52 protein-coding genes and 10 pseudogenes (1 of these 62 running past the window's edge) are annotated in these 55,985 nt (G+C 57.2%); 28 read left to right on the top strand and 34 right to left on the bottom strand.

The window, feature by feature from the left end; translation table 11 throughout:
- A protein-coding gene (locus ACIOWA_RS14805; protein ID WP_339466038.1) for a GAF domain-containing sensor histidine kinase crosses the window boundary here: on the top strand, window positions 1–431 show its 3' portion. Its footprint begins 763 nt before the window's first position; only the last 431 of its 1,194 coding nucleotides appear in the window; its start codon lies off the left edge, out of view; it ends in the stop codon at window positions 429–431.
- A 153-nt stretch (window positions 432–584) separates the two neighbouring features.
- Window positions 585–1,271: a phytanoyl-CoA dioxygenase family protein gene (locus tag ACIOWA_RS14800; protein WP_339496039.1), complete on the top strand. Its 687-nt coding sequence runs from the start codon at window positions 585–587 to the stop codon at window positions 1,269–1,271.
- Between the two features lie 113 nt (window positions 1,272–1,384).
- Here ACIOWA_RS14800 and ACIOWA_RS14795 read toward each other — a convergent pair whose 3' ends face one another.
- The gene (locus ACIOWA_RS14795; RefSeq protein WP_339433009.1) at window positions 1,385–1,726 is read right to left on the bottom strand and encodes a hypothetical protein; all 342 of its coding nucleotides are present in this window, start codon (window positions 1,724–1,726) and stop codon (window positions 1,385–1,387) included.
- 86 nt (window positions 1,727–1,812) lie between these two features.
- Window positions 1,813–2,451 carry an ATPase gene (locus ACIOWA_RS14790; RefSeq protein ID WP_339466041.1) on the bottom strand — a complete coding sequence of 213 codons (639 nt, stop codon included), beginning with the start codon at window positions 2,449–2,451 and terminating at the stop codon, window positions 1,813–1,815.
- A gap of 169 nt (window positions 2,452–2,620) precedes the next feature.
- Here ACIOWA_RS14790 and ACIOWA_RS14785 point away from each other — a divergent pair, with 169 nt between their 5' ends.
- Window positions 2,621–2,869, top strand: coding sequence for a hypothetical protein (locus ACIOWA_RS14785; protein ID WP_339433007.1), 249 nt, complete (start codon window positions 2,621–2,623; stop codon window positions 2,867–2,869).
- Between the two features lie 135 nt (window positions 2,870–3,004).
- Entirely contained in the window at window positions 3,005–3,499 is a 495-nt protein-coding gene (locus tag ACIOWA_RS14780; RefSeq protein WP_339433006.1) for a PaaI family thioesterase, read from the top strand.
- A 179-nt stretch (window positions 3,500–3,678) separates the two neighbouring features.
- Here the strand turns inward: ACIOWA_RS14780 and ACIOWA_RS14775 are convergent, their stop codons facing one another.
- On the bottom strand, window positions 3,679–5,874 hold the full coding sequence (locus ACIOWA_RS14775; protein ID WP_401160447.1) for an OsmC domain/YcaO domain-containing protein: 2,196 nt from the start codon (window positions 5,872–5,874) through the stop codon (window positions 3,679–3,681).
- 103 nt (window positions 5,875–5,977) lie between these two features.
- The gene (locus ACIOWA_RS14770) at window positions 5,978–6,196 is read right to left on the bottom strand and encodes a hypothetical protein (RefSeq protein ID WP_339433004.1); all 219 of its coding nucleotides are present in this window, start codon (window positions 6,194–6,196) and stop codon (window positions 5,978–5,980) included.
- Window positions 6,197–6,363: 167 nt separating this feature from the next.
- On the opposite strand from ACIOWA_RS14770, the gene ACIOWA_RS14765 reads away from it, so the two are divergent.
- Window positions 6,364–8,490 carry a TonB-dependent receptor family protein gene (locus ACIOWA_RS14765; protein WP_401160445.1) on the top strand — a complete coding sequence of 709 codons (2,127 nt, stop codon included), beginning with the start codon at window positions 6,364–6,366 and terminating at the stop codon, window positions 8,488–8,490.
- Window positions 8,491–8,522: 32 nt separating this feature from the next.
- Complete coding sequence (locus ACIOWA_RS14760) at window positions 8,523–8,741, top strand: hypothetical protein (protein ID WP_401160443.1); 219 nt, start codon at window positions 8,523–8,525, stop codon at window positions 8,739–8,741.
- A 193-nt stretch (window positions 8,742–8,934) separates the two neighbouring features.
- On the opposite strand, the gene ACIOWA_RS14755 is transcribed toward ACIOWA_RS14760, so the two are convergent.
- On the bottom strand, window positions 8,935–9,234 hold the full coding sequence (locus tag ACIOWA_RS14755) for a hypothetical protein (protein WP_339496026.1): 300 nt from the start codon (window positions 9,232–9,234) through the stop codon (window positions 8,935–8,937).
- 178 nt (window positions 9,235–9,412) lie between these two features.
- Entirely contained in the window at window positions 9,413–9,856 is a 444-nt protein-coding gene (locus ACIOWA_RS14750) for a GNAT family acetyltransferase (RefSeq protein WP_339496025.1), read from the bottom strand.
- A gap of 321 nt (window positions 9,857–10,177) precedes the next feature.
- Between ACIOWA_RS14750 and ACIOWA_RS14745 the strand changes: the two genes are divergently transcribed.
- Complete coding sequence (locus tag ACIOWA_RS14745) at window positions 10,178–10,546, top strand: hypothetical protein (RefSeq protein ID WP_401160441.1); 369 nt, start codon at window positions 10,178–10,180, stop codon at window positions 10,544–10,546.
- A 138-nt stretch (window positions 10,547–10,684) separates the two neighbouring features.
- Here the strand turns inward: ACIOWA_RS14745 and ACIOWA_RS14740 are convergent, their stop codons facing one another.
- From ACIOWA_RS14740 to ACIOWA_RS14710, 7 genes and pseudogenes are all read right to left on the bottom strand, one after another.
- On the bottom strand, window positions 10,685–11,002 hold the full coding sequence (locus ACIOWA_RS14740; protein ID WP_401160439.1) for a hypothetical protein: 318 nt from the start codon (window positions 11,000–11,002) through the stop codon (window positions 10,685–10,687).
- A gap of 195 nt (window positions 11,003–11,197) precedes the next feature.
- Window positions 11,198–11,629 (bottom strand): bleomycin resistance protein, encoded by a 432-nt coding sequence (locus tag ACIOWA_RS14735; RefSeq protein ID WP_401160437.1) that lies wholly within the window; start codon window positions 11,627–11,629, stop codon window positions 11,198–11,200.
- A gap of 297 nt (window positions 11,630–11,926) precedes the next feature.
- A complete protein-coding gene (locus ACIOWA_RS14730) occupies window positions 11,927–12,364 on the bottom strand; it encodes an acetyltransferase (protein WP_401160435.1) in 438 nt (145 codons plus the stop codon).
- A gap of 560 nt (window positions 12,365–12,924) precedes the next feature.
- Window positions 12,925–13,311: a cupin domain-containing protein gene (locus ACIOWA_RS14725; protein WP_401137171.1), complete on the bottom strand. Its 387-nt coding sequence runs from the start codon at window positions 13,309–13,311 to the stop codon at window positions 12,925–12,927.
- Window positions 13,312–13,383: 72 nt separating this feature from the next.
- A complete protein-coding gene (locus ACIOWA_RS14720) occupies window positions 13,384–14,208 on the bottom strand; it encodes an AraC family transcriptional regulator (RefSeq protein WP_339434027.1) in 825 nt (274 codons plus the stop codon).
- 117 nt (window positions 14,209–14,325) lie between these two features.
- A pseudogene (locus ACIOWA_RS14715) lies at window positions 14,326–14,475 on the bottom strand (LysR family transcriptional regulator); the annotation flags it as partial.
- A gap of 161 nt (window positions 14,476–14,636) precedes the next feature.
- Entirely contained in the window at window positions 14,637–14,876 is a 240-nt protein-coding gene (locus ACIOWA_RS14710) for a hypothetical protein (protein WP_339434026.1), read from the bottom strand.
- Between the two features lie 193 nt (window positions 14,877–15,069).
- Between ACIOWA_RS14710 and ACIOWA_RS14705 the strand changes: the two genes are divergently transcribed.
- The 3 genes and pseudogenes from ACIOWA_RS14705 (at window position 15,070) to msrA (ending at window position 16,506) form a co-directional block, all read left to right on the top strand.
- Window positions 15,070–15,513, top strand: coding sequence for a TspO/MBR family protein (locus ACIOWA_RS14705; protein WP_339434025.1), 444 nt, complete (start codon window positions 15,070–15,072; stop codon window positions 15,511–15,513).
- Window positions 15,514–15,675: 162 nt separating this feature from the next.
- Window positions 15,676–15,894, top strand: a pseudogene (locus tag ACIOWA_RS14700) (alpha/beta hydrolase); the annotation flags it as partial.
- Window positions 15,895–15,999: 105 nt separating this feature from the next.
- Window positions 16,000–16,506: a peptide-methionine (S)-S-oxide reductase MsrA gene (gene msrA, locus ACIOWA_RS14695; protein ID WP_401160433.1), complete on the top strand. Its 507-nt coding sequence runs from the start codon at window positions 16,000–16,002 to the stop codon at window positions 16,504–16,506.
- An 80-nt stretch (window positions 16,507–16,586) separates the two neighbouring features.
- Here the strand turns inward: msrA and ACIOWA_RS14690 are convergent, their stop codons facing one another.
- Window positions 16,587–17,888, bottom strand: a complete 1,302-nt coding sequence (locus ACIOWA_RS14690) for an SLC13 family permease (protein ID WP_339466053.1) — start codon at window positions 17,886–17,888, stop codon at window positions 16,587–16,589.
- A gap of 30 nt (window positions 17,889–17,918) precedes the next feature.
- Window positions 17,919–18,752, bottom strand: a complete 834-nt coding sequence (locus tag ACIOWA_RS14685; protein WP_401160431.1) for an amidohydrolase family protein — start codon at window positions 18,750–18,752, stop codon at window positions 17,919–17,921.
- Between the two features lie 214 nt (window positions 18,753–18,966).
- Here ACIOWA_RS14685 and ACIOWA_RS14680 point away from each other — a divergent pair, with 214 nt between their 5' ends.
- On the top strand, window positions 18,967–19,704 hold the full coding sequence (locus ACIOWA_RS14680) for a GntR family transcriptional regulator (protein WP_339434021.1): 738 nt from the start codon (window positions 18,967–18,969) through the stop codon (window positions 19,702–19,704).
- A gap of 94 nt (window positions 19,705–19,798) precedes the next feature.
- On the opposite strand, the gene ACIOWA_RS14675 is transcribed toward ACIOWA_RS14680, so the two are convergent.
- Window positions 19,799–20,290, bottom strand: coding sequence for a DUF2269 domain-containing protein (locus tag ACIOWA_RS14675; RefSeq protein WP_339495952.1), 492 nt, complete (start codon window positions 20,288–20,290; stop codon window positions 19,799–19,801).
- 2 nt (window positions 20,291–20,292) lie between these two features.
- Window positions 20,293–21,420 carry a saccharopine dehydrogenase family protein gene (locus tag ACIOWA_RS14670; RefSeq protein WP_401160428.1) on the bottom strand — a complete coding sequence of 376 codons (1,128 nt, stop codon included), beginning with the start codon at window positions 21,418–21,420 and terminating at the stop codon, window positions 20,293–20,295.
- Window positions 21,421–21,627: 207 nt separating this feature from the next.
- Between ACIOWA_RS14670 and ACIOWA_RS14665 the strand changes: the two genes are divergently transcribed.
- The 5 genes and pseudogenes from ACIOWA_RS14665 to ACIOWA_RS14645 all read left to right on the top strand — a co-directional run bounded on the left by ACIOWA_RS14665 (window position 21,628) and on the right by ACIOWA_RS14645 (window position 24,144).
- On the top strand, window positions 21,628–21,843 hold the full coding sequence (locus ACIOWA_RS14665; protein WP_221732590.1) for a PLD nuclease N-terminal domain-containing protein: 216 nt from the start codon (window positions 21,628–21,630) through the stop codon (window positions 21,841–21,843).
- An 86-nt stretch (window positions 21,844–21,929) separates the two neighbouring features.
- Window positions 21,930–22,492 (top strand): annotated as a pseudogene (locus tag ACIOWA_RS14660) (NmrA family NAD(P)-binding protein); the annotation flags it as partial.
- A gap of 517 nt (window positions 22,493–23,009) precedes the next feature.
- Window positions 23,010–23,195 (top strand): annotated as a pseudogene (locus tag ACIOWA_RS14655) (chorismate mutase); the annotation flags it as partial.
- Window positions 23,196–23,268: 73 nt separating this feature from the next.
- Complete coding sequence (locus ACIOWA_RS14650) at window positions 23,269–23,754, top strand: GNAT family N-acetyltransferase (protein WP_401160426.1); 486 nt, start codon at window positions 23,269–23,271, stop codon at window positions 23,752–23,754.
- 231 nt (window positions 23,755–23,985) lie between these two features.
- Window positions 23,986–24,144, top strand: a complete 159-nt coding sequence (locus tag ACIOWA_RS14645) for a DUF2986 domain-containing protein (protein WP_339434016.1) — start codon at window positions 23,986–23,988, stop codon at window positions 24,142–24,144.
- A gap of 283 nt (window positions 24,145–24,427) precedes the next feature.
- Here the strand turns inward: ACIOWA_RS14645 and ACIOWA_RS14640 are convergent, their stop codons facing one another.
- The 5 genes and pseudogenes from ACIOWA_RS14640 to ACIOWA_RS14620 all read right to left on the bottom strand — a co-directional run bounded on the left by ACIOWA_RS14640 (window position 24,428) and on the right by ACIOWA_RS14620 (window position 28,399).
- Window positions 24,428–25,483, bottom strand: coding sequence for a DUF1214 domain-containing protein (locus ACIOWA_RS14640; RefSeq protein ID WP_401160424.1), 1,056 nt, complete (start codon window positions 25,481–25,483; stop codon window positions 24,428–24,430).
- A gap of 774 nt (window positions 25,484–26,257) precedes the next feature.
- Window positions 26,258–26,566, bottom strand: coding sequence for a hypothetical protein (locus tag ACIOWA_RS14635; protein WP_339466058.1), 309 nt, complete (start codon window positions 26,564–26,566; stop codon window positions 26,258–26,260).
- Window positions 26,567–26,610: 44 nt separating this feature from the next.
- On the bottom strand, window positions 26,611–27,324 hold the full coding sequence (locus ACIOWA_RS14630) for a YafY family protein (RefSeq protein WP_339466059.1): 714 nt from the start codon (window positions 27,322–27,324) through the stop codon (window positions 26,611–26,613).
- Entirely contained in the window at window positions 27,317–27,571 is a 255-nt protein-coding gene (locus ACIOWA_RS14625) for a helix-hairpin-helix domain-containing protein (protein WP_401160422.1), read from the bottom strand. Before ACIOWA_RS14625 ends, ACIOWA_RS14630 begins: the two co-directional genes overlap by 8 nt.
- A 110-nt stretch (window positions 27,572–27,681) precedes the next feature.
- A pseudogene (locus ACIOWA_RS14620) lies at window positions 27,682–28,399 on the bottom strand (class I SAM-dependent methyltransferase).
- Window positions 28,400–28,515: 116 nt separating this feature from the next.
- Here ACIOWA_RS14620 and ACIOWA_RS14615 point away from each other — a divergent pair.
- The 4 genes and pseudogenes from ACIOWA_RS14615 to ACIOWA_RS14600 all read left to right on the top strand — a co-directional run.
- A pseudogene (locus tag ACIOWA_RS14615) lies at window positions 28,516–28,770 on the top strand (LysR substrate-binding domain-containing protein); the annotation flags it as partial.
- Between the two features lie 218 nt (window positions 28,771–28,988).
- Complete coding sequence (locus tag ACIOWA_RS14610; protein WP_401160420.1) at window positions 28,989–29,420, top strand: hypothetical protein; 432 nt, start codon at window positions 28,989–28,991, stop codon at window positions 29,418–29,420.
- Window positions 29,417–30,885, top strand: a pseudogene (locus tag ACIOWA_RS14605) (RAD55 family ATPase). The gene ACIOWA_RS14610 and the pseudogene ACIOWA_RS14605 overlap by 4 nt, the downstream one beginning before the upstream one ends.
- A complete protein-coding gene (locus ACIOWA_RS14600; protein ID WP_401160418.1) occupies window positions 30,882–31,826 on the top strand; it encodes a sensor histidine kinase in 945 nt (314 codons plus the stop codon). The pseudogene ACIOWA_RS14605 and the gene ACIOWA_RS14600 overlap by 4 nt, the downstream one beginning before the upstream one ends.
- Window positions 31,827–31,982: 156 nt before the next feature.
- Here ACIOWA_RS14600 and ACIOWA_RS14595 read toward each other — a convergent pair whose 3' ends face one another.
- The 3 genes and pseudogenes from ACIOWA_RS14595 to ACIOWA_RS14585 form a co-directional block, all read right to left on the bottom strand.
- A complete protein-coding gene (locus tag ACIOWA_RS14595) occupies window positions 31,983–32,942 on the bottom strand; it encodes a GGDEF domain-containing protein (protein ID WP_401160416.1) in 960 nt (319 codons plus the stop codon).
- 399 nt (window positions 32,943–33,341) lie between these two features.
- On the bottom strand, window positions 33,342–34,844 hold the full coding sequence (locus tag ACIOWA_RS14590; RefSeq protein ID WP_339434008.1) for a sensor domain-containing diguanylate cyclase: 1,503 nt from the start codon (window positions 34,842–34,844) through the stop codon (window positions 33,342–33,344).
- A 191-nt stretch (window positions 34,845–35,035) separates the two neighbouring features.
- Window positions 35,036–35,344 (bottom strand): annotated as a pseudogene (locus tag ACIOWA_RS14585) (GNAT family N-acetyltransferase); the annotation flags it as partial.
- A gap of 94 nt (window positions 35,345–35,438) precedes the next feature.
- Between ACIOWA_RS14585 and ACIOWA_RS14580 the strand changes: the two are divergent.
- Window positions 35,439–35,552: pseudogene (locus ACIOWA_RS14580) on the top strand (AraC family transcriptional regulator); the annotation flags it as partial.
- A gap of 12 nt (window positions 35,553–35,564) precedes the next feature.
- Window positions 35,565–35,741: pseudogene (locus ACIOWA_RS14575) on the top strand (LysE family translocator); the annotation flags it as partial.
- On the opposite strand, the gene ACIOWA_RS14570 reads toward ACIOWA_RS14575, so the two are convergent.
- Complete coding sequence (locus ACIOWA_RS14570; RefSeq protein ID WP_401160414.1) at window positions 35,738–36,508, bottom strand: helix-turn-helix domain-containing protein; 771 nt, start codon at window positions 36,506–36,508, stop codon at window positions 35,738–35,740. The pseudogene ACIOWA_RS14575 and the gene ACIOWA_RS14570 sit on opposite strands and share 4 nt — an antisense overlap.
- A gap of 232 nt (window positions 36,509–36,740) precedes the next feature.
- Here ACIOWA_RS14570 and ACIOWA_RS14565 point away from each other — a divergent pair, with 232 nt between their 5' ends.
- The 5 genes from ACIOWA_RS14565 to ACIOWA_RS14545 all read left to right on the top strand — a co-directional run bounded on the left by ACIOWA_RS14565 (window position 36,741) and on the right by ACIOWA_RS14545 (window position 43,236).
- Complete coding sequence (locus ACIOWA_RS14565) at window positions 36,741–38,366, top strand: APC family permease (RefSeq protein WP_401160412.1); 1,626 nt, start codon at window positions 36,741–36,743, stop codon at window positions 38,364–38,366.
- Window positions 38,367–38,388: 22 nt separating this feature from the next.
- Window positions 38,389–39,315, top strand: a complete 927-nt coding sequence (locus ACIOWA_RS14560; protein ID WP_401160410.1) for a 4-hydroxyproline epimerase — start codon at window positions 38,389–38,391, stop codon at window positions 39,313–39,315.
- Window positions 39,316–39,369: 54 nt separating this feature from the next.
- Window positions 39,370–40,317 carry a dihydrodipicolinate synthase family protein gene (locus ACIOWA_RS14555; RefSeq protein ID WP_339434004.1) on the top strand — a complete coding sequence of 316 codons (948 nt, stop codon included), beginning with the start codon at window positions 39,370–39,372 and terminating at the stop codon, window positions 40,315–40,317.
- A gap of 71 nt (window positions 40,318–40,388) precedes the next feature.
- A complete protein-coding gene (locus tag ACIOWA_RS14550) occupies window positions 40,389–41,981 on the top strand; it encodes an aldehyde dehydrogenase (NADP(+)) (protein ID WP_401160408.1) in 1,593 nt (530 codons plus the stop codon).
- Window positions 41,971–43,236: an NAD(P)/FAD-dependent oxidoreductase gene (locus tag ACIOWA_RS14545; RefSeq protein WP_401160406.1), complete on the top strand. Its 1,266-nt coding sequence runs from the start codon at window positions 41,971–41,973 to the stop codon at window positions 43,234–43,236. Before ACIOWA_RS14550 ends, ACIOWA_RS14545 begins: the two co-directional genes overlap by 11 nt.
- A gap of 44 nt (window positions 43,237–43,280) precedes the next feature.
- On the opposite strand, the gene ACIOWA_RS14540 is transcribed toward ACIOWA_RS14545, so the two are convergent.
- Complete coding sequence (locus tag ACIOWA_RS14540) at window positions 43,281–44,210, bottom strand: Gfo/Idh/MocA family oxidoreductase (protein WP_339434001.1); 930 nt, start codon at window positions 44,208–44,210, stop codon at window positions 43,281–43,283.
- Between the two features lie 333 nt (window positions 44,211–44,543).
- Here ACIOWA_RS14540 and ACIOWA_RS14535 point away from each other — a divergent pair, with 333 nt between their 5' ends.
- Complete coding sequence (locus tag ACIOWA_RS14535) at window positions 44,544–45,239, top strand: tRNA (adenine(22)-N(1))-methyltransferase (protein ID WP_401160404.1); 696 nt, start codon at window positions 44,544–44,546, stop codon at window positions 45,237–45,239.
- A 102-nt stretch (window positions 45,240–45,341) separates the two neighbouring features.
- Here ACIOWA_RS14535 and ACIOWA_RS14530 read toward each other — a convergent pair whose 3' ends face one another.
- From ACIOWA_RS14530 to ACIOWA_RS14500, 7 genes are all read right to left on the bottom strand, one after another.
- Window positions 45,342–45,737 carry a hypothetical protein gene (locus ACIOWA_RS14530; protein ID WP_339433999.1) on the bottom strand — a complete coding sequence of 132 codons (396 nt, stop codon included), beginning with the start codon at window positions 45,735–45,737 and terminating at the stop codon, window positions 45,342–45,344.
- A 53-nt stretch (window positions 45,738–45,790) separates the two neighbouring features.
- Window positions 45,791–46,789 carry an ankyrin repeat domain-containing protein gene (locus tag ACIOWA_RS14525; RefSeq protein ID WP_401160402.1) on the bottom strand — a complete coding sequence of 333 codons (999 nt, stop codon included), beginning with the start codon at window positions 46,787–46,789 and terminating at the stop codon, window positions 45,791–45,793.
- Window positions 46,790–46,927: 138 nt separating this feature from the next.
- Entirely contained in the window at window positions 46,928–47,191 is a 264-nt protein-coding gene (locus ACIOWA_RS14520; protein ID WP_339433997.1) for a PAAR domain-containing protein, read from the bottom strand.
- Window positions 47,192–47,225: 34 nt separating this feature from the next.
- Window positions 47,226–47,843 (bottom strand): hypothetical protein, encoded by a 618-nt coding sequence (locus ACIOWA_RS14515; protein WP_401160400.1) that lies wholly within the window; start codon window positions 47,841–47,843, stop codon window positions 47,226–47,228.
- Between the two features lie 8 nt (window positions 47,844–47,851).
- The gene (locus ACIOWA_RS14510) at window positions 47,852–52,540 is read right to left on the bottom strand and encodes an RHS repeat-associated core domain-containing protein (protein WP_401160398.1); all 4,689 of its coding nucleotides are present in this window, start codon (window positions 52,538–52,540) and stop codon (window positions 47,852–47,854) included.
- Window positions 52,537–55,443: a type VI secretion system tip protein VgrG gene (locus ACIOWA_RS14505; RefSeq protein WP_401160397.1), complete on the bottom strand. Its 2,907-nt coding sequence runs from the start codon at window positions 55,441–55,443 to the stop codon at window positions 52,537–52,539. Before ACIOWA_RS14505 ends, ACIOWA_RS14510 begins: the two co-directional genes overlap by 4 nt.
- A gap of 128 nt (window positions 55,444–55,571) precedes the next feature.
- Window positions 55,572–55,985: Hcp family type VI secretion system effector (locus ACIOWA_RS14500; protein WP_221729578.1), on the bottom strand; the 414-nt coding region annotated here is incomplete at its 5' end.

Genomic DNA, 55,985 nt, shown 5'->3' with positions numbered 1-55,985 from the left:
CACTGCTGATGACGCTTGAAGAGGTTCAGGCATCCCACCCGCACGCAACGTTCATTCACGCGCTGGACGTGCCGGCAGGGGTCTATTGCGACGCATTGCGTATCAGTCAATTACTCTCCAATCTGCTGGGCAATGCAGTCACTCATGGCTCAACCACTGCACCGATCATCCTCAACGCCTATTCCGAGAGCAACGACATTGTCATTACGCTGACCAACCAGGGCACGCCGATTCCGGCGCAGTTGATGCCGCTGTTGTTCGAGCCCTTTTCCCGGTCCGAAGCCGGGCAGCGCTACGAGGGTTTGGGTCTAGGGCTCTATATCGCATCGCAGATTGCGGCGGCGCACAACGGTACCTTGAGCGTCACCTCGGACCTCGAAACGGGAACATGCTTTGCGGCGAGATTCCCGGCTCAGTTCAAATGGGCTTGACCAGGCGCCACGTACTTACGCCGTCTGAAGGAGATTCGTCAGGATCTCCGCCCCCTGATCGATAAACTGCGGCAACAGCGCCGCCGAGCGATCTGGCGCTTGAATCAGTCAATGGCTATACCTTCTGTGCTGCGACATCCTGCCGAGGAAACCATGACTGAGCGTGAACAACTGCATCGCGATGGCTATGCCCTGCTCCGACACGCCATCCCCACCGAATGGCTGAATGAGCTTCGCAGCGTGTTCGATGCGAACGTGATGCCCTCAGATCAGTGGCCAACCCCGCGAGGCGCTCAGTGGCGCCATTCACTATTGGACCTTGATCCAACGATTCAGGCTGTGTGTCGCTTGCCGCCGTTGCTGGCCGTGGCAGGCGAGCTGATCGCGCAACGGTTTTTCCTCGCGCAAGTGGAGGGTCGCGAACCGCTCGCGGGTAACGGATATCAACCGTTGCACCGCGACTTGTCGGCGCAACGGCCGGGCGACATGGTCAACGCTCTGGCTTTTTTCGACGACTACGGCCCTGAAAATGGCGCGACGCGTATCGTCCCCGGCAGCCACCGACCTGAGCCGGAGCCATCGCCCTTGGACTTCAATGATGAGTCGCGGTCTGTGCAGCTTTCAGGCGGCGCTGGTGACATTCTGGTGTTTGATGCGGATCTGGTGCACGCGGGCAGCCTGAACCTGAGCGGGGCACGCCGGCGTAGCGTCCTGATCAGCTTCCGTTCGGAGTCGTTGTATGCGTCGCATCTGCAAACCTTGAGCCTGCGAGCCGTGCGGATGGACACCCGCGAGCGCTTCGAACCTTGCGGCTTGTATTCATTCTCAGCGGGCACCTGATCGCCAGACAGCGAGCAAAAAAAAGCCCCGCGACCGAATGAAGGCGCGGGGCAAAAAATTGGTTGGTTGCGGCCAACCAAAGGAGCTCTTTTACATACGGCTACCGGGCGAAATCAGATGCAATCCTGAGCGGCCCGTTCAAAAGTCGATGGCAGGAAGTTCGAAGCCAGCAAGTGGCGCTCATAAAGAAACACCTTGCCGCCACTGCCGGCCTTGTAGGCTTCCAGTACGTTATCGGCCGCCACCTTGCTCGGCACCACGATCCGGAAGCTGCGCTGGGTCTGCGAGACGGTCGGGTTCAGCGCACTGCCCTGCAATTTCGGTACGACGCAATCGGCGTACTGTGCGGGCGTCTTGCTGGTCTGCAAGGTCAGGGTCGGGTCGTTTGGCGCGCTGGCGCAGCCGCCGAGCAACAAGGTCATGAGGGCCATGGCTGGCACGAATAAAAGACGCATCAGTGTCATCCTGAAAATAAAAGTTCGGTTCAACCGGCAACGGTCTCGCTTCACCGCGTCGCCGATGCCATTGATGTGTTAGGTGCTCAGCTCGCGGACACCAGGGCCTTGAGCGAGTTGTCGAACTGCTTCAACGCGCTGAGTTGCAAGTCACGTTGTTTCTCGATCTGCGCGGCAATTTGCAGCGGTGCCTGGTTGTGTACCCAGGCCGAGGGCAGTTGTTTTTCCACCGCGCCTTCAGCTTTGCCGATGTATTGCAGGTCGGCATCGTAGAAACGTGCAGTGAAACGCGCTTCGACCAGGCTGTTGCGTTGGGTCAACAAGCGATTGAACGTGTCGAGTTTGACCACAACATCCGGGTGCGCCTGCACCAAGGCATCGAGGCTGTCGTAAACGGTTACCGACAGAAACTGTTGTTGCAACGAACTCATCAACCAGTCGATGGCCAGTTCCGGATCAGAGCTTTCGACGAAAGCTTCGCGAATCCGCGAGTCGAGCGCATCTTTCGCGCCGTTGACCGCCATGGCGTGGTAACGCTCAAGGTATTGCAGGTTGTCCCGAGTGTTTTCGCTGTACAGCACACCGACGGTTTGCGAGCGCTGCAACGTGGCACTGCTGCCGGTAATCGATTGAAAGTGACACGAGCGGGCATCGTCTGCGTAGGTCGGTGCAGCGGCAGCGCTCATCAGCAGGGCGGCCAGTACCAGTCGGGTCAACGTGTTCATCGCGCAAATTCCTTGAGTTGCGTATTCGATGGAGGCGATTTTCCGCCTCTTGCCGACAAAGCAGAACTTGCGTTTCTTGATGGTGACTATTACTTCTAGCAATAGTTACGCGCCTTGCAGACTGATACACACTCAATACAAATAGAAAAACATGAATGAGGAAACCTTCTTGAGAACGTTCGACCTGATCCGCGACGCCGTTCTACCCGATTTTCGCGAGCGAGTGTCTGAATACCTGGTCCAGTACGAAAGCGTATTGCTGGATAAAACCATCTCCGATCCGCAGTACATCCGCGATACCGCCCATCAGTTGCGCGGCTATCTGCGCGGTCTGAACACCACGCGGGTATTGGGGATGGCGTATTGGGAGGAACTTGATCGACGGGTTGTCGATACGTGGCTCGCTCCCGAGCAATGACCTGCGGTGCCGATGTGCTGCACATCAATACGCGTTCGGCGAAAACGGCCCTAACGCTTACAATCGCCCCTCCGACCGGCCTTGCAAGAAATGCCTGCGTCTGACCGGACTCACCACGCCAGGATGACCAACCCCATGTCCAGCCTCGACACCTCCCTGCAAGACAGCGCCGCGCCTGAAGGCGTTTGCTACGGCTGCGGCGGCCGCAATCCGCACGGGTTGCACATCAAAAGCCACTGGCATGAAGACGGCGTGCATGTCCTCGCCGAGCATATGCCGGACGCCAAATACTGTGGTTGGCCGGACCTGGTCTACGGCGGATTGATCGCGATGCTGGTCGACTGCCATTCCAACTGGACGGCAATGGCCTATCACTACCGTGCGCAAAATCGCGAGCCTGGCACCCTGCCCCGCATTGACTGCGTGACCGGCAATCTCGGCATCAAGTTCATCAAACCGACGCCGATGGGCATTGCGCTGACCTTACGGGCAAAAGTCGAAGGTGAAGTCGGGCGCAAGACCCGGGTGATCTGCGAGGTGTTTGCGGGGGAGGTGCTGACAGCGGTGGGTGACTCGGTGTTTGTGCGGGTTGATACGGGGCAATTGGCCGATGCTGCGCATGGTCGCTAAGTATTGGCGGCTGGAAGAAGTGCCAATGCGTATGAAAGAGCAAGTGACCCTTTTCCTGCGCGCAATCGGCGGTGGCGACCTTGAATTGAAGTGACCCGATTCGACCTGATCAGACCGTCAACCGGTGGCAAGGAAGCTTGCTCCCTCGCCACCGGTCATCACGGCCACGTTTTACAGGATCAGCCCTTCACATTTGCCCGCGCCGAATGCAGCTTCTTGTAGCTCTCGATCAGACGCAAATGCCGATCCAGACCTTCCAGTTTCAGACTGGTTGGCGTCAGACCATAGAAGCGCACGCTGCCGTTTACCGAACCGATCGCCGCATCCATCCGCTCGTGACCGAACATACGGCGGAAGTTGGCTTCGTAATCGGCCAGTTCCAGGTCTTCGTCGAGCTCCATTTCCAGCACCACGTTCACGGCTTGATAAAACAGGCCGCGCTCAACGGTGTTGTCGTTGTATTGCAGGAAGGCTTCGACCAGATCTTTGGCCTGATCAAACTTCTGCAAGGCGAGGTAGATCAGCAGGCGCAGCTCAAGAATCGTCAGCTTGCCCCACGGCGTGTTGTCGTCGAACTCGATGCCGATCAGCGTGGTGATATCGGTGTAGTCGTCCAGCTCGCTTTTTTCCAGGCCCGTCGCCAGGTTTCGCAGGCCGACTTTGCTCAGGTTGTGCAGGTTGAGGATATCGGCGCGAAATTGCAGGGCTTTGTTGGTGTTATCCCAGATCAGGTCTTCGACCGGATAGATTTCCGAGTAGCCCGGCACCAGGATGCGGCAGGCCTTGGCGCCAATGTGCTCGTAGACCGCCATGTAGGCTTCTTTGCCCATGTCTTGGAGGATGCCGAACAGTGTGGCGGCTTCTTCGCCATTGGAGTCTTCACCTTGGCCGGAGAAGTCCCACTCGACGAATTCGAAGTCCGGTTTGGCGCTGAAAAACCGCCACGACACCACACCGCTTGAGTCAATGAAATGCTCGACGAAGTTGTTCGGCTCCGTCACGGCCTGCCCCGAGAAGGTCGGCTGCGGCAAGTCGTTCAGGCCTTCGAAACTGCGCCCTTGCAGCAATTCGGTCAGGCTGCGCTCCAGCGCGATTTCAAGGCTCGGGTGCGCGCCAAACGACGCGAACACGCCGCCGGTGCGCGGGTTCATCAAGGTGACGCACATCACCGGGAATTCACCGCCCAGCGACGCATCCTTGACCAGTACCGGGAAACCCTGCTCTTCCAGTGCCTTGATACCGGCCAGAATGCTTGGGTATTTCTCCAGCACGTCCTGCGGTACATCCGGCAGCGCCATTTCGCCTTCGAGGATTTCGCGCTTGACGGCGCGCTCAAAGATTTCCGACAGGCACTGCACTTGCGCTTCAGCCAAGGTGTTGCCGGCGCTCATGCCGTTGCTGAGGAACAGGTTTTCAATCAGGTTGGACGGGAAGTACACCACTTCATTGTCCGAGTGGCGCACAAACGGCAGCGAGCAGATGCCGCGCTGAGTGTTGCCGGAGTTGGTGTCGATCAGGTTCGAACCACGCAACTCGTCATCGCGGTTGTAGATATCGAGGCAGTAGGGGTCGAGGATTTCACTCGGCAATTCGTCTTTCGGGCCGGGCTTGAACCAGCGTTCGTCCGGGTAATGCACGAACGGCGCATTGGCGATCTCTTCGCCCCAGAACTGATCGTTGTAGAAGAAGTTGCAGTTCAGGCGCTCGATGAACTCGCCCAGTGCCGAGGCCAGTGCGCCTTCTTTGGTCGCGCCCTTGCCATTGGTGAAACACATCGGTGACTGTGCATCGCGAATGTGCAGCGACCAGACGTTGGGAACGATGTTGCGCCACGAAGCGATTTCAATCTTCATGCCCAGGTCGGCAAGGATCCCCGACATGTTGGCGATGGTCTGCTCCAGCGGCAGGTCCTTGCCGGCAATGTAAGTGCCCGCCTGCGAATCCGACATCGGCATCAGCAATGCCTGAGCATCGGCATCGAGGCTTTCGACCTCTTCGATGATGAACTCAGGACCGGTCTGTACGACTTTCTTCACCGTGCAACGGTCGATCGAGCGCAGGATGCCCTGGCGATCCTTGTCGGAGATGTCCGCCGGCAATTCAACCTGGATCTTGAAGATCTGGTTGTAGCGGTTTTCCGGGTCGACGATGTTGTTCTGCGACAGGCGAATGTTATCGGTAGGAATGTTGCGGGTGTCGCAGTACAACTTCACAAAGTAAGCCGCGCACAGGGCCGACGACGCGAGGAAGTAGTCGAACGGCCCCGGTGCCGAGCCATCGCCCTTGTAGCGAATGGGCTGATCGGCGATCACCGTGAAGTCGTCGAACTTGGCTTCAAGTCGAAGGTTGTCGAGAAAGTTGACCTTGATTTCCATGCGGGATTACCAGAATACGGCTAAACGAATGGCGGCCATTATCCGGTTTTTGAGCGGGAAGTCTTGTGCTTTCGGGGTTGGCCGCCAGGTGGCGCCACCCAATCTATTGGCCTTGTGCCCGGCCTACGCCCTTGGTGAATACGCTGCCCGCATCCCGTACCAACTGCCGCCACTCGGTGCTGCTGATCAGTCCTTGTGCCTCCATATTGTCGGCGGCCTTGAGCAACTCGTCATACTGCTGCTCCGGGTCCATCTGCGAGTTCGCCTGAGTCGCCAGTTCGCGCCACGCTGACAGTAATTCTTTCTTTCGCTGCTCGAACATTGGGTGATCTCGTTTGGGACTTGCTAGATAGAAACAAGGGACACCCCGCCGGTTCAGCGCAGTCGACGGGCGGCGTCCTGGGCAAAAACCGAATCGCCATGTGTTTCCTTCGTTCTTTCTTGCGTCGCACTGTTCATTGCCCGTTTCTCTTTGCTGGAGTTCTCTCGATGCCCTCGCCTAAATCCCTGCCCACTGCCCTGCTGAGCCTGGCCCTCGCCTGCCCGGCCATGGCCGAGACTCAAGGCATTGAGTTGGGACAGGTACTGATTTCGGCAGAGGACCGCAGCGCTACGCACGCTTCTGTTGAAGACGCCAAGGCCCGCTTGGAGCAAGTGCCCGGCGGCACCAACGTGGTCGACATGCGTCAACCGTTGCAAGGTCGTGTGGCGAGCAATCAGGATGTGCTGGCTTATCAGCCGGGGGTTTACGCGCAGTCGGCGGGCAATGAAGGCGTGAAGATTTCAATCCGTGGCTCGGGCATCAACCGCGCACCGGGCGCCCATGCGTCGGGGCTGTACACGATGCTCGACGGCCTGCCTCTCACCGGCCCCGGCGGCACACCGTACGAATTGCTCGAACCGTTGTGGGTCGACCATGTGCAAGTGCTGCGCGGGGCCAACGGTTTTGATCGTGGTTCACTGGCGCTGGGCGGTGCCATCGATTACGTCAGCCACACCGGCTACGACGCGCCGACACTGCAAGTGCGTTACGCCACCGGTAGCCATGGCTATCAGCAGCGTCAGGTCAGTTCCGGACAAGTGCTGGGCGACTTCGATTACTACCTATCGCTGACCGACTCGAACGCCGACGGCTATCAGGATCACACCGCCAGCGAGAGCAAAGGCGTGATCGCCAACGTCGGTTATCGCTTCAACCCGAACCTGGAAACGCGGTTCTACATCCGCTACCGCGAGACCGACAACGACCTCGCCGGGCGCGTGACCAAGCACGCCATCGAACACGATCCTCGCGCGGCCAACCCGGCTTACGTGTCCCGCGACGACAGCCGCAAACAGCCAGGCAGCACCTTCATCGGCAACAAAACCACGTTCTACATCGACGACGATTCGAGCATCCAGACCGGTCTCGTCTACCACGATTACCCGATGGACCTGCGCGAAGGCCCCAACCGCCTGAAGGTCGCCTACACCGACGTCAGCGGCACCTTCGACTACAAGCGCCGCGACACCCTGCTTGGCATGGAAAGCCGCAGCAGCGTTGGCCTGCGCGTGACCAAACACCTGCCCAACGACGGCGCCAGTGAATTTGTACGAATCCCCACCGGTAATACGGCCCACTACGCGCCCGGCACGCGCATGCGCAACTTCACTTATCAGGGTTCGGACACCGTTCTGCATGTTGGCAACGACCTGGAAATCGCCGACGACCTGTGGCTGACCACCGGCCTCGCCGCCATCTACACCCGTCGCGAAAGTGCCGTCACCTACCCCGAAGGGGGTGGCAAAACCAGCATGAACGACTGGGACTACGCCCCGCGCCTCGGGCTGCGTTACCAGATCGCGCCTGAGGTGCAAGTGTTCGGCAACCTCAGTCGCGCGGTCGAGGCGCCGCACCCGTGGTCGCTGATCTACAGTTCCAACGTGCGCTTCCCGGCGGGTAACGGCGCCGCCACCGGCACCCAGAAAGACCCGATCAAACTGCAAAACCAGACCGCCACCACCCTGGAACTCGGCGGACGCGGCGACAGCGTCCTCGGCGAATGGAGCCTGGCCTGGTACTACGCACAAGTGCGTCACGAATTGCTGTCGGTGCTGCCGGACGCCAACGCGGTAACGCCTTACGAACTCAATGCCAGCCCGACCATCCACCAAGGCGTCGAAGCCAGCCTTAACAGCAAACTCTGGTCAGCCGCCGATGGCAGACAGTTGAGCCTGCGTCAGGCATACACCTTCAGCGACTTCCACTATCGCGATGATGATCGTTTTGGCGACAACCGTTTGCCGGGGCTGCCGATGCACTACTACCAAGGGGCGTTGCGTTACGACTGGCCGCAGGGGTTCTTCGCTGCTGTGAATACGCAACTGGTGTCAAAAGTAGCGGTGGATTACGCCAACAGCTACTACGCCGATCCGTATGCGCTGTTTGGCGCGACTGTGGGTTACAACGCGCCGAAGGGTGACTGGCAGACTTGGGTGGATATGCGCAATCTGACCAACAAGCGCTATGCGGCGACGGTCACGCCGGGGTATGACGACAAAGGGCTGGATGCTGCGCGGTCGACGCCGGGTGAAGGGATGGGGGTTTATGTCGGGGTTTCGTGGAGTTTGCTCTGAAGCCAATCAGCGGACTAATGAGTGAGGTGCGGATGGAGCGCCAATCAAAACTGGAAATCGAGCGCGCCGCCTATGACAACTTCCTCCGTCTTTGGGATATCGGCGAGTTCGAGGGCCAGCGTTTTGGCCAGGCTTTCTATAACCACTTCCGCTTGCATCGAATTACCGATCAGACGCTTTTGCACCGGCTCTACAATACTGACGGCAAACAGGCGCTAAAGGTAATTGGCAGCGTATTTCAGATCCCGTAAGCCTTAGAATATTCAGGCTTGGCATGCATTGAATGTAATACGCACTTTGCTCGAAATAAAAACTGCCCGACCAGCCGTTGTAAAAACAAGTTCTCAAGCAAAACCAGAGCAATTAAGCAATCAGGAAAATCCTTAAGCGGGCCTTGATAAAAAAGAGCGCGTGCGAGTCAATAGAAACCACGCGCCTCCTTGTTTATTGCAGATTAAGCAATGCAAACAGTCCGACGATTACCATGAGTACCGAGAGGTACTGCATGGGCACAAAAAACAACGTGTGCTTTTTGCGAAAAACCACTTCGCCACCGGTGGCTGGATCAATATAGGTTTTGCCGGGTGCATTATTCAGCTTGTGGCCAATATAAGCATTGGCAGCCGCCGCAACCAGTAAACCGATACCGACACCAAGACCATTGGGAAGCCCGGCGAAAGATATCAAGCCCACCAAAGGAAAAAGAATAGAAAGGATGCCCCAGCCTTGCCAGATAAGAAACATAACGTGTCCCTGTTAATTTTTAAGGCGCGCAATCTAACAACAATCAGCCGCCTCAGCAACATCTAGCAATATATTATGCAGATCACAGCGATCATTGCTTTCCGAGAGCCGCCAAAGACACTAAAGCGTCCCGTCTTTACGCACTGTTCCTCGCTCTTCGGCTTTGGCAGAGCGTAATTTACTCCCTGGGTATCGTGATATTCGACTCGATCTTCTTCCCCATACTGATACGCGGTTCGGTCGAGTAGCCCAGAGACTCGTAGAAGCTTTTGACGCTTTCATTTGTGCTGACGATCTGTAGATTGATTTTCATACAGCCACGCAGGATCAAGGCGTTCTCAGCATGATGTACAAGTTTTGCGCCCAAGCCTTTTCTACGATGGACCGGATGCACTGCAACCGCATACAACCACCCACGATGGCCGTCGTACCCCGCAAGAACGGTACCGACAACCTCATCCCCTGCCAGCGCCACAAAAAAGAGCCCATCCGTAACGGCCAGTTTTTTGTCTATGGCAAGGCTGGGGGTGTTATGCGCGGTTTCGTAGCCGAAAACAGCTTCCCATAGCGCCATGACGGCGACGCGATGGTGCTCATTTGAGTAGTTGGCAATAACATCCATGGCGCAGCCCCTGAGTCGAATGGGACGACGCTATCTCTCTGTGAAGCCAGTGTCCACTGGCCTCGTTGGGTCAAAAGCGGCTCAATGCCGACAGAGTGCTCCGTGTCATTGCATGGATTTGACCACACTTTTGCACTCGACTTGATCTGTTGCTTGCGTCGTATTTGACCTGCACGATTCGTGGCCTTGACCGGCAGAGGTCGGCCAGAAGCGGACGTTGGCGAGCGACTGCTACCGGCCAAAAGCGGACTGTAGACAGATAGCTGCTGGCATCCCTACGCTGGCATTCTAGTAACCACACGACGCTAACAAGGAACATTCATGTTGGTCATTGAAATTGATCGGGATAGCGTGCATGCAGGGGATGATCTGGAAAGTCATAGGACATCAATCAGGCTTGATCCAGCAGTAACACTGCGCGCTTTGTTCGAAGCGATCCAAGGTATGGGTTACCTGCCTGGCATCAGTGGAGGCAAGGCGACGTGGATTATTTGTTCGTCTGGCAAACACATAGGTGTTTTAGCTCAGCAATGGCCAGAAACTAAATTGCTAATCCCCGCCGAGAGCTTCCTGAGTCAGTATTTTGGGGATACCGAACCTCGCCTTCTGTTCAGATATTGGTGCCAGGCAGATCCAGACCATGTCTTTTCACAGATCAAAGCTGGAAATGAACCGCCGTCTCGATTTTAGGACTGGCGGGGGCTGCCTACTGATCAAGAAGCTGAAATGTCTGCTTTGGGTAGTGGCGGCCTGTTGCAAAGGTGGGCTACCGATCTATAGCTGCATCCTTTCGTTATCAGAATCAGGTCGAAGGCTCACACCGATAAGCTAAAGTTTTTCGTACACCACCTCGAATTCTTCACCCAATTCCTGTTGGATGGATTTCAGTAATTTAGCGGCGGCCTCGTCAAATCTTGCGTAATCGTCTGCACTCCAAGGGCCGGGATCAGGTGGATAGTCCCAGTTCAGCGAGGTGTCATGCCACTGTGAAAGCTCGTTAAGCATTGCCTGGACTTCGTTACTGAGTGGTAGCCTCTCTTCAATAGGCCCTACAGAAAATTTATCCCGGGCAATATTGTTTCCACACCAAAGGCAACCGCCGCCCCATTCGAACATTAAGCGAACTCGATAGCGTTCTGCCCTCATCATTGGGCTCCAAGTTTTTGTGGGTACATGGTGCGCACAATAGCGCTGGCAAAGATATCCACGCTAGGCCGGCAACTGTTACGACAGGCAGCAATGGGTCGATTTCAGCCGGTTCTGACAGGCAGCTATTGGCCGGATGCTGCCTGTCGTGAAGGGCTGCACCGGCACAAAGCTGACGGTAGGCTTTGCCCAGTTTCAGATTGAGCAAGCCGGTCTCTCCCCCAACCGCTCTACCAACCTTACAAGATAGCCGTCGGGATCCTGGACGATGAATTCGCGCTGGCCTACTTCTACACTATCTGCCCGATACCAAGTGTCTTTGCATTCTCGATAGAGTGGAAATCCAGCCAGATCAAGTTTTTGGATGATGGGTGCGACAGCCTCAACATCAATCTGTAGGTTGATGCCCCTTCCAAACGGCTTAGTCAACGGCGCAGTCAGCCATTGCCCCGCGTCCGAATCAATCTGCTCAAGCATTACTTGAGCACCGTTCAAATCAAGGTATGCAAATCCGTCTTCCGGACGTTGATAAGCTATTTTGAGCCCCAAGCAAGAAACCCAAAAAGCCAGGCTGCTATCCAGGTTGGTGACCATTAACTCCGGAACCAGCTTGTTACGTTCGAACATGAGATGACTTCCATTTCAAAAGGCTAATTCGTGCAGGCGGGCAGGTTCTGCACTTATGGCTTCGATGCCACGACGGGATCGTGGCGGCCTGATGATGCATGTTCGGGTTGGAATTATCGAGTCGCGCTGAGTGGTAGCTTTTGGCCGATTAATGCCAATCCTGACGAGCAGCAATCGACCCATTACGGACGGTCAAACCCTTCAAGGCAGCGGCCAAGCCAAGATCACAGCATCAGAGTGAATCTGATTTTGAATCGCCCCGAAGCAGAAGTTTCGGGGCGATCCACGATTATGGCTCTAGCCGGCCAGGCTCAGATGCAACAAGGGGAAGGGGCGGCCCTCGCCATCCAGCGGGGAACGACCTGTTCGAATAAACCCGTAATGCAAGTAGAACCCTACTGCTTCGGGATTTTGCTCATTCACATCAACACTCATCTGACTGCGCGAACTGCGGGCATGATCCAGCAGCGCGCGGCCAATACCTTTCCCTCGCAAATCTGGCTCGATGAAGAGCATCTCAACGTGGTTTTCATTGAGCCCGATGAACCCTAGCGGGCAGTCCTCGGCATCTACCGCAACCCATAATTCAACAGCGGGTAGGTAGATGTCGCGGAGCTGAGGAAGCAATGCCTCAATGTCGGATTCTTGCAGGAAGTGATGAGTGGCTCGAACGGAGCGCAGCCAAATGTTGAGCAGTTGTGGATAGTCGGCGTTAGTCGCCTGACGAATGATCATAGAATCATCCTTTACACTTGATATCGAAAATGACGCGCGCTAGTAGATAGCGGCAGTATAAGTGTCGGCAACTTGTATGACCGCTTCGCGAGTTAACGCCTGGGCGGTTCACGGCAGAGGCAGCCAGAAAGGAGGGAGGCAGGACGATACTGAACACCTTTTGGGGCGTCAATAAAAAATACGGATGTACTGGTGGGTGCGTACATAGCCTGTAGTGGTTTGGCCGGTAGGAGTCTGCTATAGGACGTGAAGAACGCTCCAAATGCTTGACTGTTGCGTTGGCTGAAAGATTGTCCGCTTTTGGCCGAACTCTGCCCTTCATGAAGGGCTGCTTTGGATCGCTTTCTGCCTCTCGCAACGGGCAGAAAACGGCCAAAAGCATACGTTTGGCATAAGGTCTTTCCCTTGTTTCCCCATCTCTATACGCGCGAGCCTCAATGCTGTTTTAACCTCCACGAGCGAAAAGAGTCAGCTCGGATGCAATTGACTGGTCAGTGGCAAGGCAAGCCGGTGGTCAAGTGAACTGCAATTATGCATGCCTGGCCGTTTGGGCGCTGAACCTATATCCAGACGTCACTCAAGGCAGTTCGCTCACCCTGTTCATGGCCCGTGTTCAAAATGCCTCGTGGTTCGATCATCATCAGTTTCGCTTCACTTTGCGCCGCCGTCCTGTGCACTACCCCGCGCGGCACCACATATAACTCCCCAGGATTCACATGGACGCATCCCTCTGGCAGGTCGATGCGCAAGGTGCCTTCGAGCACAATAAATGCTTCGTCGGTCTCAGGGTGTGAGTGCCAGATGAATTCGCCTTCGATTCGCACAACCTTGAACTGGTAGTCGTTCATTTCAGCGACGACCCGAGGGCTCCATTGCTGATCGATCAGCGAAGCCTTTTGCGCCAGGTTTATGGGGAGCGATGTTTGTGGGTGATGGGACTCAGGCATGACAGATCCTCTGTAGTTGAGGTCGTCAGCCTATCGAACAATGAATGCATCGCGCTTGTACGATCCTGCAAGTCAGCGTGCGGGCCGCAAGCGTTCCAGCCAACGCATGGGTGGGACGCCATAGCAGCGTGTGAAATGTCGGGTCATGTGACTCTGATCGTGAAAGCCTGCGGCGAGGGCGGCGTCCACCAATGTGAAACCGTCGAGGACAAGACGGCGAAAGCGGTCAAGACGTCGTAGTGTGACAAAGCGGTAGGGGCTGGTGCCATAGAGCGTTCTGAAGTCGCGTGACAGGCTCCAGCGCTCTCTCCCGCTAGCCTGTTCGAGCATTTCCAACGTAATACCCAAGTGCATATTTTCCAGGATGAATGCTCTGGCACGTTCGGCAGAGAGATAATCCAGACGCTTACGGCCACGCGACTTACCCGCGACGGCACGCAACGCCATTGCCAGGTCATACAGGGCGTCCTGTTCCTCCAGCGTCTCCATAGGGTTATCCATCGCTTGCACAAATGCTTCGCTGGCATGGTAAAGGCGCGGATCGTTCGAAAGCCCACCGGCGATAAAGGGCAAAGGTTCGCCCCCCAAGATTGTCTGGATCAATGCTGGATCAACGTAAGCCATACGGTAATGAAAACCTGCTTGCGTGCCGGCCATGCCGTCATGAAGTTCATCGGGGTGAAGCACGAGCGTGTTGCCCTGCACCCCGTGGCGTAGCGAACCCTTGTAGTGAAAACTCTGCACGCCCGCCAGCGTGCGACCTATCGAGTAGGTGTCGTGACGGTGTGGGTCGTAGCCGTGGCTGCCGAACCAGGCTTCGATACGCTCGATGCTACCGGGTTGAGTGCTGCGAATAACCCAGTCAGAGGTGCTCGGTTGGCCTTTTTTCCGGTCCATGCCAGTATTTTCCAGTTTCTGCGCAGTCGTCGCGGTTTTCCTTTTCGGGAATATACAAGTACTCGCATTCGGATATCTCCTTTTGACCCAGGCTGAGAAAAAAATCGACGCTCGCCGTTAGCTCAAACCACTGTTGAATTGATCACTGACCAGTTCATCCAGCATCCGCAGAGGTTCGGTAAAGCTTCGGCGAGAATGATGTATCAGCCCGATATCACGGTGAAACGTGCGCACGTCGAGATCGAGTGCCCGGACACCGGCCGGCCAAGGACTGGCTGCACAGCACGCTTGGCGGTTGTCCCACCGTCGTTGAGCCCAGGCTTTCTAAAGCCTGAGCAGCATGTTCGCGAAGGGGTCGTATCAGCCACTATCACCTCAGCTGACACACCACTTTCGCGAGCAAGCCCGCTCCAACAGGTGAGCCGTGGTTAATTGTCGATTGGCGTGATGATCTCAATCCGCGTAATCCCCACCCGTTCAGCCTGCGCAATTATCTCTTGGGGTGTCGAGTCCGCCGTGGGCATGACCAGGCCATTTTCCGCATCGCCCAGATGCAGTTCCAGCAGGTGCATCGCAGCCTCGTGTTCGGCCAGTTGTGGCTGTTTGAGTTCGAACAGATGAGTACGAGGCTCGTCGTTGAAACGGTATTGCAAAAGGTAGTTGTGCATGGTGTCACCCGCGTATGAAGGAAGAAGCCACTGATTATCCTGACGCACCGGTCAGTTATTAGTTCAACGGCATGGCGACTGCGACTTACTGGCGGTAAACAGATAAATCTCGGCGCTCAATCCAAACTTTTCGCCGCGCAGGGCGTCCTTTCCTTACACTCCCCCAAAAGCTGAGTACAGCTAAGGACTGGCGATGACCTTCTTCATTTTTCTTCTGGCCTGCGCGGCTGCCGCGAGCACAGGCGTCATTTTCAAACCGGGCCCCTGGTATGCATCGCTGACCAAGCCTGGCTTCACGCCGCCCAACTGGGCGTTTCCGGTGGCCTGGACGGTAATCTATCTGTTGTTGGCCTGGGCCGGATACCGACTGAGCCTGATCCCCGGCAGCCAAACGGTGATGGCGTTATGGGCGGCGCAGATCGCGCTCAATACCCTGTGGACGCCGGTCTTCTTTGGCGCCCACCACGTTTTCGCCGCCATGGTGATCCTGACGCTGCTCTGGCTGGTCGTCGCGGCCATGGTGGTGATGGCGTTGCAGCTTGATCTGGTCACCGGCCTGATCCTGTTTCCCTATCTGGCTTGGTTGTGTGTCGCCGCTGCGTTGAATTTTTCCATCTTGATCAAGAATCGCGGATGACTAACCCACGCAGCAAGACGCCTTGGCCGCAGGGCGAGCGGGAGTTGGCGCAAGTGCGTGATTTCAACAAGAAGCTCGCCTGGTTACCGCGCTTTAAGATTCGCAATCGCGTCCTGCCACGGATGATTCAAACACTGCTGCGCGCCAGCCAGATCGGTGGTGCTGATGTTTGCCGGCGAACTGGACCCGCTGCGCGACGACACCCTCGAAATCGCCGAGCGCTGGAGGGCGTCAGCCCCTGTCGAGGTGTACCAACTGCCCTCTTCCCCCCATGGTTTTATTCACTTTCCGACCGCGATTGCCAACAGCGTGCTGGCGTACAGCCGTGAGTGGATCACGGGGCGAGTTAATGCGTGCACTGTGCTTACCCCCCCTTCTTGAGTGCTGGATACCGCCTGCGTTATTCGCGCCGTTCAACCTTGGAATCGGTCAACGCGCCCTCATAACCATCGCTATACCCAACATCCCCAAAGGGAAGGACAAACCATGACCAGTCAAACCGAAACCGCCATCCTCGCCGGCGGCTGCTTCTGGGGCATGCAAGACTTGCTGCGGCGCTATCCGGGCGTGTTGAAAACGCGGGTTGGCTACACCGGCGGCGATGTGCCGAACGCCACTTATCGCAATCACGGCAATCATGCTGAAGCCATCGAAATCGTTTTCGATCCTGCGGTGATCAGCTACCGGCAGATCCTTGAGTTTTTCTTTCAGATACACGACCCCAGCACACCCAACCGTCAAGGCAATGATCGTGGCCCCAGCTATCGCTCGGCGATCTATTACCTCAGCGAACAGCAACGCGACATCGCCGAGGACACCGCTGCCGATGTCGATGCCTCACAGCTATGGCCTGGCCGCGTGGTGACCGAAATCGCACCGGCGGGGCCGTTCTGGGAAGCAGAACCGGAGCACCAGGATTATCTGGAACGCATCCCGAATGGCTACACCTGCCATTTCATTCGTCCGAACTGGATACTGCCCAAGCGTGCCTGAGAACCAGTCTCACGTTGTCATCGTTGCTCGCAATCGACTCAAATGAGGCCCGACGCCTTTGCGTCGGGCCAAGGGCGTTTTTAAAAGACAAACGTCATCAGTGCGTTGAACACCAAAGCCGCGACAAAGCCCAGAGGTGCCGCGCGAAACAGGAGATGCTGAAACAGCGAAGCGCGGCTCTGCTCCGTGGGGCACGAGCCGAGGATCAGGCTACCACCCGAGGAAAACGGCGAGATAGAGGTCGCTTGGGCGCCCACGACGATGGCAACGAACAGGATCATCGGATCGAGCCCCAGCGTCGAAGCAATCGGCGGCACCATCGGGAACAGCGCTGGCGTCACGACCCCCAGCGTGCTGGAGAACAGCGACATGAAAGCCGCCACGACGCCGAAGACGATCGGCACCATGATCGGCGGGATGCTACTGCCCATCCACGAGGCCAGCACGTCGATGGTCCCGGCTTTGATCGCAACCGAAATCAGCATGCCCACGCCGCAAATCATGATCAACGTTCCCCAAGGCACCGTCGCCATGACCTTGCGCTCGTCACCCAGTTTGAGCAGCAGCGCAATCACTGAGAACAGACTGGCGATCAGCCCGATGTCCATCTTCGAATTGATAAAGCTCACGGTCGCGTTGGCCGGGAAAACGATATGCGCGATGGGCGCGGCCAGTACGATCGCCATCATCGCCAGCGTCAGCCAAAGCGTGGTTTTCTGCTCGCGATTCAACGGCGTCGGCTCGGTTACTACATAAGCGCTGGCTTTCATCGCCTTGCCGTGGCCAGTGAGGAACACCAAAGCTGAAATCACCAGAAGAGGTATCACCAACGTGCTGGCGAAGATCGCTGCTGAGTTGATGAACGCGTCATTTTCCGCGATCCCCGCGTTGACCATCAGTCCACGGAAGATGATGCCGCTCTGGCTCGAGACGAAATTGGCCCCGCTCAAGGCGCCGTAGTTTACCGCCATGCCGCCAATGATCAGGCTCATGCCTGTGCGTTCGCAGAGCAGCAACGTGATCGGCGCCATGAATGCCAGCACCGTGTAATAACCCGCGCCCATCCCTGAAATGACGGTCGCGGTGAAGAAGACCGCAAACGGCAACAGTTGCGGCATCGACCGGCTGCGATAAATCAGATGCTCAGCCAGTTTTTCAAGGGTGCCGTTGACCGTGGCGAAGCTGTAGAACAGGCAAACCGAGAAAATAATGAAGAAAATCTTCAGCGGCCACATGCCGATGACTTCCGACGGGCTGAGGCCCATGCCGTAACAGCCGATCAGGTAGGCAAACGCGATGGCGAACAGACCGATATTGATCTTGGTTTTGTAACCAAGGGCGACGGCGACAACGATTGCCGCGACGACGAGCAGGCTCATCATGATGGAAGTCCTATTGTTGTTATTGATTGTTTAGCGGGAAACGTTGAATCCGAACAGCGTTGCCGGATTTTCCTTCAACACTTGGGCGCGCTCGCCCGCATCCGGCAGCAACCTTTCGATGAAGGCCACCTGCTGGTCATAGCTCGCTTGATCTTCGAACTGGGTGTTGGGCCAGTCGCTGCCCCAGAGGAGTCGCTGGATGCCACCGCTCGCCTCGCGCAGCAGTGCCAGCACTTGCGTTGCCTGGGCCAGATCGGATTGGCTACGGTAGGGAGCGGACAACTTGAGCCATACGTGCGTGTCTGCCAGCAGTGCGAGAAAAGCCGTATGAGCGGGATTCTCAAGATCGATGCCACCTGTCGGCAGGCCAAAGTGGTCAATCACAACCGTCACGCCGCACGCCCTGATGACGGGCACGATCAGCGCCAGATCATCGATGCCCCGCTGAACCTCCACCTGCCAGCCGCGCCGTGCCAAACGCACGAACAGCGCAACCCAAGCAGGACTGCTGTAGTCGGCCAGTGTCTTGCCAATCAGGTTCAGACGGATGCCCACCACACCGGCCTCGGCCAATTCATCCAAGTGGTTTTCGCTGACATCAGCGTCAACGACCGCCACCGCACGCAGGCGCTGTGGATAGCGGCGTAACGCGTCAAGCATGAAGTGATTGTCGGTGCCCAGAAAGCTCGGCTGAATCAACACGCCGTGTGACAAGCCATTGCGATCAAGATGGCCCAGATACTGCTCAACCAAAGCATCGTAATGCGGGCTGTAGCGACGGCTGGCAACCATCGCCAGGTCTTGGCGGAAGATGTGGGCGTGGGTGTCCACACCACGGAGGGCAGGCGCATGAAGACTGGTCATAAACAGATAACCCTGAGCGTTTGTTGTTATGGCTAACAATCTGCAGCGTTCGTGAGATCGGGCCATGAGGCCCAAGCGACGGTTGGCGGCAGATTCATATAAATACATCTATTCATATATATGACTACACCACCATATATTCAGCGCCGGATATCTGTCAAACGACTTGTTGGTGATAAAGTAGCGACGCCTGCCGGAATGGACTGCCCCAAAAATGAACGCCTCGACACTCGGATACGACGAGCGCTTGCCGCTTTATCAACGCCTGCGAGAAGAAATGCTCGCCAAGATTGCCGCTGGTGAATGGACGCCAGGGGCGCCCATTCCCACCGAAGCGGAGCTGACCAAACACTACGGTGTCGCGATCGGCACGGTGCGCAAGGCTGTGGAAACGCTGGTCAATGAAGGCCTGCTCCTGCGCAGCCAGGGCCGCGGCACCTTCGTGCGCCGACCTAATTTCGACGCCTCGCTGGCGCGCTTCTTTCGGCAGGTGAATGCCAGCGGCGGACGCGAAATACCCACCAGTCGCATCCTTGCCAAAACGCTGCAAAAACCATCGCTAGCCGTGGCCAATGCGCTAAAGCTGCAAGACGGCGAGCAAGTCGTGAGCATGGAACGCCTTCGGATGGTCGAAGGCCGCACACTGTTTCACGAGGACATCTGGCTACCCGCCACACGTTTTGGCGCATTGCTGAGCATGGATTCCGAAAGTTTCGGCGAGCTGCTCTACCCTTTGTATGAAACCCAGTGCGGCCAATGCATCGCCTCGGCAAGCGAGACGCTGACGGTGGGGGAAGCCGACCCGGCCATGGCCACAATCCTCTCGATCAAGGAAGGCTCCCCGGTCGTCACCATCGAACGCACCGCATTGGGGTATGACCGCAGCCCACTCGAATACCGAATTTCCCGGGCGGCGGCGGAAGGCTTCAGGTACCAGATCGATATTTCTTGAGGCGTTGGGTGAGGCGCAGCATGCGAATCGCCTGGTAGCGCCCAGCCGTTGCCAACCGTTGAAGGTGCTGCGCGTCTTCCCGCGCCGCCAGCAGCTAAACCAGAACGTTGAGCAGTTGAACCGGTGTCAGCTTCGTCACCATCATCAGCACAATCACGAACATCCCGGCAAAACCGGCAACGCCCATCCAGAACCACTTTCTGTAAACGGCTCGGTAGTTTTCATCGAGCCCCTTCCCGGCCTCCCCCGCGCTCGACGCCATCGCGCAAAGCTTTTTCTGCAAGAGCAAAACCGGCAACCAAAGCGCCCCGACGCAAAAGAAGATGATCAACGAAGTCGCCACCCACTCCGTGGTCATGGGCAGGCCCGAGAGTTTCATCAGAAAAAAGCCTGTGATGATTTGCACCAAACCGGCCGGCGTGGTGATCCAGGTATCAAAGCGCACCACCATGCGGGCGACGTGTGCGATCACCAACGGGTTGGCCGTGCGGCTGGCGGCGATCAAATACAGGTAGGAACCCATGCCGAACCCGAACAGGAAAATCGCCGCGATGACGTGCAGGTACTTCAGGCCCAGATAGAGCATGCTCAGTGCGGCCCTTTGGAGAAGTTCACGACCAGGCGCAGATTGTCCGGATCGTTGATGGCCGCCATGTATTCATCGACGCTGATTTCGCCGACGCAAGGCCGGGCACCGGATTGCGGCACATAGCCTTGGGCCATTTTCATCGCCAGCGCCACGGCCGCGCAGCTGGGGATTTGCGGACCTTTGTCATTCAGGGCTGTCAGTTGCGCAGTCATCGCCAGCGGCAAGCCATCAACATCGAGCCCGTGAATGTCGATGTACATGGCGCTTTTACCGTCGCCGAAACGTTCGAATCGCACGCCCAGACGATGCAAGCGCGCAGCCCAGCGAACGTGGTCGCGAACCAGCCCGATCTTCAGCGCCTGCGCCAGCAGGCCGTTGGCGATACCGCCGAGCTTCAACCCCGCGCCGGCCTTGAAGCTCAGAGTGTGCGCGCCATAGCGGCTGGCGAAAATATCCATGTCCGGCACATCGACATTGGCCAGCAAGCGAGTGCCCAGTGGCGGCATTTTGCGCAGGGTCAGATCCTGCCAGCCCGGCACCTCATGCACCTTGCCGTTCCTGAGTTGCTTGATGGGTTTGCCGGCGTAGGCCAGCACACCTTCGATCGTCGACAGCCCCGGCATCTTCGCCGAGGACGAGATGCCATGCTCAATCGAGTCGATGCGTGAGAAGTGATGGCGCTGCTGATCAATGATCGCCGACGACAACGTCGGCACCGAGCTGCAGCCGCTAAGAACAGCCACGCCCGCGGCTTTCGCCCGCGCATCGAGGACGCCCACGCCATTGACGAAAGTCCGACAGTCAGCAAGGTCGCAGTAACTCACCCCAGCCGCTATACAGCTCTCGGCGACCGCATACGATTGCCCCTGAAACGGGCCTGCGGTGTGGACGACCAACTGGATGTTCATCGAGCGCAACGCCGGACTGAACGCGCTGCCCATGGCATCGCCGCACCAGCCTTCGCAGACGTTAAGCGACTGGCTATTCAACTCATCGACCTTGCGCTGTAACTTGTGCTGATCACGCCCCGAAAGCACCAGCTCGACGCCCGGCATCAGCGCCAGATGCTTGCAAACGATGCTACCGAAGTTGCCGTAGCCCCCCACCACCATCACCCTGAACGGCATTCAATTCTTCCCTAACTGACAGGCTGTATTCAGCCATTGACGGAGACTCATCCAGCGGCGGGAAGAATATAGCGCCGAGCGTCAGCAAGCCAATCAACAAATCCAGGGGGCTGGCCCGTCAGCAAGCAGATCTCTGCGGTGAGGTCGCAAATTAAATGAACCCACCACGCCACACGCCCCCTAACAAAGACCATCAGGAGGTAGCCAATGCAAAATGAAATCGTATGGATCGTACTGGCGGCAGTTCTTCTGCTCATCGAGCTTTGGGCCATCAACCGGGTACGCAAAAGCGAGGGGAAGTCCAATAACAAGGGGGTATGGATTGTGTTGATCGTATTTGTGCCGCTGTTCGGGCTGATTGCCTGGGCGATCGCAGGCCCCAAACATATCAGCCAGGACACCGCGTCACATCCCGGTCGCTAAAAAGCACTGTGTGAGCTTCGCGTTTAAAAACTTCGCGGTCTTCAGGCCGATACTGTCAAATTCCGCCAGGCGTTTCTCGAACGCCTGGTGTCGACTTCGAGGTAATCGGTAGGGGCAGATCCTCAGGATCTGTTCGATGCTCAGCTTGATGTACGCGAATTGCTTCGCGCCCAGGACAAAACTGAATGGGTAATCATCTCGACAGGCATGTTCACCAGCTTCCTTTTTAAGCCTGTATTCGAAGTGGTTGACTTGGAAAACGATTCCGTGAACGCGCTAGGCAGTCTTGAGAACAGCGTGACGCTCACGACGCCATACGACATTGGTGCGCTGACAGCGGCAATCGTTTTCTTCGAACCTCGCTTGCGCAACCAGATCGTGTATCTATCGGGAGACACGGTGACGTACGCAGAGGTTGCGGGTCTCCTTGAACGTGTACGGGCGCCCGTTCAAACTTAACGTGTGGACTGTTGCGTACCTGATCCGGGAATTGGAGAAAGATCCGACTCACCACACCAAGAAGTACCGTGCTGTGTTTGCCCAAGGCAGAGGTGTGGCTTGGCCGAAAGCGGGCACTTTCAACGAGCAGCAGTCAATTGAGGTAACGACCGCCGAACATTGGGTTCGGGAAAACCTCGCAAACATCTGAACGCAAAAGCAACGCAACCTTCTGCCTCACAATCTGGCGCACCAAGCGCCCAAGGTTGTGAGTGGCTGCTCAGGTCGAATGCAAACAGCACGGCACCCACTCAACTCACCAGCAAGGCTTCATGGACATTGATGACGGGGATAGCTGTGTCTACGCGTTGGCGGTCGAGCCAGCCTCTGGTTCTAACCACATCAAATATTTGCCCCTGTTCAATCAACGCCAACAAGAGCTCGTCGGCCACTCGATATCGCCCGCAGTCGGGGCAATCTCTTTCCTCCCACGGGCCGTGACAGTGAATCCGCTCGGCGGCGCCTGCACACACAAGACAGCTCATCGCACTTACCTTTTATAGTTTTAATCGGCCAGACCGGGTTGATGCGGTCGATGGCCGGTCGACCGGCATAAACCCGCAAAGTTCTTCGCGCTGACGTTTTCAATACAAACACGTCGCATTTGTCGTGCCATGAGACCTGTATGAGAGCGTTGAGGGTGAGCTGCAAAAGAGATGTGGCCAAGGGTAACATCCGTGCGTGCGCCGGATCGCTTCAAAGCCATGCTCGCAACGCGCCGTGAGTGGGCGCAGACCGAAGGTCTGAATCCGGACGCCATCGAGAAAATGTACAGCGATCTGGTGAATCACTTCATTGCCCAAGAGATGGCGCATTGGGCGGTGCATCAATCCACGTCCTCAGTTGAGAATTGAGGCGTGGGCACAGCGTTTGAAGACCGACCAGTGATATTTGTCTTAACGATTTTGATCAGGAGCCTCACCCATCATGGATGAAACCATCACCTATCGAACCGCAACTGCCGACGATGCGTTGACCCTGTGCGAGTTGGGCCAATTGCTTAACGCCGTGCACCACACTGGGCGCCCCGACATATATGCGGCGGCTACCGACGATGTTTCCCGCGACCTGCCGCACTGGTCAGGCGTTTTCGAAAAACCGGATCATGTAGCCTTCATCGCCCATGTGGGTGATCAGGCCGCAGCATTCATTACGGCCAACCTGTCGGCGAGCTCCGGGCCGCTGATGCAGCGGCAGAATGTGGTTCGTATCGGCTCGGTGTGCGTCGCCGAGCCGTTTTCGGGCAAAGGGATTGGTCGTGCGCTGATGCAACTCGTCAAGGACTGGGCCGTTGAGCATGATGCTCAGGATTTGCGCCTGACGGTTTGGCCGTTCAATGAGCGCGCTGCGCGTATGTATGCCGAGTTCGGATTCGAGCAACGCGCCGTCGAGATGGGAATGCGGCTGGTATGAGCAGGCAAGCCCGACTCATAATGATCGTCCTCGGCTGGCTGGTCGGCAACAGCGTTGAGCATACTTGATGGCACCGCTGACATTGGGATGATCCAAACCTGCGTCGGTGACTAGCTAAACCGATCGGCCCGGCGGGTATCCGCTGGGGCGATGTCATATGTGTCATGGAACGCAAACACCTGAATCGTAGACAGACGACTGTCTTGCAGAACTAACAACCCGAGTAAAAACATGAATCGTCAGAAAAAACTGAAGCAGTTGTTCAAGGAAAAGGCCAAAAAAGCCAGTGCCAAACTGGCCCCGAAAAAGCCGAAATACATCAGCAAGGCTGACCGGGCGAAGCTTGAGGCTCAAGCGGGTTGTGACTCGGTGGCTTGCTCTGAGAGCTGATCAAGGTTCAAGGCATAAAGCACTCACCTGGGGCATCGTCAATGTAATGGCTGTTTTCATGCTTGATACCCACTGAGCAGGCGCATACGGATAGGGGTTCGAATGCAATGCTCAGCGTGGAGTAACTGTCAGTTTGACCGGCACCGACCATTCCAGGGTTTGCCCGTTTTCGATTGACTCGGTATTCACTCCGTAAAGTGTACTCGCACCATTTTTCTCCCTTGCTGCAAGCCCACCCTAAGGTCAGCGCCGACCGAACGGTGGCGCTGACCAGGATGTGGTCTCACCGAACCAGTTCGATCTCGCTCGGCCGCCACTCTTTGGTGAAGAACGGCTCAAGCGGACTGTAGAGGCGCAAGATCGTGAACCAGCCTTTGTCGGGCATGGTCTGGATCCAGTTGCCGGCCTTGGCCTCTGCAGGCTGGGAGGGGCCGAAATAGAGGGTCGTGGTCCCATCGGCGTTTTCCGTGGCTGCCGGCGTAGGATAAGTCTGGCTGCCTGCACGCGGATAGCGCTGCGGAGTCTGGAGCATGGATCGCGTCTGGTTGTCGTAAACAGTGAATGACCAGAATTTTGCCGCAGGAATCTTCGGTGGCAGGGTTACCTTGTAGGTCTTGCCACCATCGAAAGGATTTTTTTCGGCATCCGTAAAACCCATGAGGTACTGCGAGCCCGCGTTAGGCAACCGCATAATCATGCCCGGAGAATCCATGGTGTAGCCGTAATAGAACGCCGCACGGGAATCGAGTGTCCGTGCGCCGGTTGGCGGGAATGGTTTGAAAAAGCCGTCCTTGGTAATCATCGGCGGCGGAGTCTCGAAGTTATAGCCACCCTGCCACAACATGTTGGCCCACATTGAATTTGGATAGTAGGCCCAACCGGGAAAGTCGGCACCACTCCAGTTTAGCGACCGCCCCGCTGCGTTGCCCACCGCCGCTGCGTCGGTCAGGATACTTTTCATCCGGGCATCGGGATTGAAGGGGTGACCTTTGGCGATGCCAATGGCAGCCAGTTGGCCAAGCAGTTCCGGATCGAACGAGGTTGCCGGTTCCAGTTGCACAAGCTTGTCGAGCATCTGGAAATAGGAAAAATCGTTTGGTGGAATGGTATTGAACGACTTGTCACTCCCTTCAACGAACTTCGTTGGAGGAACAGGCGGGTTGTCCTCAGCGCCAATGCTGTGAAAGCCCTCACGAATCGCATAGGCCGAGGCGCCCGAGAAACTGTTCATGAACGCGTCTATGCCGCGAGTGAACGCCAGGGTGCCGTAGACATCTTGTGTGGTTTTCTCGGTCGGAGCGCCATCCTTGAACTCCAACACACCGATACGCGTCTCCATGCGATCAGGCGTAGTAATGGATGGGGGGATTTCGCCGGCAGCTTGCACCATGGTGGACAGAGTATCGCTAATGAGACGAAAGCCGACAACACGGTTTTTGGTTTGAGAGATTGCGTCATAGTGCTTTCCTTGTTTATGACAAATGCATTAACTACTCAAACTGAGGGACTAATGGCTCAGCGATTTCTCTCAGAGCATACTCAGTCACAATCGTTGCGCTCTGGTCATATATGAGTGGAACCTGCCTGGTTCACCCGGATGACCCACAACAAATATTGCGCACATTGTCGAAGCAGCATAGTCCGTTTAATTGGTTATTCCAGCACACCCAGCCTAGATGCATATTTGCCATCGTTCATCGTCCGACAAACAATAGTTGAAGCTGGACGCACTTAAGAAAGTGCACAAATGGACAATGTCGAATCATCAGCGATACGTCACTTCGCCTTAATTACCCGGTTGGGCGGATGGGTGACATGCCTGTCGATCAGACCAAACCCCTGTCCGGCTGTCGTATGTCGGGCGAGTTCGATAACGCCTGAATTCAAGCTCTTTCAACCAACATGACCTGACGTTACTGATCAAAAGAACCTGGCGTAACACCTCAACCCAAAGGAGTACTGCAACGTGAACTTTTCCCATAAGTGGATAGTGGGTGCAGCACTGGGCAGCTCAGCAATAGTTAATCTGAGAACACTTGCACTGGAAGTGACGACAACGATGCCTGACAGCAAAGGCATTGTTGTCGCTTGCCGGCTCTGAGAGTCAGTGAGGTCAACTCATCTCTGGGGCCAGATGACTCATGAACGTAAGATTTTCAATCGCGTGCATATATTCAGAGAATCTCGGATCTCCATCGCTGAACGCCTTTGCCACTTTCTGGGCGTTTTCAAGACTGTCCCACATGGCTAAGTCCGCGAAGATTCGGTCGTCGTTCATGGGGCAGTAGGCACGGTATTCGATCAAACCCGGGAAAGTCTTTAACGTTTCACGAAGCCCTTCGCGTAGCACAGGCACTTGCGCAACGCATTCCTGTTTGACCTTGAAAATGGCTAATTCGAGTACATGAGATGAATGCTGCATAGGGATGACCTGCTGTGTGTTAGGAAGTCCCAATTATCAGTAGCTCATACTGACAGCGTAGTGTCAGTCGTGCTGATCGCTTTCCACTGGTTTGCCTGATGCTTCATATACGTCTGGAGATCAAGGGCCGGATTGTCAGGTGTAGGTTGTTCGGCAATAGCGATGGAGGCGATGCGATCGACCCGAAAATCGCGGTAAGCCGCCTTGGTACTGCACCAACTTCCAACCGTCCATTTCCCTCCCCAGTAAAAAAGGCCAAGGGGAGAAATAAGACGTTGCGAAACCACTCCATCCAGTCGGGTATAAATTATTCTCAGCGCCTGAGTGTTTTCGATGGCATTTCGAAGGATTGCCAGGTGGCGACGCGTCAAAGCGGGTGTTGTTCCTAGTGCCCTGATTTTTGCCGAACCGGGGTCGACCTTGTGCTGGACTACACAAGCGGAGATTTTGCTCAACAGCATTCTTGCCGCAGCACCTAGATCGTCATCGGCGGAAGCTGAAAGCATTTCCATCCCGAGTATCAGTGCGTCCAGTTCGAGCTTGTTCAACGTTAAAGGCGGCATCTCAAAATCGGCATCCAAGGCATAGCCCACGCCAGCAGTACCGTAGATGGGGATGCCACTGAAGGAGAGGTCGTCGATGTATCGATAGATTGAGCGAACGGAAACGCCGATTCGGCTAGCCAGTCGTTCAGCAGAGATTGGCTGATGGACACGAATCAGATTGACCAATTGAAACAAGCGATCAGCTTTACGCATCAGGTGTGCTCGACGGAGTACCCTGCGCAAGTTCAATAGCCGCCTGAATGGCGGCCCGGGCTTGAGGGCTGTTCCTCCAGCAAGTCGATCCCGTTGCTGCCGATGCCTGAGCGACGATGTCACAAACATTGGCTTTGCTGAGCGCCGCCAGCGAGTCAATACCCATCTGCTCAAGGCGAGCAATAACGGCCGGCCCCACGCCCCTCAGGGCCAGTAACGCATTATGTTCCGTCAGTGGAAATGGCATCCGTAAACTCCTGTTATCGGCCAATGAGGCAACCAGAGTTTGCCCGACGAGAGTTGGCATCTCAATAGATGGGCACCCTCGCCACGGCGCTTACCACCCCATCCCAGTATTCATCCAGCTTTACCCGTCAACCAAGCCCCCCCAGAACAGACTGCTGAAAAACCGCGTAGCCTCGCCAAAGCCGGCCTCATGCAACAGCGCCTGAACCGCCGCCTCGGAATGCGGCGGGTCTGCCCCCTGAAGAATCTTGCCAAGCTTGGCCCTCACCTCCTCCGCGCTGGCACCCTGCTGCCGCCAACGCTGCCCCCATGCCGCCAGTAATAGAGGTTGGCTGGCGTAGGCGTAATGGTTGCCTGCCACGATCAGTGGCGCGCCCGGTTTCAAGCGAGCTTCAATTGATCGCAGGATCGCTCTCTTTGGCTCATCGCCCTTCAGATGATGAAGCACGCCAATCAACGTCGCCGCGTCGAACGACTGATCTGCCGGCAACTCATCGACATGCCCGAAATGCACTTGCGTTCGGTGCAGCAAATCGTTGGCCTGCAAATGCTGCGTCGCGGCTTCCAGCATCGGTTTGGAAGGATCAACCGCCATGAAACGCCAGGTCGGCTCCAGCGCAGCCATCGCAATGATTTCCTGTGCTGTACCGCCAGCGCCTACGACCAATACTTTCGCCGAGGGTGAATGGCCAAGACTCGCTGCCAGCACGCATGCTGCCAAATCGTGGCAGGCGTCGTAGCCGGCCAGCGCGATTCGACTTTGCCTGGCGTATTCGTTAGCGCGAGAAATGTCGAATTTTTCGGCGGGGTTGGGTGCTGATGAGTTCAACGGTCGATTCTCCTTGTCTTTTGGGCAAGGTACGCCTTGAACCCGACCAAGAAAAATTCGTTAATTTTATGTGCTGCATTCCTGTCGGGAATGCAGATTGCGTGCAGCTACCAGAGAACATGCGCATAAATGGACAGCTCACGTTCAATACGTCGATCCACATCGTAGAGGCAGCATGGGCGGGACTTGGCATTGCCTACCTGCCCGAGGAACAATTTGAGCACCATCTTCAGGAAGGCCGACTCATGCGCGTCCTGAAAGACTGGTGCACCCCGTTCGCGGGCTACTCTTTGTATTACCCCAGCCGACGCCAGCCCTCCCCGGCATTTACGCTGGTTTCCAATGCACTGCGCGAGACGTTTAACGGTTGAAAATTGCACAATCGCGTGAATAATTCGCAGCCGTTCAATATCAAGCGCTTCACTCATGGCTTACAAATCCTGCATGCAGGCTGGTAGCCGGATGGCTTGCAAACACCCTCCTTGCGCCACGGTACCTGCACGCCAGATTGGAATGCCGTTTCGATAGAGCGTCGGCTGTATGCTTTAGGGTGGACTATCAGAATCTATTCATCAGATATCAGTTATCCATGTCCACGCTTAGCGAAGAGAGCCGTCAGATCGTAGCTTCTCTGACGCGCCGCGTTGGTCCCAACGCTGACATTGCACAGATCGCCCATACGATCACATTAACCTTGCGGGATATGGACGCTGCCCTCACGCCCATTATCGGCCAGCAAGGGGTAATTGCGCTTTATCGTCGCAGCCTCCATCTGAGTATCTCCACCCATTCGCGTCTGGCCGGCACCTACGACAGTGTGCAGACCATGGACCTGACAGCCCTCAAGGCCGTACTTGTCGAGCAAACGAAAGCCGATGCACTGTTTTTTGGTGAAGTGTTGCTGACGACGTTTTACGCGCTGCTGACCACGTTGATCGGGCCTTCGCTCACCGCACGATTGCTTCGTGACGTGTGGGAACCTTCTTTGAGCGACACCCCCTCGCAGGAAAATTCGCCATGAGCACCAAAGTGACTATCAACCGCCTGGCCACCGGTGTGCCAGGACTGGACGAGGTGCTGGGCGGAGGTTTGCCGGAGTTTTCGTTCAACCTGATCGCCGGCCCGCCGGGATGCGGCAAGACCACACTGGCGCACCAGATGATGTTTGCCCTGGCGACCCCCGAACGCCCGGCGCTGTTCTTTACGGTGCTCGGCGAACCGCCGCTGAAAATGCTGCGTTATCAGCAGCAATTCGATTTTTTTGACAACGAGGCGATTAACCACTCGATTCGTTACGTCAACCTGGCCGCTGACACCCTGGCTGGCAATCTGGATGAAGTGCTGCGGCGCATCGTCAGCGAGGTGCAGACCCACTCCCCGGCGCTGGTGTTCGTCGACTCGTTTCGCTCCGTAGTGCTGGCCAGCCAGACTCAGGACAACCCGAACAACAACCTGCCGCAGTTCGTTCAGCAATTGGGCATGTTGATGACCACCTGGCAGGCGACCACCTTCCTGATCGGCGAATACTTCACCGAAACCGACACCAACCCGATTTTTACCGTAGCCGATGGGCTTATCTGGCTGCGCCAGAGCGTTCAGCGCAACTCCATGGTGCGCAAGATGGAAATCATGAAGATGCGCGGCCAACCGACATTGCCCGGTTTGCACACGTTTCGCATCGCAACGTCGGGGATCAAGGTCTTCGCGCCTGCGGCACTCAATCCGGTTGAGGCGCCACTGGAGTTTCCGATCAAGCGCCTGAAAATGGGCGTTCCGGCGCTCGACGAGATGTTAGGTGGCGGCCTGCCCCGTGGTTACTCGTTGCTGGTCGCCGGGCCATCGGGCCATCGGGCTCGGGCAAAAGCATTCTGGCCGGGACCTTCCTCGCTGAAGGCGCGCGTAATGGCGAAACCGGCGTGATCGCGGTGTTCGAACAACGGCCCCATCACTCCCAGAACGCCACTCTTGTGGACCTGGTTCGCAATGGACATGTCGGCTTGGTGGACAGCCGCGCCCCGGACCTGTCCATCGACGAAATCGTGCACTTGTTGTTGAGTGAGATCAGTCGACTGAAGGCGTCTCGCGTGGTCATCGACTCGCTGTCGGGTTTCGAACTGGCACTCGCACCGACCTTCCGCGAGGACTTTCGCGAATCGCTCTCGCGCATGGTCACTGCGCTGACCAGCGTCGGGGTCAGCGTGTTGCTGACTTCAGAACTGGAAGACCGCTACACCGACCTGCGTTTCAGCCCTTACGGCACGGCATTTCTCACCGACGCGATCATCGTCCAGCGCTATATTGAAGTTGAGAGTCGCTTGCTGCGCATCATGGCCGTGGTCAAGGTCAGGGCCAGCGCACACTCCGATGAACTGCGCCAGTATCAGATCGACGATAACGGCTTGCACATCGGCGCCAAGCTGCCAGATCAGGAAGACCTGCTTGGAGGCCGGCCAACCCGTCAGCGTCTTGGCAAAGACGAGGGATGAGCGAAGCCAATACCCAGCGTGCCGATAGTCGGCAAATCGAGCAACTGATCGAGGCCAATCAACAATTGGTTCTGGCTATTCTTACGGCACAGTCGGATGCGGAAAAACCACAGCACACCGCCGAAGAACAGCAGCGCTATCTGGAAATGCGCGAAGCCAACGAACAGTTGGTGCTCGCCGTCCTCAGCGCGCAACACCTGCAAGCCTCGGCCGAACAAAGCCTGGCCCAGCAACGCAACACCCTCACGCTGGTGGCGCATGAACTGCGTAATCCGCTGACCCCCATCAGTATGATCGCCGGTCGATTGGTGAGTGTGCCGAGTGAGGAGTTGCCGCGGATGCAGGCGCTGATTGAAGGTCAGGTGCAGCATATGTCTCGATTGGTAGAAGACTTACTCGACGTATCGCGCGCTAGTACCGGGAAGTTTCGTCTTGATCGCTGCAGTGTCGACATGATTCAGACCATCCATGAGGCCATTGAAATCTGTCGCCCGGTCATGCTCGCTAACGAATTGCATTTCAGCGCGCAGTTGCCTGAATACGCGTTGATGGTCGATGGCGATCCGGTGCGGCTTTCTCAGATTCTCGGCAACCTGTTAGGCAATGCTGCCAAGTACACACCAGCCGGTGGCAACGTCACACTCTCGGTCACGGCCGAAGATAATCTAATGCGACTTTGTATCTGCGATACGGGGATTGGCATTTCTTCCAAGGCGCTGCCTTTTATCTTCGAACCCTTTGTTCAGGACGTTCACGCCATCGGCTTCAACGTGGCCGGCCTCGGTATCGGCTTGACGGTGGTACGGGAGTTAGTCGAAGTTCACGGTGGCACCGTAACGGCCTTTAGCAAAGGTGATGGAAAGGGGAGCACGTTTGTAGTGACGCTAGCGCTCGTGAACTGTGCAGCAGAGCCCACCCTGAAAGCCCCCGCTCAACACTAACGGCGCCGATGCTAGAAAAGACTCTCCCCGTACGCCATCAAGGCGACAAAACCTTGCGCCGTTACCTACGACTTCGCCACAAACCGCCGGTTTGTGCACCTGGAGAGCGGCTTCTATCGTTCGTCGCTCACTCAAAACAGTGTTCGAGTTTGTTAGCTAAGCCTCAGCAACCTCTACCCTGTTGCGTCCCGCTGACTTGCCTTCATAGAGCGCGTAATCGGCCCGTGCAATGGCGTCGCTGAGCGCCTCCTCAGCGCGGTATTGAGTGATGCCGATGGACAGAGTAACGCTGACCTTTTGGCCATTACTGTAAATCTCCAATGCCTGGACCGCCTTGCGTGTGCGCTCCGCGCTATCAGTGGCATGGCTAAAATCCGTGTCCGGCAATATGACAAGAAACTCTTCGCCCCCCCAGCGGCCGATAAAGTCTTGCTCACGCATTGAACATTTGAACAATTGACTCACTGCTTCGAGTACGCGATCACCGGCATCGTGACCGTACAGATCATTGACCTGCTTGAAGTGATCTATGTCCATCAACATCAAGGTGAGATTGCTGGGGCGTCTATGGTGCCGTGCCAAAATTTTCTCGGCCAACTCAATCATGTGCCGACGGTTGAACAGGCCGGTCAATGAGTCCGTCGTTGCCATACGCGCAAGACTTTTATGCGCACGGGTGACCGTGACCACATAGAACAGCGCAAGATAACTGAACATGCAGAACACGACTGTCAGATTGAAAATATGCACACCCAACAGGGCATTGGAGGAGATCGGTTGCAGAGGACTGACGAACCACATCAGTACATCCAGGCTTACGTAGTAAACCCACAACCAACCGGCGTATACCCAGGCGCTACGGGCGCGCATGCTAACGAACAGGGCCGGAATAAACATCAGCAAGAAATAGTGAAAACCACTTCCCCAGCCAACCAGGACCGTCCCCAGCCCGGCGTGCACAAGCACTTCAATGCGAATGAGTAGAACGGCCAACCGATTTCGTCGCTGCTTGAACGCGCGATAGGCGTAGACATACATGGCCACGCTGACCACGTTTATCCAGGCCAGAATGGGAGAGCCAAGAATGAGGAAAATGAAAAAGAAGGCAACATCCACGCTGCCTGCCAACTGACAGCAACGCATGGAAAGCTGCCAGAATTCTGGCCGAGCGTCGTGTCTGGTTGGGTCTTGCGAGGGTGTCCCTTGCATCGAACCGGCTACCTCTATGTCCGGGTATAAATCCGGTTTTCAGGTTGACTGCCTCACAACAGCAAATGAGGCGTTAAAAGGCTTCGTGGGGCGCTGGACTGAAGGTACGAGGCTATGCATCAGCTGTCTAGTGGCTACTGGCCGCTTTATTGAAGAGGATGGTCATTCGGAGTTTCTTTAGCCTGAATCGCTCTTCGTTCCGCAGACAGGCGTAAACGTCGGTTTTTGTTTGATATCGCTCGTTCGTGTCCGGTAGACAATCGGCACAAAAACGCCTCGAAGCCTCTATAAACAGCAAGACCGGTTTCAAACGCCGATCAGCCACTGATTACGCCCCGACGCCTTGGCACTATAGAGCGCCTTGTCTGCCACCTCGATCACCCTTTGCCAGTGATCCAGTTGCGATCCAGTGGCGGTCGCAATCCCGATACTCACGCTGACTCGTCCAGACGGGCTGGCGTTGTGCGGGATATTCTCCAATGCCAAGCGGTCGAGAATAAGTTGCGCAACCACCGTTGCGCCTTCTACGTCGGTGTCGGGCATGATGACGCCCATCTCTTCTCCGCCATAGCGTGCCGCGAGATCCGAAGGTCGTCTGACACACTCCTCGATAATTTTGCCGACGCTCTGCAGGCACACATCGCCGGCGACATGGCCGAACGAATCGTTGAACAGTTTGAAGTAGTCAATATCAATCATCAGCAAGGCCAGCGTCGTGCGCTCGCGTTGTGCGCGCCGTGCTTCCAAGGCAAGACTCTGATCAAAGCAGCGCCGATTTGCCAATCCGGTCAGGGCGTCCTTCATTGCGAGCAACTCAAGCTGACGATTCGATGAGAGCAACTGCTGTTGAGTCTCGCGCAACTGGTCTTCTGCCGTGGTTCGCCTTCGGATATCCACGATCAAAAACCAACCGATCAGACCGGTTAGCCCCAGCAGCCCCGTCACTACCACCCCTGACAGCAACGCCTCCGTTCGCCAGGCGGCGAGCGCTTCGTGTTTGCCAAGCGCAATGGTCGTGATCAGCGGCAGCCGGTCACTCTTGCGGAAGGCGTAGAGCCGCTCCACACCGTCCAGACTGGAAGTAAACGAGGCCGTGCCGACTGAACGATCAACGAGATACTTGGCATAGATGGGCGACTTGGAAAAGTTGCGCCCCATGTCCTGCTCGCGGAAGGGATAACGAACCAGCAACGTACCATCGGTATAGGACAATCCGATGGCACCGTCCTGCCCCACATCGATCGTTCCAAACAGTCGAAGGAAGTTTTCAATGCCCAAGGTGACCGCCACCACGCCGGCAAATGCTCCATGCGCATCATTGAAGCGCCGGCTGACGGTGATCACCCACTCTTGATTAGAGCGGCTCTGGATGGGCGGGCCGATGAAGGTTTCTGGGGATGGATCGTCGCGGTGATGAATGAAATAGACCCGATCACGGCTGTTCGCCCCGAAGGGAATCGGCCCGTTGGAGGACATCAACCAGCGGCCCTGATTATCGTAGACCGTGATGCCACTGAGCTGTGGCATCAGGGGCTCCTGCCGGCTGATCAAGGCGCTGAGCCGTTCGATCTGTGCCGGGCCGCTGCCCTCCGTTTCCAGGCGCTCGACGAGCCCGAGCAAGAGCACCGAGCTTTGCCGGACAATGCCTTCGGAATAGGTGGCAAGCGCCTGCGTGAGGTTCAACCCATGGACGTCCACTTCTTTCAGTGCACGCTCTCGAGAAGCCAATACTTTCCAGACCGTCAGCGACGCCAGAGAACAGCCAATCACTAACAGCAACAGCACCACCAGGTGGGTATCACGCTTCACGTCACTACCTTATGGAAAGTCCATTTTTTTGCGTTCCAGCCACTATAGGCCATGGCGATGGCCTGCTTCGCGTGGGCAAGGATACAAGCAGCGATAGCTCGCTGCAGCAACAGATTATGCGAGCGGTGAAAGTACATCGCCGTGTCTGAACAGTGCACCTGTGAACCTTCTGGAAAAGGACGTTGACTGCCACCGGCCTTCTGATAAATCTTGCGCGCCGCCGTCAGGTTGCTCGTCGTCCACAAAGTGATGTTCTTGTAACCGATCTGCCGCGCAAACCGCAGACACTCTTCGACCAGTCGAGCGCCGATGCCCATGCCCCGTGCGCTGGCGTCGATGTAGAGCATGCGCAATCGTGCGGTGGTTTCGTCTTCGCGAACGATGAACACCGAACCGATGACCCTGCCGTCCTTTTCCGCGATCCAGCAGCGCTCGGATTTGGGGTCGAAGTCGCGCAGGTAGTTGGCGACCACTTCAGCCACCAGCGTTTCGGCCTCTGAGCCTCTGCACAAATCGTCTAAACGCCTGCAGGCATTGCGGGTATTTTAGCGAACCACACCGTTATCAGTTGAACCCTGACCTCTGGAGCCTTCCGTGGAGAAACGCAACTGGATCGAGTTGTCCCAGGATGTCGATACCGGGATTGAATCGATCCGCGCCCATTTTCAGGGACATGCCTACGATCCACACTGGCTGGAGAGTGAGTTGCATGCCTACGGACGGCTGCTGGTGTTGTCACTGCTGTTTTTGTTGGTGTCGTTGCCGTGCATGACGTTTTGGGCGTTGCTGGGTGCAGGCAGTACGCGGCTGTTCGGTTCAGCTCAGGCGTTCAAGCGTATGAACGCGCTGCTGGCTTTTTCGCTGCTGCTCTCGGCGTGGTTGACGATGTTGGTCTAATGCCCGGTCGCCTGGCGATATTGCCTCGGCGTAAACCCCGTCGATGCCTTGAACTGGCGGGTGAATGCGCTGTGATCGGTGTATCCGCACTGCAGCGCAACATCGGTGATTGGCAGGTCGGTATGGAGCAGGCGATGGGCATGTTCCAGCCGAACTTTCTGAATCATCTGTCGGGGCGTCAGATGGAAAACCCGTTTGCAGTAGCGCTCCAGTTGCGCGACTGAAATGCCAGCGATACGGGTCAGTTCGCCCAGCGTGACACGCCGATTGAAATGCCTGCGAATGTGTTCGTCGACAGCCGCCAGTCGCTGGAACGCCGGATGGGTTTCGCTGGCCGATTGCAGGTCCACCGAAATGCCTGCCAAGCCGATGATCTCGCCGTCACGGCTGTACAGCGGTTGCTTGTGGGTCAGGCACCAGCCCGGTTCGCGGCTGCCGTACAGGTGCAGTTCGAGCTGATCCTCAAGCACAAACCCCTCCTCCAGCACTTTGCGATCCTGCTCTGTGTAACCTGGCCCTAGCTGCGCCGGGAACACTTGCGCGCTGGTTTTGCCGAGCAGCGGGCGCAGATCCTTCAAGCCACAACGCTGCACCAGTGTGCGGTTGGCCAGCACGTAACGGGCCTGCACATCCTTGATGAAAATCGCCGCATTGGGGATCACGTCTAGCATTGGCAACAGTAGCGTCGCGCCGGCCAATAGCTCTTCAAGGGTTTGTGGACGGTTGCCGTCACCGCCCGGATTCAGGATCGAAAACGCGTTACGCATCAAATCTCTCTGCCCTGTTCGTGAGTGAGCCAAGTGCCCGCCATACGGCATTTGCGTGCAGATTGCAGCATCGTTCAAATCGTGTCGAGGCCCGCATTTCATCTGCGCCATTGTGCTGATTTCGTCATTGATCCCCGCGCAAAACATCAATCGCAGCCAACGCGATGAGTTCAAAGTCTGGCCCCAGTGACACCACAACTGCCTATCCAATAACTCACAAGAAGGCGATGCCATGTCAGGCCAAGGCAAGTTCAAAAAACAGCTTTCACTGATCGACCTCACATTTATCGGGCTCGGTGCGATTTTCGGTTCGGGCTGGTTGTTCGCAGCCAGCCATGTGTCCGCGATCGCCGGGCCAGCGGGGATTTTCTCCTGGCTGCTGGGCGGCTTCGCGGTGTTGTTGCTGGGCATCGTCTACTGCGAACTGGGCGCGGCGTTACCCCGTGCCGGGGGCGTGGTGCGTTATCCGGTGTACTCGCACGGACCGCTGCTCGGCTACCTGATGGGGTTCATCACTCTGATCGCGTTTTCCAGTCTGGTGGCAATCGAGGTGGTTGCTTCGCGCCAATACGCGGCGGCATGGTTTCCCGGTCTGAGCAAAACCGGCAGCGGTGATCCGACCTTCCTTGGCTGGCTGGTGCAGTTTGGCCTGCTGTGCGTATTTTTCCTGCTCAATTACCGCAGCGTGAAGACCTTCGCCAAGGCCAACAACCTGGTGAGCATCTTCAAATTCATCGTGCCGCTGCTGGTCATCGGTGTGCTGTTCACGTTCTTCAAACCGGAAAACTTTCAGGTGCAGGGTTTTGCGCCGTTCGGCCTGTCGGGTGTGGAGATGGCCGTGTCGGCGGGCGGGATCATTTTCGCTTATCTGGGGCTGACGCCGATCATTTCGGTGGCCAGTGAAGTGAAAAATCCACAACGGACCATTCCGATTGCACTGATTCTTTCTGTGCTGCTGTCGACCCTGATCTATGTGCTGTTGCAAATGGCCTTTCTCGGTGGCATTCCGACCGATCTGCTCGCCAACGGTTGGGCCGGCGTGAGCAAGGAATTCGCCCTGCCGTACCGCGACATCGCCCTGGCATTAGGCGTAGGTTGGCTGGCTTATCTGGTGGTTGCCGACGCTGTGATCTCACCCAGCGGCTGCGGCAACATCTACATGAACGCAAACCCGCGAGTGATCTACGGCTGGGCGCAAACCGGCACGTTCTTCAAGGTGTTCACTCGAATCGATGAGAAGTCCGGCATCCCGCGTCCAGCGCTGTGGCTGACCTTCGCGCTGTCGGTGTTCTGGACCCTGCCGTTTCCGTCTTGGGAAGCGTTGATCAACGTGGTATCCGCCGCCCTGGTGTTGAGCTACGCCGTGGCCCCCGTGTCAGTGGCTGCACTGCGCCGCAACGCGCCGAACATGCCGCGTCCGTTCCGGGTCAAGTGCATGGGCGTGTTAGGGCCGGTGTCGTTCATCATCGCCGCGTTGATCGTCTACTGGTCGGGCTGGAGCACGGTGTCGTGGCTGCTTGGCCTGCAAATTCTGATGTTCGTGGTGTACTTGTTGTGTGGCCGATTCGTGCCAACCGCGCACCTGAATCTGGCACGCCAGGTGCGCTCTAGCGCGTGGCTGATCGCGTTCTACGCCGTGACCATCGTGCTCTCGAAACTCGGCACATTCGGCGGTCTGGGCATCCTCGCCCACCCTTTCGACACCCTCGTCGTGGCCGCTTTTGCAACCGGCATTTATTACTGGGGGGCTGCGACCGGCGTGCCGGCGCATCTGCTGCGCCTTGAGGACGACGATGAAGACAGTGAAATCGTCTCCACCGCAACTCGCGTGAATGCGCAGCCTGCCGGCGCCTACTGAAATCACTCAACGGGACACGTCCATGAAACGAGTACACGTCATCGATTCCCATACCGGCGGAGAACCCACACGTCTGGTGATGAAAGGCTTCCCCGATCTGCCCGGCACCACCATGGCCGAGAAGAGAGATGCTCTGCGTAATCAGCATGACCAGTGGCGGCGTGCCTGCCTGCTGGAACCCCGGGGCAACGACGTGCTGGTGGGTGCCCTGTATTGCGAGCCGGTGTCGGCGGACGCCACCTGTGGGGTGATTTTCTTCAACAACGCCGGCTACCTGGGCATGTGCGGCCACGGCACCATCGGCCTGATCAATTCGTTGCAGCACTTGGGGCAGATCGCCCCGGGTGTGCACAAGATCGACACACCGGTCGGGCCGGTCAGCGCGACATTGCACGAAGACAGCAGCGTGACCCTGGGCAACGTGCCGTCCTGGCGTTATCGCAAACAAGTGTCGGTGCAAGTGCCTGGATATGGCCGCGTGTCTGGCGATATCGCTTATGGCGGCAACTGGTTTTTCCTCGTCTCCGAGCACGGCCAAACGCTGACCATGGACAACGTCGAGCACCTCACGGCGTATACCTGGGCGATGCTCAAGGCCCTTGAAGACCAAGGTATATACGGCGAAAACGGCGCGGTCATCGACCACATCGAACTGTTTGCTGACGACACCCACGCCGACAGCCGCAACTTCGTCATGTGCCCCGGCAAAGCCTACGACCGCTCACCGTGCGGCACCGGCACCAGCGCCAAACTCGCCTGCCTGGCCGCCGACGACAAACTGCAACCGGGCGAACGCTGGGTGCAAGCGAGCATCACCGGCAGCCAGTTCGAAGGTCGCTTCGAATGGGAAGGCGAGCGCGTTCGCCCTTACATCACCGGCCGCGCCTGGATGACCGCCGACAGCACGCTGCTGATCGATGAAAAAGACCCATTTGCGTGGGGCATCTGAGCCTCGCGCTGATTTTTCACCTCAATTTGAACGATGTGCCAAGGAGATAAAACAATGAGCGACAACATCTTCACCGGCTGCATGCCGGCCCTGATGACCCCGTGCACCGCCCAGCGCAAACCGGACTTCGATGCGTTGGTGGCCAAGGGTCGTGAACTGATCGACATCGGCATGAGCGCGGTGGTGTATTGCGGCTCCATGGGCGACTGGCCGCTGCTGACCGAGGCCGAGCGTCAGGAGGGGGTGGCGCGGCTGGTCGCGGCAGGCATCCCGACGATTGTCGGCACCGGTGCGGTCAATACTCGCGAAGCGGTTGCCCATGCGGCCCATGCGGCAAAAGTCGGCGCTCAAGGTTTGATGGTGATTCCTCGCGTGCTGTCCCGCGGTGCTTCGGCCACTGCGCAGAAAGCCCACTTCGCCGCGATTCTCCAAGCCGCTCCCGGGCTGCCGGCGGTGATCTACAACAGCCCTTATTACGGTTTCGCCACCCGCGCCGATCTGTTCTTCGAACTGCGCCGCGAGTATCCAAACCTGATCGGCTTCAAGGAATTCGGCGGTGCCGCCGATTTGCGCTACGCCGCCGAAAACATTACCTCCAAGGATGACGACGTGACCCTCATGGTCGGTGTCGACACGCAAGTGGTCCACGGTTTCGTCAACTGCAACGCGACGGGGGCAATCACTGGTATCGGCAATGCCCTGCCCCGTGAAGTGTTGCAACTGGTGGCGCTGAGCAAGCAAGCGGCCAAGGGTGACGCCAAGGCGCGGCGTCAGGCACGGGAGCTGGAGTCGGCACTGGCGGTGTTGTCCTCCTTCGACGAGGGCTGTGATCTGGTGCTGTATTACAAACACCTGATGGTGCTCAACGGCGACAAGGAATACACCCTGCACTTCAACGAAACCGATGTGCTGAGTGACGCCCAGCGTCGCTATGCGCAGAACCAGTATTCGCTGTTCCGTCAGTGGTACGAAAACTGGTCGGCGGAACAGCGCTTCGCCTGACGCACGCGTTTCTACCTGCCGTGAACCTGTGTAATTCACGGCAGACACCCTTTTTCCAACAGGAATACCCCATGACTCTGACGGGCCATATGTTGATCGGACAAGAAACAGTCGCAGGCAATCGCGAAGCCATTCGAGGGATCAATCCGGCCACCAACGCCGTGCTGGAACCGTCGTATGCAGGTGGCTCGGCCGAGCATGTTGAACAGGCCTGTGCGCTGGCCTGGACCGCACTGGACCTTTATCGCGAGACAACGCTGGATGCCCGCGCCGATTTTCTGGATAGCATTGCCCTGGAAATCGAAGCCTTCGGCGATGAATTGATTGATCGCGCCATGGCCGAAACCGGCCTGCCGCGCCCGCGTTTAATGGGTGAGCGAGGCCGCACCTGTCAGCAACTGCGGATGTTCGCTCGCACTATACGGGCCGGAGAATGGCTGGATGTACGCGTTGATACCGCACAGCCGCAGCGCCAGCCGCTGCCGCGTCCGGATCTGCGTCAACGTCAGGTGCCGTTGGGACCGGTGGCAGTATTTGGCGCGAGCAATTTCCCCTTGGCCTTTTCGGTTGCTGGCGGTGATACGGCGTCGGCGTTCGCCGCTGGTTGCCCGGTGATCGTCAAGGCTCACGGTGCGCATCCCGGCACCAGTGAACTGGTCGGTCGTGCCGTGGCGCGAGCGGTGAAAGCCTGCGGATTACCCGAAGGGGTATTTTCGTTGTTGTACGGGGCTGGCCGCGAAGTGGGTATAGCGCTGGTCAGCGACCCACGGATCAAAGCCGTTGGTTTCACGGGTTCGCGCAGCGGTGGCCTGGCGTTGATCCAAGCGGCGCAAGCGCGTCCGGAACCCATTCCGGTGTACGCGGAAATGAGTTCGATCAACCCGGTGTTGCTGTTCCCGCAGGCGTTGCGCAATCGCGGGCAAGCGCTGGCCGAAGGGTTTGTCGCGTCGCTGACGCTGGGTGCCGGGCAATTGTGTACCAACCCGGGACTGGTGATCGCCCTTAAGGAGCCTGCGCTGGACACCTTTATTGCAGCCACCGCCGAACGGATTCAGCGCAGTCCGGCACAGACGATGCTCACACCCGGGGTCTTCAACGCGTATGAGTCTGCCGTGAATGCACTGGCCGAGAACCCTGGAACAGATATTGCTGCCATCGGCCAGGTCGGTACCGGCCCGAACCAGTGTCAGGCCCATGTATTCGTCACAGAGGCCGTCGACTTTCTCGCCGATCACCAACTGCAAGCCGAAGCGTTTGGTGCCGCTTCGGTGATCGTGCAATGCGCCAGTTGCATGGAAATCCGCCAGGTCATCGATCATCTGGAAGGTCAACTGACCGCGACGCTGCACCTTGAAGACGAGGATCTGGATCAGGCTCGGGCCTTGTTACCGACGCTGGAACGCAAGGCAGGGCGCCTGCTGGTCAACGGCTGGCCGACCGGCGTTGAAGTCAGTGACGCCATGGTTCACGGTGGGCCTTTCCCGGCCACCTCGGATTCACGCACGACATCGGTTGGCACGGCGGCGATCCTGCGGTTTCTGCGCCCGCTCTGTTATCAGGACTTCCCCGACAGCCTGTTGCCCACGGCACTGAAGCAGGCCAATGCGCTGCAGTTGCGGCGTCTGCTCAATGGACAAAGGGAAGCACAAAGCAATGACGAATAACGTGGCGTACGACATCGCTGTAGTCGGCGCCGGGATTATCGGCGTCGCCTGCGCGCTGCGTCTGGCGCGCCAGGGTTTGCGAGTCGTCGTTGTCGACCAGCAGGCGCCCGGACACGGCGCATCGTTCGGTAACGCCGGGCACCTGGCAACCGAGCAGGTGTTCCCGATTGCCGATGTGTCGATTCTCAAGCGTTTGCCAGCGATGTTGATGGACCCGATGGGCCCGTTGCGCCTGGACTGGAAATACCTGCCCCGCGCCCTGCCCTGGTTCACGCGGTTGCTGCTGAATCTGCGCGCGGAGCCCTTTCAGAGAACGGTCGCGGGGCTGCGGGCACTCAATGAGAGCAGTCTTGATGCGTGGCATCGCCTGCTGACTGACATCGACCGACCGGAACTGCTCAAGGTCGACGGTTCACTGCTGGTGTTCGAACGCCCCGAGTCGCGACAGCCGATTGATGCGCTTCAGGCGCGCTTGCGGGAGCAGCAAGTGCCCGTCGATTTCTGGCAGGCCGGTGCGATACAAGAAGCTGCGCCGCTACTCAGCACGCAGATTCAGGGCGGCCTGTTCTTCCCGCGCACCGGGCATTTCATTGATCCGTATCGGGTAGTGTGCGAGTTGGTCGAAGCGGCCAAGGCCAGCGGTGTCAGCTTTTTGAAGCAACAGGTGCAAGGCGGGTATGTGCAAGAACACGGTGTTGTGCTGATCGCCGGATCGGGCAGTTTAACCGCGAGCCGCGTGCTGATCGCCTGCGGTGCGCATTCGGCAAAACTCACCGCCGCACTCACCGGCAAGAAAGTCCCGTTGGACACCGAACGCGGTTATCACTTGATGCTGCCCGAAGAACACAACCGGCTGCCCTTCCCCGTCACCTCGCTGGAGCGCAAGTTCATCATGACGCCGATGTCCGATGGCCTGCGGCTGGCGGGCACTGTCGAATTCGCCGGGCTGGAGCGGCCACCGAGCATGGAGCGCGCGTGGCAGTTACACCATTTGAGCAAGGGTGTGTTCCGCAAGGATCTGAGCGCTGCGGCGGCGACGCCGTGGATGGGCTTTCGTCCGTCATTGCCGGATTCGCTGCCAGTGATTGATCAGGTGTGCGAGGGCAAGGTGTTGCTCGCCTTTGGGCATCAGCATCTGGGGCTGACTCAGGCGGCGGTGACGGCGGAAATGATCGTGCGGATGGCGTTGCCGACGATAGAAAGTCGAATCCGCGATTGGCCGGCAATCGAGCCTTATTCGCTTGATCGTTTCTAAAAAAGCCTGCTTTCAAGGCAGGCTTTCAACGGGTCGCGTGCAGTTCATGCGTCGTAGAACGGCTCGACCGCCACGCGGCTTCCAACAAAGAAACTGTCCGCCACCAACCGCAACGGCTGTAGATCCAGATCACTGACCTTGTCGCCAATCAACTGTTGAAAATGCCGATACACCGCGGCGTACTCGCCCTCCTCCGATACGGCGTGGCGCACACCATCAATGCTCAACAGCGCGCCACCATTATCCAGGCGCAGCACACCTTCGGCGCAGCGAACTTCGATGCTCCAGAGCTCATCATGACCATGGTCGAAATCGAACTCGGCGCGCACATCGAGGTGGCACGCATCAGACATTTTGATGGACGCGGCAATCGGCGACTGGCAGTTGCTCGGCACGCGCAGTTCGGCGGATTCGACAAACAACGGCAGAGCCAGCAGGTGAGTCACGATCGACAAGGCATTGATGCCCGGATCGAAGACGCCCAGGCCGCCCGGCTGCCAGATCCAGGTCTGACCGGGGTGCCACTTGCGCACGTCTTCCTTCCAGTCGATCTGCACGCTTTGCAGGGTGCGCGTCGCGAGCCAGTCGCGGGCCGCGGCAATGCCGGGCGCGTAGCGCGAATGCCAGGCAAACAACGCGCTGACGCCTTGCTGCTCGGCCAGAGTCACCAACGCCAACGCTTCACCCAACGTGGCGCAGGGCGGTTTCTCTACCAGCACATGTTTGCCGGCAGCCAATGCTTGTTGCACTAGAGCAAAACGTCCTTGCGGCGGCGTACAGAACGCAATCGCATCAACCGGCGGGCCGTTCTCGAGCAACTCGCTCAAGGACTGAAAATTTTCTACACCGGGGCAAGGCTTGCCTTGTGTGGCGACTGCCACCAGCTGGAATCCAGGATGGGCGTTGATCGCAGGAACGTGTTGATCCTGCGCAATTTTGCCGTAGCCCACCAGGCCGAGACGGATCGGTTGCATCAATGACTCCACTTTAGTTTTGTTTTAGTCAGCGAACCGGCAGATTACCCGTAAACACCGCGAGCGTCTGTCTGCGCAACGTCACAAAGGCTCACAGGCTCAGGCAAACATTGCACAGCAATGCACTACCGCGAAGGCATGATCGACACCTACAACTTTCCGACGCCGGATGCGCCGATCTAGACGCCTGACCCATTGCCAGTGCGGCCTAACGCAGAGCGGGCACGCCATGAACCTTGTCGCCGGAATTTGACACGTAACGCATTGCTCGCCAGAGTCGCACCCCTTTTGCGGCCATAGACGCCGCAGGTTTGTGCTTAACAGGGGTTGCCGTTGAACGAACAGACATTGTCCGCGCGCCTGGAGCGCGTGGCCGCGCATGTGCCCGCCGGCGCACGGCTGGCCGATATTGGCTCGGATCACGGCTATCTGCCGGTGGCGCTGATGCGCCGAGGCGTGCTTGAGGCGGCGGTTGCCGGTGAGGTGGCGTTGACGCCCTTTCACTCGGCCGAACGCACCGTACGCGAAAACGATCTACAGCAACACATCACCTTGCGCCTGGCCAATGGGCTGGCGGCGATCGGACTGGAAGACGGGATCACCGCCATCACTATCTGCGGCATGGGTGGCGAAACCATCCGCGATATTCTCGAAAGCGGCAAGTCACGCTTAAGCGGCGCGGAACGCCTGATCCTGCAACCCAACGGCGGCGAGCAGCCACTGCGCCAGTGGCTGATGAACAATGGCTACCGCATCCTCAGCGAGGAAGTGCTGCACGAGAATCGCTTCGACTACGAAATCATCGTTGCCGAACGCGCCGAGACAGTGGCGTACACCGATCAAGAGCTTTACTTCGGCCCTCTACAGATGCAGGCACGCAGCCCGGCGTTCCTGATCAAGTGGCAACGCAAGCTGCATCAGAAGCAAAAGACGCTGACTCAATTTGCACGTGCGCAGCAGGCTTTGCCCGAAGCGAAAGTGCAAGAGGTCAAGCAGCAGGCTCAATGGATTGCCGAACTATTAGCGTGATGCGCGTAGGCAGTTTCAGGGACACTCTGCACGGTCCATGACATGAAAAACGCTCGCGATCTGCGAGCGTCCTTCCAAGCTGTAGAATCACATCAGCCGAGATTACAGACCGACACGCTTCAATCCTTCGCGCATGCCCTGATCCGCCTGCTCACACCATTGCTTGAGAGTGAGGTTCGGCGGCAGATTGCTTTCCAGGTTCTTGTATTCCCCGTTAGCCAACACTTCGCCCTTACGACCAGACTGTTCGTTCTTGTCGCCGTCATGTTTGTCAAAATCACCAGGCATATTGTCAACAAAGACAACCATCTTGTTGGCGCTCTCAACGCTGTCTGCTTTCAGGAACCCTTTGTCGACACAATTTTTGACCAGGCCTGACATATTGCGGCCAATGTCGTATATCCCTTTCAGAGTGGCAGCATCTTTTCCATCCGCGTGAGCGATATTGCAGGTGCCAAAAACTGCTGCCATGGCGAGAATCAAAGAAGCGATCTTCATATTTATTCCTTTAAATTTCAGAGAGCATTGAGCTCTGTTTAGCTTGTTTTTTTTTACTGGAACAACTTGATAATGGATTCGGAATACAAATCCGGTACATTTTTTACTGATTTGAGTATGTTTTGACGGACAGTCTGACCTTTCACACTTGGGTCTTGTGCCACATATTCCGGGGGGAAAGCCGGTGCATCTTTATCGGCGCCGGCAGCCAACAAAGCATTTGTGCAATCCGGGTTGCTACGAATTGCACTTTCCAGCAATGGAGTGCCAACAGGCCATGCCTGCTGTTGAGGTGCAAAGGCATCAACGGAAGTGCCAGCCTTGTGCAGCAGGGCAATCCGCTGTGCAGCTTGTGGATCCGGCTGATCGTTCAGTGCATAGGCACGCTCGCAAACGTAATGCAAAGGTGTAGAACCCACCTTGCTGACCCCATAGGGATCAGTACCAGCAGCGATCAACAGCTTGATCAATTCCAGATTGTTCGCACCTTTGCCGATCAATGGAGAAAACCCCTGAGGCGTCAGCATCCGGGCGTCGGCACCAGCCTGCAGCAGCAACTTTGTCACTTCGACCGACGACGGATTTTCTATGCCCACGGCTGCAATAAGTGGCGTATTGGTTCCGCCTTGAGCAATCACATTGGTGTCGGCACCCGCTTTGATCAGGCTCTGCACAATGGGCATTGAGTCCTTCATGTCTTCTGGATCCCCCATATGTCCCAATATGGATAACAGTATTGTTTCACCGTTATCGCTGATTGGTTGATTGACATCGACAGGAAACTCGAGAAGCCGATCTACCAGCACTGGGCTCCTGTAATAAGCTGCATGCCATAGAATAAGCGCGTCAGGCTTTGCGCCGCCCTTGAGCAACTTATTTACGGCATCAAGGTCTTTTTGCTCCTTTGAATAGGCGTATTGAAGTACGGCGGCATCCAATTGTTTATACAGGTCTGCTGGCTGCGCTTGCGCTACGCTCGTACCAGAAAAACATACACCTGCGACAACACATGCGGCCCACAGGCGGTTAAAAGTACAACTCATACTCAGCATATAAAACTCACGACTTGATGGTTAGTATTAATATTCAGGCAATGCAGTAGAACGACTTCATTCATTCTTCAAGCATCCTCAAACAGGCGACAGGAACCCGCGCCATGCATAAAGGCAATCGATGCACAAAATATGGATTCAGCTAATCACGGCCCCTTTCGGCCCACTGGCAATCAGCGCGGCACCGCAGGCGGTTTTCATGCCATCGAGCGCGATCGGCGTGCCATCGACGGTGTAGGTACTGCTGCCCTCGGCAATCGGGAAAATCCCCTTACACAATGGGCAACTAACCTTGTGACCGAGCCCGGCAATCGGCTTGCCGTTGAGGTCGGTCTGGGAGAAAGCTTCGAGGACCTTGCCACCGTGAGTGGTAGAGTCGCCCAAGCGAATGGCGTCTTTCATGTTGTCACTCCTTTGACTTTTGAGCGGATAATTATCATCGCGTATTGCAACTGGGATAAAGCTGTCGAACCAAGCGATTAAAAGCATTCGAACAGCCTTGTAATCTGGCTTCGTTTATCATCGAATCGAGAGTAAGGCACTTGTAAGTTTCATGCACTGCCTTCTTTGCTACGTCACCAAAACGCTTATTATCAAAATCACACTCGACAGTTGAAATCATGTAGGAACTTCTTTTGGATCGCCGACCAAATCTTATTACGATCCTTCTGTCAAAAATCAGTGCTCCTTCACTTTTATCTTCGGAAAAATAGAACGAAATCCGATTATCGCCTATATATCTCGCCGCTGTAGCAAATGGTTGCTTTCTTAAAAGAGAAGTCAGCCTCACCCCACATGCAACACCAAGGCCGCCCCCTAATTTCTCGCTCACGAAAAAATATTGCTTAAATACAATCTCTATTTTTCTACGCGAATTAGGAACATCGTATGCTTTCTCGAAAAAATGAAAATCATTCAGATCCCCGACCAACTCAAAATCGGCATTTATCAATTCCATCTCAGAGAGACTCTTCAATCCAAAAATATTTGGTTGAAGATTACCCGCTCCTTCTAAAAACAGCGCAATCAACTTATAAAAATCAGTAGAAATCATATATTCCCTTATTTACGCGCTACCGGGTTCGTTCCAGCGGCATGGTGCCCACTCAGAATGGTACCGACCTGTTTCAGTTCCGGCACACGTGCAGAATTTGGATTTGCGTCGACTCCGGCCTGTGCAGCTTTGGTAAGCCGATCCACGTTGCTCGGTTTGTCGAGGTATTTTAGAACACACTCACATGCCTTACCCCATTGGGAATTGGGCATCGCTCGCGTTGCCTTGTCGGCCGGTGCGAGTACAACATGGGTTCCTTCAGCGTTCGGTTTAAGAGCAATGTGACCACCGGCGGGAGGCAAGCCAGACCCGTTCACGTTAACGTGAACGCCTCGAGCCAACACGTCTTGTCCTGCCGTATTCGCTCCTACTTTATGGCCTGCTAGACCTAATGGGTCGATGAGCCCGACGGGGTTATCCCCGTAAAAATAAAGATTCAGCCCACCCGCATAGCTAATCGGATCCTGACTAATAAACCGCCCAACCCCCGGATCATAGTACCGATACCGGTTGTAATGCAGCCCCGTCTCATGATCGTGATACTGCCCCTGGAACCGTATCGGGTTCATAACGCCATGCTGCCGCGCCCACTCCGAACGCTGTTCCGTCACCTGCCCCCACGCCTTGTATTGCGCGGTCCATGCCATGCTGCCTTGTGAATCAGTCAGCTCTTGCGGGGTGCCGAGGTGATCGCATTGATACCAGGCCAGCGCGTCAAACGGTAATGCAGTTGCCTTGTAATTCCACAGCGGATCCTCATCCATACTGTACTCACCGCTGTAGTCCGGTTGGCCCATCAGGTTGATCGGTGCATGACGCACGGCTTGCGCGACGGGGATGAAAGTGCCCGGTTCGAAGACGTAATGCACGGTGCGACCCGGTGCGCCATCGCTCTGCGCCGGGCTGCTTTCCCAGGCGATGTTGTCGCCATCCCAGCCGTACAAGGTGAAGCCGCAGCCCAGTTCACGCTGTTTGCGGGCGTGCTCGTTTCTGTTCCAGAGGGAACCGGCTTCAGGCCGCTGTTTGTAGTGCGCGCGGGAGTTTTTGTGCAGGCGGCGTCCCAATGCGTCGTAAGCGAAATCCACGCTCAGACGAGGATCTTCAAAATGCACCAGCCGATCAAACAGGTCCCAACGCAGATCACTGCGTTGGCCGTTGTGCCAGCGCTGGATCTGGTTGCCGCGTTCGTCGTAGTCGTAGTGGGTGCCGGCGTATTCGCGCAGCAAGTTGTCGACCAGTTTGCTGCGCGGTGGGGTCAGGTCTAGCGGGCGGCGAATTTCCGTTGCCTTGTCGTCCAGCAGGTTGCCGGCCGGGTCGAAGGCGAAGGTTTCCACGCCTTGACGTGTGGTGGCGCTGAGCAGTCGGCCGACGGGATCGTAGCGATAGGCGAGCGGGCCGCGACGGCTGTCGTTGATGTCGGTCAGTTGGCCAGCGGTGTCGTATTTGTACTCACGTTTGAGCAGTGTGGATTTGTCATCGCTGCGTCCCAGTAGTTGTTCTTGCAAGCGGCCGGCCGGGTCCCAGCTCTGGGTTTGCAGCAGGTGGTTGCCTTGATGACGGGCAACTTCGCGGTGCAGGTCGTCGCGTTCGTAGCCGATCAGTTCATGTTCATCCAGGCGTATGCCCAGTAGGTGGCCGCTGCCGTAAGTGAGCCAACTGACGCGGTGGCCGTCCGGGCGTACGGTGGCAACACGTTGATTGAGCACATCGTACTCGTGCTGCCAGATCGCGACGGTGGGCTTTTCCAGCCCGAGGTAATGCTGGTATTCGCGCAGCAGATTGCCGGCCGGGTCGTGGAACCATTGCAGACGGCTGTCGGCGTTGTCAGCCAGCACCATATTGCCGTTGCCGTCGTAGGCAAAAGTCTCGCTTTGCGACTGCTCGCCCAAGGTGGCGCGACGCTCGATCAGGCGGCCCATCGGGTCAAAACTCGCCGAGATGATGCGTTTGCCATTGATCAATTGGGCGAGGCGACCAGTTATCGGGTCGTACTGATAGCGAGTGCTGCGCCCGTCAAATCCGCTCTCTTCCAGCAGGCGTCCGACCGGGTCATAGTGGAAGTGCGCGCGTTGTTCGTTTTCGTTTTCCAGGGCGGTTAGCCGTCCGAGACGGTCCCAGCGATAGCGCAGGGTTTGCTCGGCGGCATCAACACGTTCGGCGATCAAACCGGCCGCGCTGTAGCTCCAGGTGGTGCAGCGATCGAGACCGTCGACATGCGTCAACAACCGACCTTCGGCGTCGCGTTCAAAGCGCTCTTCGGTTTTATCCGGGTGCTTGATCAGCACCAGTTGGCCAGCCTTGTATTCGTATTCGGTGGTGTTACCGGCGGCGTCGGTGAAGCAGATCATCTGCCCCAGTTCGTTGTATTCCCAAGCACTGGTTTTGCCTGAGCAATCGACGTACTCGACCAGTTGCCCGGCGTCGTTGTAATCCAAAGTCTTTTCGTTGCCGTTGGCGTCCTTGATCGCGGTGGGCTGACCGGATTTGTTGTAGGCGTATTCGGTTTTGTTGCCCAGCGGATCGAGCGCTTCGACCAGGTTGCCTTGGTCGTCATAGGCGCGTTGCCACTGACCACCCTCGGCATCACTGATTTTGATCAGCATGTCTTGGTCGTCGTAGGCGTAATGCATCACCGTGTGATCGGCTCGGATGTGTTCGAGCAGGTTGCTGCGTTCATCGTAGCTGTAGCGATCCGTGCTGCCATCGGCATTCACGCGGCGCACGATGTTCTTGGCCTCGTCGCGGAAGAACCATTCCGAACGCTCATCCGCGTAACGGATGCGGTAGGTGTAGCCAAGGATGTCGTAGTAGTGCCAGGTCTCGTTGCCGAGCGCATCGGTGACGTAGGTCAGACGGATGTTTTCGTCCCACTCCAGACGCGTGTCGAAACTGCCATCGTCGGCCCATTCGCGCACGGCTTTGGCCTTGGCGCCTTGGCCGTCCCACTCCAGATTCATGCCGCGCCCGGTGCGGTCGGTGTAGCGGGTGATCAGGTGATGCTCAAACTGATACGACCAGACTGCGCCATTCTCGTCCTGCGCCTGAATCAGGTCGCCATAGGTGTCGTACTGGTAGGCGCAGAGCTGTCGCAACGGTTCGCCGTCAACGATCTGCCAGAGGCCGATAAACCGGCCGTGATCGTCGATCATCGTGCCGAGGTGCAAGTGCACCTTGCTGGTGTCGTTTTCCTGATAGGTGATCAGGTCGGAGAGCACCGAGTGTTCGCCGTAGCGATGCTCGTAATGCAGCATGATTCCGGCGCCGTTGCGCAGGGAAATGTTGCTCAGCACAAAACGCTGGCCACGGCGCACGTAGGTTTCCTTGCGTTCGAAACCGTGGCACAGCAATAGCTGATCTTCCCTGGCACGAACGAGGGTGATGTTTTCGATGGCATCGTAATGAAACAGACCGACTTTGGGCAGCGGATAGCTGTGGTCACGGCCGTCGGCGCCGTAAAAGGTCAGGCCATCGTCCACGCAGTCGAAACGTGTGGTGAACTCGCTTATCCAGCGGGCGCCGAGCTCGCTCTGATCGTAGGCGTCGAGGCGGGAGTTGTAAGTGCGTGTCCATTCGATCGGGAATGGGCCGGGCAAGCTGAAATCGGTATGGCTGAGGCTTTCTGAACCCAAAGCAAAATTGATGCTGAAGCGCGTGCCGGTACACGGACATTTCTCTGGCTTGGGTGCGCCTTTCGCCGGAGCCTGTCGGCCCGTCGCTCCCAACGCGCCTTCCGAGGCCGTATGCTTGGCTTGACTGACCTGATCCGGCTTAACTCCCGCGCTCTGCCCATGAGCATTGCGTTTACGCCAAAGAGTGACCGCACTGGACAAAATCAGCAGTAACCAGCCAATAGAGTTTTGAACCGATTCATCGTCCAACTTGCTTAACTGGGTACGCAGTTCCGGGCCCATGGCGCGCAGTTTCGCGGTCTCGGTAGCAACCTTCTTCTTCACGTCATCAGGCAGCAGATGATCCGCCGCACTGTTGGCCAAGCCTTTACCTGCGGCTTTATATGCGCTGGAGGCAGCCCCGAAAATATTGCTGATCGCTGCAAGTGGGTCATTGAGCAACTGGTCGCCGGCTGCGCTGATCTGTTGGCTGGCAGCCTGCGCATCCCCTTTGGCATCAAGCTTGCCATTGGCCACCGAGTCGAGGCCTTTGGCGATCTCGTTAATAACGTCCTCGCCCAGTTTGCCTGCATCCGCCAGAATACCCGGCAACTTGCCTTTGGCCTGTTCAACAAAGTCGTCGAGGGTGCCGATGATGGATTCGTTCAAGTGTCCGATCAGGATTTCGATGACCGATGAACTGAGCAGCATCTTGCTGCTGGCCTTCATCTCCTGACGCACCAGAAACAGTGTCGGGCGCAAGGTCATGCGCGCCGCTGCCATCGCCGGTGGTAAAGGCAATACGCCGATCAGGTTGATGCCAAGGCTGGCCCAAGCCAGCAAATCACGCTTCTGGGCATTCGACAGGGTGACGATGTCACCCAGCGCATCGACCAAAGCCATGATGTTGCCCACCACGGGTAAGGCGCCGGCGACGTTCTTGATCCGATCAAGAGTGACCACACCGCCACTGGCGGATTGAAGCCAGGCGTCGAAGGTTGCCGCACCGCTGGCAACATCCTGAATGTCGATGGCATTCAGTGGAACGATGGCAACCTGAGGTTCACGTTTTACAATTTCAGTGGTCATGACAGCATCTCACCCGCCAACAGGCCCGGGGTTTTCAAGGAAGGTTTTGGCAGCGTTGGTGCGGGAAGCGTCGGCAATCGGCCGCCCTTGCTCGCGGCGCCGAGGATGCTCGACGCACTCGGCATGGCGGCACTCGCCAGTTTCGGCAATCCAGCCACTCCGCCCTGCACGGCGCCTTTGACCTGCTGCGCCGTTTGCATTGCGCCCTGCGCGGTCTGCACCGCACTCATCCCTGTTTGTGCCATTTCCTTGCCCTTCTCCAGCATGTCCCAGTTCTTCGTTGGCAATACCTGCGCGACCATCGCCTGCACCTGACTCGGCACCTCTTCGCCCCCCGGCGGATTCAACGGCCATTCCGGCTTGCCGATGTAGCTGCCATCGCTCCAGGTGTCCGCCGGATCCTTACCGAACAGCACGCGCGCCGGTCCCGGCGCAGCGCCGGCGACACTGGCAAAACCTTTGCCATCGAGCTTGCCCTTGATGCTTTTGCCCAAGGCATCAATGACTTCGTAGTCGCCGTCCTTGATGCCTTGGCGCCCGGCGTATTGGTTGAACAATTCGAGGTTGCCCTTGCCCGGTTTCGGCGGTTCCGGGAATACCCCGGCCAGACTTTTCGCACCGGTGTAGGCAAAGTTCGCCGCATGGGCCGTGTACGGGCCGCTGGTAGCGTGAGTAATGCCACCAGCGTTGTAAGTCGTGGCACTGCCACCACCCTGGATCACCAATTCAGTCTTGGCGGTAATGGTGATGCGGTCGGCATTGGCGGTGATGTTGAGTTTGGCCAGCAGATTAATGCTGTCCTTGAGCGCCCGCACGTCGATGTCACCGGACGCGGCTACCAGGCGCCATCCCATGCTTTGCACGAACAGGCGCATGCCGCGACTGGCGCTGGCCAGCAGGCGTTTACCGATGGAGAGGCTAGTGTGCCCGGTGCTGCTCAGCGCCAGGTGTTCGCCGGTGGCGATGTGGCTGGAACGCGGGGTGGTCAGGGCGATGCCCGCCGGACTGGCGAGCACCAGATGCGGCTCGGTGAATTCCGGGAATTCGTTGGCCGTCATGTTCGCCGGGCCGCTGCCGAGCACGCCTTGATGCTGAGCATGCAGCGCCTTGGCCACCTCGTCCTGATCGCCCGATTCCTGTGCTTGCAGCTCTTTGGCTTGCACGGCAAAACCGTCCTGCTGATCGCTCGCGGTGGCGAGGCGTTCAGCGGTTTCCGGTAAATCCTTGTGGTGCTTGGATTCGTTCGGGCGCGGCTCGGTGGTGATCAGCAAACCGGCACCGGCACGCACCGCGCCATGGCGGTCGGTGCGCAATTCGAACCCTTCGCCACGCGGCTGGCCGCCGCTTGGGCGTGGATGTGTCAGGTAGCCGAGGTTGATCGCACTCGCACCGTGGTCACTGCGCAGCGCGATGCTGATCTCGCTGGTGGTGTCGTCGATGCGCAGTTCGTTGGCGCGGCTGCCCTTGTATTCCTTGCTCTTGACCGTGGCCAGAGTCTTGAAATCCGGCAGTTTGTAAGGCGGCAGATTGGCGCCGTGGTACAGGCAACCGGTGATCAGCGGCTGATCGGGATCGCCTTCAAGGAAGGTGATCAACACCTCCATGCCGACTCGCGGAATGTTGATCGAGCCAAAGGTTTCCGCTGCCCAGCTCGACGCGACACGCATCCAGCAACTGGTCATGTCGTCGTGTTTGCCTTCGCGATCCCAAAAGAATTGCACCTTCACCCGGCCGTACTGATCGCAGTAGATCTCTTCGCCTTCAGGGCCGCAGACCACGGCACTCTGGGTGCCGAGGACTTTCGGTTTCGGGTGATCGAGCGGCGGACGGTACGGCACGTCCCACGGGATGGCGCTGAAGCGGTTGCGGTAGCCCTGGTGGAAATCGTCCTTCAGGTCAGTGGTGTCGCTGGTCACCGACTCTTCCAGCACTTGCGGCTGCTTGCCTTCGTGGAAGATTTCAGTGAGCAGCCACAGGTCGTTCCACGTCGGGTTGGCGTGTTCGGTCAGGGCAAGAAAATGTCCGCTGACCAGAATCGGCTGGTCGCTGCTACCTTCGGCCAGACGGTAGTCGCTGCGATGACGTTCCAGTGCGCGATTAGCCAAATGTTTGCCGCGGTCGCGATCCACGAAACGGCCCGGGTAATCGTAATCTTCCAGGTCCGGCTGAGCGCTGCTTTTGGCATCGCTTTCCAGCTCGATTTTCGGTTTGACGAAGTCGTAATCGCGCCGTGTGGTACGGCTGGTGCGCGTAGCCAGACGCAGGCCGAAACGCTTGACCACCGGTTTGTCCGCGACCAGCCCGGAGTCTTGCTGGTAGGCCACAGGCGCGAGTTTCGGGAACACCGTCTGGTCATCACCGAAGGTCAGTTTGTGGCCGCTGGCGGCGTGCTGGAAGTGGTAGTGAATCCCCTCCTCCTCGCACAGGCGCTGGATGAAATCGAGATCCGATTCGTCGTACTGCACGCAGTAGATGCGCTCGGGGTAAATCGCGCTGAGCTGGAAGTGATAATCGCTGGCGAGGATGCCGTGTTCTTCCAACACCTGGCTGATGATCTGCTGCACGGTCATCTGCTGGAAGATCCGCTGATTGACCCGGTGCGCGAGGTACGCCAGTTGCGGGCGCAGGGAGATCTTGTAGCGCGTCAGGCGCTTGCCCGCCTCGCCCTGGGCGATGCTGTAGACCAGCCCGTGAATGCCACTGCCGCTCGGTGACAACTGAAGAAACGCCAGTTTGTGCAGCACGCTTTCGAGGTTGATCGAAGCCTTTTCGCTGACCAGTTCCAGCTCGAATTCGAAGGGGGTGTTAAGTGCCTCCCGGCCGGTAAACGACAAGACCTGGAAATCGGTTTCCACGCCATCGACGGTCAGGTTGAAATGAGGCTGGTTGGCCGGTGAGAACATCCCATGTTCCTCGCGCAATGCTGCGACGCGCAACAGCCGGTTGGTGGGCTATTGGCGAAAAATTCTTTAAGTAGTGAGTGTGCCTCGACCGGCGAAACCGGCCGAGACGGTACAACCATCAGCCGTAATTAAACGACTGGAGCACGCCAGTCATCGGAACCCGAAGTACCGGATACTTCGTGGGTCCAGGTGATTTTGCGGTAGGTGAACTGCACTTCTTCCAGGTGGGTGAAGTGCGAGTTGCCTGGATCCTGGCAGTTGTGCATTTTGTTGTTGATGGCGACGATGATCGCGTCTTCCAGTTTGGTGGTGTAGTAGTGCTCTTGAGTACCTTGAGCCGAAGTACGGAACCACTGGATAACGATTTCGCTCATGCGCTCGCCCGAAGTCAGAGCGGCTTGCAGCAGAGGCGAAGCCTTGTCGTAGACCTTGGTGATCACAACTGGCTTGTGAACGCGCTGACCGGTTGGCTGACCGGATTGTGGGTCACGCGGGATGATCACGTCGTGGCTGAACGCCTGAACCATGACCTGGTCTTCGTG

Source organism: Pseudomonas sp. NPDC087614, from assembly GCF_044743485.1.
GTDB classification, from domain to species: domain Bacteria; phylum Pseudomonadota; class Gammaproteobacteria; order Pseudomonadales; family Pseudomonadaceae; genus Aquipseudomonas; species Aquipseudomonas baetica_A.
Note: the sequence above shows the minus strand (reverse complement) of the source record. Positions and strands in the feature narration are given on the sequence as shown.

Bases quoted from the DNA above. Each gene is read 5' to 3' on its own strand.
- ACIOWA_RS14800 (WP_339496039.1), top strand. From the start codon at position 585: ATGACTGAGCGTGAACAACTGCATCGCGATGGCTATGCCCTGCTCCGA.
- ACIOWA_RS14795 (WP_339433009.1), bottom strand. From the start codon at position 1,726: ATGCGTCTTTTATTCGTGCCAGCCATGGCCCTCATGACCTTGTTGCTC.
- ACIOWA_RS14790 (WP_339466041.1), bottom strand. From the start codon at position 2,451: ATGAACACGTTGACCCGACTGGTACTGGCCGCCCTGCTGATGAGCGCT.
- ACIOWA_RS14780 (WP_339433006.1), top strand. From the start codon at position 3,005: ATGTCCAGCCTCGACACCTCCCTGCAAGACAGCGCCGCGCCTGAAGGC.
- ACIOWA_RS14775 (WP_401160447.1), bottom strand. From the start codon at position 5,874: ATGGAAATCAAGGTCAACTTTCTCGACAACCTTCGACTTGAAGCCAAG.
- ACIOWA_RS14770 (WP_339433004.1), bottom strand. From the start codon at position 6,196: ATGTTCGAGCAGCGAAAGAAAGAATTACTGTCAGCGTGGCGCGAACTG.
- ACIOWA_RS14765 (WP_401160445.1), top strand. From the start codon at position 6,364: ATGCCCTCGCCTAAATCCCTGCCCACTGCCCTGCTGAGCCTGGCCCTC.
- ACIOWA_RS14760 (WP_401160443.1), top strand. From the start codon at position 8,523: ATGGAGCGCCAATCAAAACTGGAAATCGAGCGCGCCGCCTATGACAAC.
- ACIOWA_RS14755 (WP_339496026.1), bottom strand. From the start codon at position 9,234: ATGTTTCTTATCTGGCAAGGCTGGGGCATCCTTTCTATTCTTTTTCCT.
- ACIOWA_RS14750 (WP_339496025.1), bottom strand. From the start codon at position 9,856: ATGGATGTTATTGCCAACTACTCAAATGAGCACCATCGCGTCGCCGTC.
- ACIOWA_RS14745 (WP_401160441.1), top strand. From the start codon at position 10,178: ATGTTGGTCATTGAAATTGATCGGGATAGCGTGCATGCAGGGGATGAT.
- ACIOWA_RS14740 (WP_401160439.1), bottom strand. From the start codon at position 11,002: ATGAGGGCAGAACGCTATCGAGTTCGCTTAATGTTCGAATGGGGCGGC.
- ACIOWA_RS14735 (WP_401160437.1), bottom strand. From the start codon at position 11,629: ATGTTCGAACGTAACAAGCTGGTTCCGGAGTTAATGGTCACCAACCTG.
- ACIOWA_RS14730 (WP_401160435.1), bottom strand. From the start codon at position 12,364: ATGATCATTCGTCAGGCGACTAACGCCGACTATCCACAACTGCTCAAC.
- ACIOWA_RS14725 (WP_401137171.1), bottom strand. From the start codon at position 13,311: ATGCCTGAGTCCCATCACCCACAAACATCGCTCCCCATAAACCTGGCG.
- ACIOWA_RS14720 (WP_339434027.1), bottom strand. From the start codon at position 14,208: ATGGACCGGAAAAAAGGCCAACCGAGCACCTCTGACTGGGTTATTCGC.
- ACIOWA_RS14710 (WP_339434026.1), bottom strand. From the start codon at position 14,876: ATGCACAACTACCTTTTGCAATACCGTTTCAACGACGAGCCTCGTACT.
- ACIOWA_RS14705 (WP_339434025.1), top strand. From the start codon at position 15,070: ATGACCTTCTTCATTTTTCTTCTGGCCTGCGCGGCTGCCGCGAGCACA.
- msrA (WP_401160433.1), top strand. From the start codon at position 16,000: ATGACCAGTCAAACCGAAACCGCCATCCTCGCCGGCGGCTGCTTCTGG.
- ACIOWA_RS14690 (WP_339466053.1), bottom strand. From the start codon at position 17,888: ATGATGAGCCTGCTCGTCGTCGCGGCAATCGTTGTCGCCGTCGCCCTT.
- ACIOWA_RS14685 (WP_401160431.1), bottom strand. From the start codon at position 18,752: ATGACCAGTCTTCATGCGCCTGCCCTCCGTGGTGTGGACACCCACGCC.
- ACIOWA_RS14680 (WP_339434021.1), top strand. From the start codon at position 18,967: ATGAACGCCTCGACACTCGGATACGACGAGCGCTTGCCGCTTTATCAA.
- ACIOWA_RS14675 (WP_339495952.1), bottom strand. From the start codon at position 20,290: ATGCTCTATCTGGGCCTGAAGTACCTGCACGTCATCGCGGCGATTTTC.
- ACIOWA_RS14670 (WP_401160428.1), bottom strand. From the start codon at position 21,420: ATGCCGTTCAGGGTGATGGTGGTGGGGGGCTACGGCAACTTCGGTAGC.
- ACIOWA_RS14665 (WP_221732590.1), top strand. From the start codon at position 21,628: ATGCAAAATGAAATCGTATGGATCGTACTGGCGGCAGTTCTTCTGCTC.
- ACIOWA_RS14650 (WP_401160426.1), top strand. From the start codon at position 23,269: ATGGATGAAACCATCACCTATCGAACCGCAACTGCCGACGATGCGTTG.
- ACIOWA_RS14645 (WP_339434016.1), top strand. From the start codon at position 23,986: ATGAATCGTCAGAAAAAACTGAAGCAGTTGTTCAAGGAAAAGGCCAAA.
- ACIOWA_RS14640 (WP_401160424.1), bottom strand. From the start codon at position 25,483: ATGGAGACGCGTATCGGTGTGTTGGAGTTCAAGGATGGCGCTCCGACC.
- ACIOWA_RS14635 (WP_339466058.1), bottom strand. From the start codon at position 26,566: ATGCAGCATTCATCTCATGTACTCGAATTAGCCATTTTCAAGGTCAAA.
- ACIOWA_RS14630 (WP_339466059.1), bottom strand. From the start codon at position 27,324: ATGCGTAAAGCTGATCGCTTGTTTCAATTGGTCAATCTGATTCGTGTC.
- ACIOWA_RS14625 (WP_401160422.1), bottom strand. From the start codon at position 27,571: ATGCCATTTCCACTGACGGAACATAATGCGTTACTGGCCCTGAGGGGC.
- ACIOWA_RS14610 (WP_401160420.1), top strand. From the start codon at position 28,989: ATGTCCACGCTTAGCGAAGAGAGCCGTCAGATCGTAGCTTCTCTGACG.
- ACIOWA_RS14600 (WP_401160418.1), top strand. From the start codon at position 30,882: ATGAGCGAAGCCAATACCCAGCGTGCCGATAGTCGGCAAATCGAGCAA.
- ACIOWA_RS14570 (WP_401160414.1), bottom strand. From the start codon at position 36,508: ATGCGTAACGCGTTTTCGATCCTGAATCCGGGCGGTGACGGCAACCGT.
- ACIOWA_RS14565 (WP_401160412.1), top strand. From the start codon at position 36,741: ATGTCAGGCCAAGGCAAGTTCAAAAAACAGCTTTCACTGATCGACCTC.
- ACIOWA_RS14560 (WP_401160410.1), top strand. From the start codon at position 38,389: ATGAAACGAGTACACGTCATCGATTCCCATACCGGCGGAGAACCCACA.
- ACIOWA_RS14555 (WP_339434004.1), top strand. From the start codon at position 39,370: ATGAGCGACAACATCTTCACCGGCTGCATGCCGGCCCTGATGACCCCG.
- ACIOWA_RS14550 (WP_401160408.1), top strand. From the start codon at position 40,389: ATGACTCTGACGGGCCATATGTTGATCGGACAAGAAACAGTCGCAGGC.
- ACIOWA_RS14545 (WP_401160406.1), top strand. From the start codon at position 41,971: ATGACGAATAACGTGGCGTACGACATCGCTGTAGTCGGCGCCGGGATT.
- ACIOWA_RS14540 (WP_339434001.1), bottom strand. From the start codon at position 44,210: ATGCAACCGATCCGTCTCGGCCTGGTGGGCTACGGCAAAATTGCGCAG.
- ACIOWA_RS14530 (WP_339433999.1), bottom strand. From the start codon at position 45,737: ATGAAGATCGCTTCTTTGATTCTCGCCATGGCAGCAGTTTTTGGCACC.
- ACIOWA_RS14525 (WP_401160402.1), bottom strand. From the start codon at position 46,789: ATGCTGAGTATGAGTTGTACTTTTAACCGCCTGTGGGCCGCATGTGTT.
- ACIOWA_RS14520 (WP_339433997.1), bottom strand. From the start codon at position 47,191: ATGAAAGACGCCATTCGCTTGGGCGACTCTACCACTCACGGTGGCAAG.
- ACIOWA_RS14515 (WP_401160400.1), bottom strand. From the start codon at position 47,843: ATGATTTCTACTGATTTTTATAAGTTGATTGCGCTGTTTTTAGAAGGA.
- ACIOWA_RS14510 (WP_401160398.1), bottom strand. From the start codon at position 52,540: ATGACCACTGAAATTGTAAAACGTGAACCTCAGGTTGCCATCGTTCCA.
- ACIOWA_RS14505 (WP_401160397.1), bottom strand. From the start codon at position 55,443: ATGTTCTCACCGGCCAACCAGCCTCATTTCAACCTGACCGTCGATGGC.